At 63.0% G+C, this 54171-nt stretch carries 42 protein-coding genes (1 of these 42 cut by a window edge); 17 read left to right on the top strand and 25 right to left on the bottom strand.

The window, feature by feature from the left end; genetic code table 11:
* Positions 1-125: 125 nt before the first annotated feature.
* The 3 genes from U5A58_RS21235 to U5A58_RS21225 all read right to left on the bottom strand — a co-directional run bounded on the left by U5A58_RS21235 (position 126) and on the right by U5A58_RS21225 (position 3885).
* Positions 126-1370 carry a lactonase family protein gene (locus U5A58_RS21235; protein ID WP_321962911.1) on the bottom strand — a complete coding sequence of 415 codons (1245 nt, stop codon included), beginning with the start codon at positions 1368-1370 and terminating at the stop codon, positions 126-128.
* A 19-nt stretch (positions 1371-1389) separates the two neighbouring features.
* A complete protein-coding gene (locus U5A58_RS21230) occupies positions 1390-2082 on the bottom strand; it encodes a DUF1223 domain-containing protein (RefSeq protein WP_321962910.1) in 693 nt (230 codons plus the stop codon).
* A 390-nt stretch (positions 2083-2472) separates the two neighbouring features.
* Positions 2473-3885: a DUF2252 domain-containing protein gene (locus tag U5A58_RS21225; RefSeq protein WP_321913457.1), complete on the bottom strand. Its 1413-nt coding sequence runs from the start codon at positions 3883-3885 to the stop codon at positions 2473-2475.
* 325 nt (positions 3886-4210) lie between these two features.
* Between U5A58_RS21225 and U5A58_RS21220 the strand changes: the two genes are divergently transcribed.
* Together U5A58_RS21220 and U5A58_RS21215 are read left to right on the top strand one after the other, a co-directional pair.
* Positions 4211-6265, top strand: a complete 2055-nt coding sequence (locus tag U5A58_RS21220) for an alkyl/aryl-sulfatase (protein WP_321949034.1) — start codon at positions 4211-4213, stop codon at positions 6263-6265.
* Between the two features lie 9 nt (positions 6266-6274).
* Complete coding sequence (locus U5A58_RS21215; RefSeq protein ID WP_321962909.1) at positions 6275-6799, top strand: hypothetical protein; 525 nt, start codon at positions 6275-6277, stop codon at positions 6797-6799.
* A gap of 92 nt (positions 6800-6891) precedes the next feature.
* On the opposite strand, the gene U5A58_RS21210 is transcribed toward U5A58_RS21215, so the two are convergent.
* Both U5A58_RS21210 and U5A58_RS21205 read right to left on the bottom strand, forming a co-directional pair.
* Complete coding sequence (locus U5A58_RS21210) at positions 6892-8025, bottom strand: transporter substrate-binding domain-containing protein (protein ID WP_321962908.1); 1134 nt, start codon at positions 8023-8025, stop codon at positions 6892-6894.
* 106 nt (positions 8026-8131) lie between these two features.
* Positions 8132-9175, bottom strand: coding sequence for a hypothetical protein (locus U5A58_RS21205; protein ID WP_415774269.1), 1044 nt, complete (start codon positions 9173-9175; stop codon positions 8132-8134).
* A gap of 350 nt (positions 9176-9525) precedes the next feature.
* Between U5A58_RS21205 and U5A58_RS21200 the strand changes: the two genes are divergently transcribed.
* Positions 9526-10983 (top strand): DUF1254 domain-containing protein, encoded by a 1458-nt coding sequence (locus U5A58_RS21200; protein ID WP_321962906.1) that lies wholly within the window; start codon positions 9526-9528, stop codon positions 10981-10983.
* A gap of 33 nt (positions 10984-11016) precedes the next feature.
* Positions 11017-11424, top strand: coding sequence for a hypothetical protein (locus U5A58_RS21195; RefSeq protein ID WP_321962905.1), 408 nt, complete (start codon positions 11017-11019; stop codon positions 11422-11424).
* A 275-nt stretch (positions 11425-11699) separates the two neighbouring features.
* On the opposite strand, the gene U5A58_RS21190 is transcribed toward U5A58_RS21195, so the two are convergent.
* Together U5A58_RS21190 and U5A58_RS21185 are read right to left on the bottom strand one after the other, a co-directional pair.
* On the bottom strand, positions 11700-12305 hold the full coding sequence (locus tag U5A58_RS21190) for a response regulator transcription factor (protein WP_321962904.1): 606 nt from the start codon (positions 12303-12305) through the stop codon (positions 11700-11702).
* 515 nt (positions 12306-12820) lie between these two features.
* The gene (locus U5A58_RS21185) at positions 12821-13171 is read right to left on the bottom strand and encodes a response regulator (RefSeq protein WP_321962903.1); all 351 of its coding nucleotides are present in this window, start codon (positions 13169-13171) and stop codon (positions 12821-12823) included.
* Positions 13172-13605: 434 nt separating this feature from the next.
* Between U5A58_RS21185 and U5A58_RS21180 the strand changes: the two genes are divergently transcribed.
* From U5A58_RS21180 to U5A58_RS21170, 3 genes are all read left to right on the top strand, one after another.
* A complete protein-coding gene (locus U5A58_RS21180; RefSeq protein WP_321962902.1) occupies positions 13606-14379 on the top strand; it encodes a DUF2092 domain-containing protein in 774 nt (257 codons plus the stop codon).
* Between the two features lie 4 nt (positions 14380-14383).
* A complete protein-coding gene (locus tag U5A58_RS21175) occupies positions 14384-14914 on the top strand; it encodes a hypothetical protein (protein WP_321937894.1) in 531 nt (176 codons plus the stop codon).
* A gap of 116 nt (positions 14915-15030) precedes the next feature.
* A complete protein-coding gene (locus tag U5A58_RS21170; protein WP_321962901.1) occupies positions 15031-15549 on the top strand; it encodes a hypothetical protein in 519 nt (172 codons plus the stop codon).
* Between the two features lie 31 nt (positions 15550-15580).
* Here the strand turns inward: U5A58_RS21170 and U5A58_RS21165 are convergent, their stop codons facing one another.
* Positions 15581-17281 carry a ShlB/FhaC/HecB family hemolysin secretion/activation protein gene (locus tag U5A58_RS21165; RefSeq protein ID WP_321962900.1) on the bottom strand — a complete coding sequence of 567 codons (1701 nt, stop codon included), beginning with the start codon at positions 17279-17281 and terminating at the stop codon, positions 15581-15583.
* Positions 17282-17343: 62 nt separating this feature from the next.
* Positions 17344-26913, bottom strand: coding sequence for a YDG domain-containing protein (locus U5A58_RS21160; protein WP_321962899.1), 9570 nt, complete (start codon positions 26911-26913; stop codon positions 17344-17346).
* A gap of 394 nt (positions 26914-27307) precedes the next feature.
* Between U5A58_RS21160 and U5A58_RS21155 the strand changes: the two genes are divergently transcribed.
* Positions 27308-28078 carry a hypothetical protein gene (locus U5A58_RS21155; protein WP_321962898.1) on the top strand — a complete coding sequence of 257 codons (771 nt, stop codon included), beginning with the start codon at positions 27308-27310 and terminating at the stop codon, positions 28076-28078.
* Positions 28079-28125: 47 nt separating this feature from the next.
* On the opposite strand, the gene U5A58_RS21150 is transcribed toward U5A58_RS21155, so the two are convergent.
* On the bottom strand, positions 28126-30264 hold the full coding sequence (locus U5A58_RS21150; protein ID WP_321962920.1) for a beta-glucosidase family protein: 2139 nt from the start codon (positions 30262-30264) through the stop codon (positions 28126-28128).
* 251 nt (positions 30265-30515) lie between these two features.
* Complete coding sequence (locus U5A58_RS21145; RefSeq protein WP_321962897.1) at positions 30516-30734, bottom strand: hypothetical protein; 219 nt, start codon at positions 30732-30734, stop codon at positions 30516-30518.
* Between the two features lie 114 nt (positions 30735-30848).
* Here U5A58_RS21145 and U5A58_RS21140 point away from each other — a divergent pair, with 114 nt between their 5' ends.
* The 3 genes from U5A58_RS21140 to U5A58_RS21130 all read left to right on the top strand — a co-directional run bounded on the left by U5A58_RS21140 (position 30849) and on the right by U5A58_RS21130 (position 34973).
* Entirely contained in the window at positions 30849-31880 is a 1032-nt protein-coding gene (locus U5A58_RS21140; protein ID WP_321962896.1) for an AraC family transcriptional regulator, read from the top strand.
* A gap of 154 nt (positions 31881-32034) precedes the next feature.
* Entirely contained in the window at positions 32035-34353 is a 2319-nt protein-coding gene (locus U5A58_RS21135) for a sigma-54 dependent transcriptional regulator (protein WP_321962895.1), read from the top strand.
* Between the two features lie 236 nt (positions 34354-34589).
* A complete protein-coding gene (locus U5A58_RS21130; RefSeq protein WP_321962894.1) occupies positions 34590-34973 on the top strand; it encodes a hypothetical protein in 384 nt (127 codons plus the stop codon).
* 24 nt (positions 34974-34997) lie between these two features.
* Here U5A58_RS21130 and U5A58_RS21125 read toward each other — a convergent pair whose 3' ends face one another.
* From U5A58_RS21125 to U5A58_RS21105, 5 genes are all read right to left on the bottom strand, one after another.
* On the bottom strand, positions 34998-35210 hold the full coding sequence (locus U5A58_RS21125; RefSeq protein WP_321962893.1) for a hypothetical protein: 213 nt from the start codon (positions 35208-35210) through the stop codon (positions 34998-35000).
* 41 nt (positions 35211-35251) lie between these two features.
* A complete protein-coding gene (locus tag U5A58_RS21120) occupies positions 35252-35617 on the bottom strand; it encodes a hypothetical protein (RefSeq protein ID WP_321962892.1) in 366 nt (121 codons plus the stop codon).
* 9 nt (positions 35618-35626) lie between these two features.
* Entirely contained in the window at positions 35627-36259 is a 633-nt protein-coding gene (locus U5A58_RS21115) for a response regulator transcription factor (protein ID WP_321962891.1), read from the bottom strand.
* Entirely contained in the window at positions 36234-37748 is a 1515-nt protein-coding gene (locus U5A58_RS21110; RefSeq protein ID WP_321962890.1) for a histidine kinase, read from the bottom strand. Before U5A58_RS21110 ends, U5A58_RS21115 begins: the two co-directional genes overlap by 26 nt.
* A 124-nt stretch (positions 37749-37872) precedes the next feature.
* Positions 37873-38181, bottom strand: a complete 309-nt coding sequence (locus U5A58_RS21105) for a hypothetical protein (protein ID WP_321913480.1) — start codon at positions 38179-38181, stop codon at positions 37873-37875.
* 287 nt (positions 38182-38468) lie between these two features.
* On the opposite strand from U5A58_RS21105, the gene U5A58_RS21100 reads away from it, so the two are divergent.
* Together U5A58_RS21100 and U5A58_RS21095 are read left to right on the top strand one after the other, a co-directional pair.
* Complete coding sequence (locus tag U5A58_RS21100; protein WP_321962889.1) at positions 38469-39590, top strand: ABC transporter substrate-binding protein; 1122 nt, start codon at positions 38469-38471, stop codon at positions 39588-39590.
* Positions 39590-41473 (top strand): PAS domain S-box protein, encoded by a 1884-nt coding sequence (locus U5A58_RS21095; protein ID WP_321962888.1) that lies wholly within the window; start codon positions 39590-39592, stop codon positions 41471-41473. The genes U5A58_RS21100 and U5A58_RS21095 overlap by 1 nt, the downstream gene beginning before the upstream one ends.
* On the opposite strand, the gene U5A58_RS21090 is transcribed toward U5A58_RS21095, so the two are convergent.
* From U5A58_RS21090 to U5A58_RS21080, 3 genes are all read right to left on the bottom strand, one after another.
* Entirely contained in the window at positions 41474-41770 is a 297-nt protein-coding gene (locus U5A58_RS21090) for a hypothetical protein (protein WP_321962887.1), read from the bottom strand.
* 173 nt (positions 41771-41943) lie between these two features.
* Positions 41944-42567 (bottom strand): hypothetical protein, encoded by a 624-nt coding sequence (locus U5A58_RS21085; protein WP_321962886.1) that lies wholly within the window; start codon positions 42565-42567, stop codon positions 41944-41946.
* Between the two features lie 28 nt (positions 42568-42595).
* Positions 42596-43657: a patatin-like phospholipase family protein gene (locus U5A58_RS21080; protein WP_321962885.1), complete on the bottom strand. Its 1062-nt coding sequence runs from the start codon at positions 43655-43657 to the stop codon at positions 42596-42598.
* Positions 43658-43821: 164 nt separating this feature from the next.
* Here U5A58_RS21080 and frmR point away from each other — a divergent pair, with 164 nt between their 5' ends.
* The 4 genes from frmR to fghA are packed head-to-tail and all read left to right on the top strand — an operon-like array spanning position 43822 to position 46708.
* The gene (frmR, locus tag U5A58_RS21075) at positions 43822-44094 is read left to right on the top strand and encodes a formaldehyde-responsive transcriptional repressor FrmR (RefSeq protein ID WP_028221606.1); all 273 of its coding nucleotides are present in this window, start codon (positions 43822-43824) and stop codon (positions 44092-44094) included.
* Between the two features lie 56 nt (positions 44095-44150).
* Positions 44151-45260, top strand: a complete 1110-nt coding sequence (locus U5A58_RS21070) for an S-(hydroxymethyl)glutathione dehydrogenase/class III alcohol dehydrogenase (RefSeq protein WP_233888494.1) — start codon at positions 44151-44153, stop codon at positions 45258-45260.
* A gap of 22 nt (positions 45261-45282) precedes the next feature.
* Positions 45283-45858, top strand: coding sequence for an S-(hydroxymethyl)glutathione synthase (gene gfa / locus U5A58_RS21065; RefSeq protein ID WP_321913486.1), 576 nt, complete (start codon positions 45283-45285; stop codon positions 45856-45858).
* Between the two features lie 7 nt (positions 45859-45865).
* Positions 45866-46708, top strand: coding sequence for an S-formylglutathione hydrolase (gene fghA / locus U5A58_RS21060; protein WP_321962884.1), 843 nt, complete (start codon positions 45866-45868; stop codon positions 46706-46708).
* 48 nt (positions 46709-46756) lie between these two features.
* Here fghA and U5A58_RS21055 read toward each other — a convergent pair whose 3' ends face one another.
* The 6 genes from U5A58_RS21055 to glyA all read right to left on the bottom strand — a co-directional run.
* The gene (locus tag U5A58_RS21055; protein ID WP_321949022.1) at positions 46757-47857 is read right to left on the bottom strand and encodes a GlxA family transcriptional regulator; all 1101 of its coding nucleotides are present in this window, start codon (positions 47855-47857) and stop codon (positions 46757-46759) included.
* Between the two features lie 64 nt (positions 47858-47921).
* Positions 47922-48923 carry a LysR substrate-binding domain-containing protein gene (locus U5A58_RS21050; RefSeq protein WP_321962883.1) on the bottom strand — a complete coding sequence of 334 codons (1002 nt, stop codon included), beginning with the start codon at positions 48921-48923 and terminating at the stop codon, positions 47922-47924.
* Positions 48924-49134: 211 nt separating this feature from the next.
* The gene (locus tag U5A58_RS21045; RefSeq protein WP_321962882.1) at positions 49135-50628 is read right to left on the bottom strand and encodes an aldehyde dehydrogenase; all 1494 of its coding nucleotides are present in this window, start codon (positions 50626-50628) and stop codon (positions 49135-49137) included.
* 17 nt (positions 50629-50645) lie between these two features.
* Positions 50646-51977 (bottom strand): FAD-binding oxidoreductase, encoded by a 1332-nt coding sequence (locus U5A58_RS21040; RefSeq protein WP_321962881.1) that lies wholly within the window; start codon positions 51975-51977, stop codon positions 50646-50648.
* Positions 51978-51986: 9 nt separating this feature from the next.
* Complete coding sequence (locus U5A58_RS21035) at positions 51987-52874, bottom strand: dihydrodipicolinate synthase family protein (protein WP_321913492.1); 888 nt, start codon at positions 52872-52874, stop codon at positions 51987-51989.
* 74 nt (positions 52875-52948) lie between these two features.
* On the bottom strand, positions 52949-54171 hold the 3' portion of the coding sequence (gene glyA / locus U5A58_RS21030; protein ID WP_321962880.1) for a serine hydroxymethyltransferase. Its footprint extends 73 nt past the window's final position; the window shows 1223 of its 1296 coding nt (coding positions 74-1296); the start codon falls outside the window, past its right edge; it ends in the stop codon at positions 52949-52951.

The raw sequence follows: 54171 nt of genomic DNA, 5'->3' as shown, positions 1-54171 counted from the left end.
GAAAACCGCGATAGACCCGTCGAACATTCTTAACAGCCGACGGGTCATTCCTTGAGCCGCCTGGAGGATCGGCGGCCCCGCTCATCAATCGCCAGATCCTTCAAGCGGCCATCGGATAGACGCGCCTAGCGCGCTGCGATCCCCTGGGCTCCCGGCGGTACGCCGGTCACCGATCCAATCGGTTCGAGCGCGCCGTCAGGCTTCACGCGAAAGCCGCTTACCGCGCCGTTTCCCTCACGCACGTACAGGAACTTGCTGCGGCTGCTGAGCGCCATGTCGAGTGGCGCGCTGAGCGTCCCTGCTGCTGGATTAAGCAAGCTTAGCGTGCCGTCCGCGCCAATCTGCAGACTGCTGATCGTGCCGCTGCCCGCATTGGCGGTATAGGCATAACGTCCGTCGCCGGTTGTGACGAGCCAGCACGGCGCGGACTGTCCCAGATGGATCGAAGCGGTGATCGAATCGAGATGCTTGCCGTCCACGACGTCATATGAGGAAACCGCCCCGGACCCGGCTTCGGAGACGACTGCATAACCGCGTGCCGTGATCGAAAAGCCGAACGGAGTCACGCCGTTTGACGCATGAGGTGTCGCAGTCGAGGCGTAACCGGTAAAACCAACGGCATAGGTGTCTATGAGTTGCGTACCTTTTTCGGTCACCAGCAATTCGTTGCCTTCCGGTGCGAACTTGACCTGCGCAGGCTGGGCGTTGGCTCCGCCAGCAAGCGGCCGTTGCGAGCCGGGTAGCGCAACGAGGCGCTTGCCCAACGCATCGACCACATATCCGCTGATGTTCGGTGTGCCGCCGGCATTGACCACATACGCTATGGGCCCCTTCATGGTCACGCTAACAGGCATTTGACCGCCCGATGGCGCTCTGTCGAGCAGCGTCAGCTTGTCGCCGTCGACCGCAAAGAGCGAAACATCGTTGCTGCCGGCATTCACGGCGAGCAGAAAACCCGAGTCCAGCGTCAGCGAACCTTGCGAGCCTAGCGGATCGGCTCCCGTGCCCGCGCCTTTTCCGCCGGTTGAGTAACTGGCCGCGTAGGTCAGTGTTCCGTTTCCAGCGCGAGAAAAGACCATGACCGAGTTTCCGGACGGCTGATTTGTCAGGACGTAGACCGCCCCTCGCACATCGGCCTCAGAATCCGCTCGCGCAACACTGATTGAAGCGAATCCCAACGCCGCTGTGAGCGCGATGGTTCGATAGAGAAACGATGACCTGCGGGTGACATATGACATGGCGAACTCCTGATTCGGTAGACTCGATTTCACTGAAGGTACCGCCACTGCACTGAGCGCCGGCGCTTCTTTCGGCGCGTCAATAGGTGATTTGGAATCCTTATCAAACATTCGAAAAGGATTCCACGTCATTCCAGTCTTCTCGACCTGCTCAGAGCCCTATGCTGGCGACTCGCGCCGCACCGATAATCGCGCCGTCCGTTGACTGAATCAGAATTGCCGCCTGTTCGCCGGCAGGGGTCGCGCTTTCAAGCTTCAGCGGCGCACCCGTCCATTCGCCGACGGTTTGTATCGAGCGAACGATGTTCGACTCCCTGAGCGTGCGACCTGTGTTTTCTCCCCGCGCAACGTTCGTCACGTGCCCGGCGTCATAGCCAACCAGCACGACTTGCGCATGGCCGGCGCCGCGCCCAACCGTGACCGATATCGTCCTGCCGTGACGCACAGCACTCACCGCCACCTCGGCCTCGTCAGCTTTTTGGGCTTTCGCGATCGCCGCTTCGGCGGCACGCCGGTTCGAACCAACCAGTCCCTTCTGACCGTCGATGACCATTTCCGGCGTATAGGGACTGTCGCCAAAGCGGGCGCTGTACTCAGCCTGGCGCTGTGTGGCCGCCTCCAAAGAGTAAGGGTCCTGCCAGCCCAGACTGTTCCAGTACGTCACATGAAAGGCGAGTGGAAGCAACTCAGGGCGGTCACGAGAGAGCTCCGACAAAAAAGCATCGGCCGGAGGGCAAGAGGAGCACCCTTCGGAAGTAAACAGCTCGACAACGACTGGGCGGGCCGACGCCACAACGGGCGCGACAATCAGGAATGACGCGACAGCAACGAGCCGTACAAGCATGATCGATCTCCAGGGCGGCGGGACTGCCGTTGAATCCGTCGCGCGCGCTCACTGAGTCCACCGCTCCAGGCAGACCCGCATACCCACGCTACGCAGCCAGCATTCAGGGGCACCAACAAGCCGCGTTCAGCCACGGACATTCGTTGCCCGAGACCGTTAGTTCGTTGGGTAACGCTTTCTGGTTACAGCTGGAGAAGTTTTTTTGCGAGACCAGGCGGGATAGGTGATTTCGGATCGAGGGTCGCCCAATGCTTACAGGGCGACGGGAGCGCGCCGTTGGTCGGCCGGCCGCAACCGGATCTCACGCACGGGGTGGGGAATGTCACGTCGATCAAGCGGCGAGCCGGCCTGCTGCCGGCTCCGCCAAACCTCGCTGCCGAACGCGGAAAGTCACACGCGAAAATCCGCCGCCATGTCTTCGTCGCTGCGCGCCTCGAGTTTTCCGGAGCGGCAGGCTTGCATGAACGCCTTGTAATCGGCCTCGTTCTGCGCGGCGTAAGCCAACGAATACTCGGTTAGCGCTTCGGCGAGGCGGTCGCCATTGCCGAGATAGGCGGCGATCTCGACAGCCTTTCCGCTCGCCTTGGCATGCGCGCGAGCGAGCGCCCAACCGCACAGGCGCGCGTAGCCTTGCATCAAGGTGCTGTTCATCCGCTCCACTTCCGCCGACACCTTCATGTCGCGCAATTGCCGGAAATAGAAGTTCCTGCCGGCAGGCCCCGAAGTCCAGCCGAGGAACGAATCGCTGGCCGCCTGCAACAGCCGCTGGCCGACTACCACGCGCTGGCCCTGATGCTCGAGGCCGGGCGCCTCATAGTATCTGGCGATCACGGACCCGCGCGCCTCCTTGACCTGCAGGAACAGCGGCTTCCCGTGACCGTCCACGAACAGCATGACAAGGCAGAACGTGCCGACACTCCCAACGCCCACCACCTTGAACGCGATATCGTGAAGCTCGTATTGACCGATCATCATGCGCCGCTCGGTCGAAAGCGTGCTCAGGTATTCGTCGAACGCCTTGGCGAGTTTGCCTTGCCACGCTTCGGCGTTGGACCAGTTGCTATCCTTGCCGAGCAGCGAATTCGGCCCGGTGGGATGGAACAGCGCGGGCGGTGCGTCCTGAATCGTCCAGCGGCCGTCGCGCAGCGTCGCCATCTTGGCGAGCACGCTTTCGTGCGTTCGCGAAGCCGCCTTTTTGCTCGTTTTGGCGATGAGCGCCCGGCCTTCTTCGGTCGCGGCGGTCTCCATCATGCGTTCGAACGAGATGATCTCGTGCCACAAATCCAGGGTGCTGTATTCCGAGTACTCGCGCATGCGCTCGGCGTATTCGTGAACCGCGGCCGATACGAACTCACCGATGGGACCGCGCCCCATGCCCATGTGCTCGCCGGCAATAGCAAAGCTCGCAACGAGCCGCTTGAGGTCCCATTCCCATGGTCCGTTTGCGACCTCGTCGAAGTCGTTCAGGTCGAACACCAGTTGCCGCTCCGGCGTCGCAAAGCCGCCGAAGTTCATGAGGTGTGCGTCGCCGCATATGGGAAAGGCAATACCGGAGTTGACCGTTCCGGCGAGATCGTGGGCCTGGATGATTGCGCTGCCACGATAGAACGTGAATGGAGAGAGGGACATGCGTCCATAGCGCAACGGCACAAGCGCGTCGACCCGTCCTGCGCTGTTTGCCCGAAGCAGTTCGACAGGGTCGCGTTCGGTGTTGCCGATCTCCGCGTGCCGGGAACGCTTCGCACGTTCGCGCGCCTGACGCCCCGCTGCCTGCCTTTCAGCCAATGTTTGCGTGCCCGCCATTTGCCCACCTCGTTCTGGGTAAGTTTTTTGATGCGCGTTCAGCCGACCCCATTCAGTCTAGCATCGAGTCGTTCGTTGTACTGCCCTATTTGATGGCCATGCAGTCGTTGCTACTCGCGAGTTTTCGTTCGCAAACGTCGCGCAATATCCTTTCCTTCAGGTGACGGATTTGCCGTATGAATCGTATTGCCCCAACGGGCAATGATATTGCCCCAAGCACCTATAGCCGCAATCGGGAGACTCTGCGAAAAGTGTTACCAGAGGTCTTGATCGATCTCGCAGGCCGCCTGCGCCTGATATTTCCACCCCTAACCCGGAGGTGATCATGTCTGAACCGGATGACGCGGCAAAAGCGAGCGGACGCAGAACATTCCTGAAGAACGTGGCAGTGGCCGGGGTGGCCACAACGCTTCCCGGCGCGGTAGGCGAGGCGCTGGCGCAAGCCGGTTCGAGCGCAACCCCGACGGGCGGCGCGTCGAAGCCGGCTTCGGCCGCGACCATCGCGGTGAACAAGCAATATGCCGACTTCCTTTCCTTCGAAGACGCTCAGGACTTCGAAGACGCCAAACGCGGGCTCATCGCAACGCTCCCCGAACCCGTCATCATCAAGCAGGCAAATGGCACCCCGGCGTGGGACCTTCAGCAGTTCGCGTTCGTGAGCGGTGGCCCGGAGAACAACTCGCCGCCGACCGTGAACCCGAGCCTCTGGCGCAATGCCAAGCTGAACATGAATCACGGTCTCTTCGCGGTGGTCGACGGCGTCTGGCAGGTGCGCGGCTACGACCTCTCCGTCATGAGCATCATTCGCGGCGACCACGGCTATATCGTGGTCGATCCGTTCATCACGACCGACGTGGCCTCGGCAGTCTGGAAGCAACTCGTCATTCCGCATCTTGGCGACAAGCCCATCACGCACGTCGTCTATACGCACAGTCACGTGGATCACTACGGCGGCGTACGCGGGCTCGTGAGCGACGACGACCTGAAGTCCGGCAAAGTTCAGATCGTGGCGCCCGCCGGCTTCACCGAAGCGGCCGTGGGTGAGAACATCATCGCCGGGAACGCCATGGGGCGCCGTGCGAGCTACATGTACGGCTCGCTGCTGCCGCGCAGCCCCACGGGCATTGTCGACGGCGGCCTTGGCAAGACGACTTCGGTCGGCACGATCACGTTGGCCGTGCCTTCCATGTTCGCCGAAAAGACCGGGCAAAAATTGACGCTGGATGGCGTGGAAGTCGTGGTGCTGATGGCGCCGGAATCGGAGGCGCCATCGGAGTTCATGTTCTATCTGCCGAAGTACAAGGCGTTTTGCGCCGCGGAAGACGCCACCCATACGCTGCACAATCTGTACACGCTGCGAGGCGCGAAGGTTCGCGACGCCCTCCTCTGGTCGAAGTACCTGCAGTCGTCGCTCGACATGTTCGGCGACGACATGCAGGTGGTGTTCGCGTCGCACTACTGGCCCACGTGGGGCAACGATCGCGTTGTCGCCTTCCTGCGCGCGCAACGCGACATGTACCGCTACATGCACGACCAGGTGCTGCGCATGGCCAACAAGGGCATGACGCCGCTGGAGATCGGCGAAGCGATGCGGCTACCCGACAGCCTCGCAAAACACTGGTTCTGCCGCGGCTACTACGGCACGGTCTATCACGACGCCGTTGCGCAGTACAACCTGCGGCTCGGCTTCTTCGACGGCGTACCGGCGAATCTGCACCGCCTGCCGCCGACCGACGCCGGCAAGCGTTACGTCGAGTTCATGGGCGGCTCGGCCGCCGTCCTCAGCAAGGCGCACGGGTATTACAGCAAGGGCGAGTACCGTTGGGTCGCGGAAGTCGTGAATCACGTGGTGTTCGCGGAGCCGCAAAACACGGCCGCGAAGCAGCTCCTCGCCGACACCTACGAGCAACTCGGCTACCAGTCCGAATCGGCGTCATGGCGCAACTTCTATCTGACCGGCGCCATGGAGCTGCGTAAAGGCATTCAGCAACTGCCCGCCCCGCAGCCGCAAAGCCCGGACACCATCCAGGCCATGCCGCTCGACATGTTCCTCGATTACCTCGGCATCCGGCTCAACGGCGACCGCGCGGCCGGCAAGACGGCCGAGTTCAACCTCAATCTGACCGATACGAAAGAGAACTACGTGCTGGGCGTCGAGAACAGCGCGCTGCACTATTCGAGGAACAAGAACTCGAAAGCGGCCGACGCGACAGTCACGATGACACGCGCCAACCTCAACGACATCATGATGGGCAAAACCAACATGCAGAAGCTCGTCATGGCTGGCGACGTGAAGGTCGACGGCAATAGCCAGAAACTCGGTGAGTTCGTTTCGTGGCTCGACACCTTCGACTTCTGGTTCAACATCGTTACGCCGTGAGGTTCCGCCATGTGCGCTGTCTGTGAGTTCAAGATCGAGTTCGGTATCAGCCACCCGCTCGCGCTGAGCGTGGCCGTTGCAACGCGAAAGGCGATCGAGGCGGATCTGATCGAAGCGATCGACATCGATGAGGGCGCGCTCGCCGCGGCGCGAAAGCGCATGGCCGCGGTCGAGGCGTTGAATCTGCTGCAAGCGCGCATTGAAGACGCGCACACGGAGGCGTGTCTCCTGGACTTGCCTGACTTTTATGTCCTGCTCATCGAAAACGATACGTGGGGCTTTTTCCACGCCACCACAGAAGGCTTCGATCCGGACATCGTTCCGGAGATTCCCGACGTGACGACAACGGAAGAGGCGAAACGCAGCAATATTGTCATCATGTCCGAAGCCGCATTGCGCGGCTGGTTAGCCGGTCGATTCGACGTTGAGCACGCGTTTCGCGAGTCGCTTTTCGTGATCGACGGTCCGCAGATTCACGCTGACTCGCTAACCCGGATGTTCTACGCCACGGAGCCTGCCACCGTCGCACATTGACGCCTACGGCGCGGCCGCTTCAGCATGACGGCCGCGCCGAAGCAAAACAATACGGCTGCACGGTTCAACTTTCGCCAGCCAGGCCGCGACGATTATTTGCTCGCCGCAAACCATTTCTGGTAAATCTGTTCATAGCTTCCGTCCTCGTACATCCCGAGCAAAGTTTCGTTGATGGTCTTGCGCAACGGGCTGCCGTTCGCAACTGCGATCCCATACTTTGCAGGCAGGAATATCGGGCCCACTACCGCAAGCTTCCCGTTGCCAAGCCGGCCTGCCCAATACTGCAGCGTGGGCGCGTCGTAGACAATGGCCTGCACGTCGCCGCGCATCAGCATCCGGAAACCGTCGGCGGCGCTGTTGACGCTCACGAACGGCAAGCCGCGCCCGGTGAGGTACTGTGCGGCAACCGTGCCCGGCACTGTGCCGATTGTCTTGCCTGGAAGATCGTCCGGTCCGCGAATATTCGACTGCAGCCGCGCTACTGTTTGCAATGACGTCACGGTCGCCGTGAACTGCGCGATCAGCACCACGCCGATCAGCCACATTGCGGGCACCAGTATCCTTTTCCAGAGCCCGGCGCTCTCGCGCTCGCCATGTTCGCCAGTCGCGATGATCAGCATGGTCACCCAAAGCCCTTCGCCGACTGCGCGCAGCCAGGGCTTCTGGAAGTTGGGATCGTTGCGGCGCTCGATCAGCCATACGAGATTGGCGAGAACGAAGACGATCACGACGGAGACGGCAAGGAACTGCCCGAGGGCGAGCCACGGAACCGAGCGAAGCGAAGCGACGAACGAGCTGTCGCTTTGCGCGCGCACCATGATCTGCAAGCCGGAATCGAAATACGGCAGCGAGAAGTCGACGCGCTTTTCGCGTTCCGGCGTCAGGGTGATCGCCGCGATGGCGACATCCGCATCGCCACGCTGTACGACGCTCAGCAGATCAGGCTGGTTCGCGACGCGATCCCATGTGAAATCGACATGCATGCGGCGCGCAATCTCATACCATATGTCGATGCTGAAGCCCACCGGGGTTGCCGTCTCCGGCAACACGAACGGGGCGACCGTGGCGATCGCCACCCGCAGCGCGCCGCCTGGCGCAGCGCTCGCGCTCGCAGGCGCGGCGGCGGCCGCCTGAGATGGCTGTGCGGCTTCGGCGGCGGCGCCGGATGGTGCCGGCGCAAACAGGACCAGGCAGAGCATGAACAGCCACCAGGCCGGCTTCGTCATGACGTCCCTCCAGAGGCGACTTGCGTGCGTTGCGGCGATGAGATCCAGTATAAGAACCGTAACCCCTGGCGGGTAGCGGCGCCTTCGTGACAATGACCGGTACCACTCAGAAACTGAGCGCAACACCGAGCGACGCGCCCGTCACATCCTTGCCGAACGCGTAGCGGGCCACGATGCGCAAACGCGAGAAGAGCTTGGTGACCGCGCCGGTGTCGATTTCGATACCTGCGCCGAGCGACGTAAGCTGATTGAAGCCGAGGATGTCGGCCTGACTGCCGAGGTAATCCGAGTGCGACAGTTCGAGGACATAGCGCAGCGGCCGGTTGAACGCGAGCAGCCCGGTCGGTGCGCGCCAGCGCGCGTAGAGATTCGTGGACTGCGCATTCGCGGTTCCGCGCACGCCGCTGGACGACCCAAAGCTCTGCAGATAGATGTCGGTATAGCGCAGTTCGAGGTCGAACTCGTAAGGCTCCTGGCGGGGATACCAGCCAATCATCAGTGAGCCGCCAAGTCCATACGCATTGAGCCTGCCGTTCTGGATGAAGTCGATGTTCTTGTCGGTCTTCCGGTTGACGAGGAATTGCGCCGCGGTCGCGTCGCTGATCACTTCGCCAAGCGAGAAGTTGAAGATCGGCCGGATCACGAGATCCTTCTTTTCGTTGAGCGGAAAGTCCCAGCCTATGCCGCCCGTGGCCGCCACGTTGGTCCAGCGGGTGGGCAGCGCGCGCTCCTGCTGGCCGTCCGTGGCGACGAACGTGGGATCGTAGCGGGACCCGCCGATCGCCCCCTCCAGATAGAGCGGAAAACTCTGGCTCAGCGTAAAGCCGCCGCCGAACTGCGTCATGCTCAGCGAGGGGTCGCCCGTGGAGCCGTTGCGAATGCCAAGCGTGCTCGCGGAAAGGTCCGGCGTGACGGTAAAGGACAGCAAGGCAAGCACGGCATTTGCGCGCTTTTGTACGTTCGGTCCGGTAAATTCGGGGAGGGACGAAGTTTGCGCTGTCGCCGCGGCGGGCATGAGCAACTGGCTCGCCGCCAGAAGCACGGCTGCGGCCGCATGCACGGCCGTCCGATGTGTGCGGCGCGCGCGTCGGAAAGAGCGCGCTTCAGAACGGTACGTGTTGCCCGGATTCCTGGTGTCGGTGGCCGGCATCATTTCGGGCTCTCCATCTTCGCGCGAGACGCTCGATTTGTCCTTCAGTTCGTCCTTCCGTTCGTCCTTCAGCGCGTAATTTAGCGGCGCCCCCAACGAAAATAAAGGGTTAAGCGCCAGATTGCACCAAAGGGCAATCCAATTGCCCGAACTCCCTATCGCCTCAGTTCGGTGCCTGAGCAAAACTGACCCTGCGGACTGCCATGCAGCTGCACGATGAAGTGCTAAGGGCTCGCCTCGCCGAATGAAAGTCCTGAACGGGGAAGGCGCACAAAGCGCAGTGCATCTGCCACCGGTATGCCGAGTTGCCAGCGCAGTTATCGACCCCGTGATCGACAAGCGAGAGTGACATGCCCGATCAAGATGAAGTGAACCCGACACACAAACTAGCGGCGGCGCAAGATGCCCAAGCCGCCGCGCCCGGCGCGTCCGCGCAGGCGTCTCCACCGTCGGGGATCAACATGCACCCCGAATATGCGCAAGTGATTGCGCGCATGGCCTATGTGTGGGGCTGGCCAATGGTGAACATGCTCAACCGGAGCGCACGTATCACCAAGGCGCCGTACGCTGGTTTGCTCAACGGCGTGCTTCCGGCGGCGCCGCGCGGCCAGGTTGGCATGCTTCATGATTACATTGATCCGGCCCAGACGTTCGTAACCTGTCCAAACCAGGACGTCGTCTACGGCCTCGGCTTCTTCTCGCTCGACGACGAGCCCGTTGTCGCACAGGTGCCCGATTTCGGCGAGCGCTTCTGGGTCTACGCGCTCTACGACGCGCGCACCAACCAGTTCGGCCATCTCGGCAAGGCGTACCAGTCGCGCCACGGCTTTTACCTGCTCGTCGGGCCAAACTGGAAAGGGAGCAAGCCCTCGGGTATCACCGAAATCATTCGTTGCCCGACGGCGCTCGCCAATGCCATTCCACGCGTGTTCCAGAACGACACACCTGAGGACAAGCAAGCGATTCAACCCGTGCTCAATCAGATCGTGTTTTATCCGCTCACGCAATTCGATGGCCAGATGAAGACAATAGTCTGGAATCAGGCGCCGATCATCAAGCCACCTGCACAGGCGCAAAACGACAGCGCCGACGGTGGAGAAACCAAGTGGGTCGTCCCTGAAAAATTCTTCGAGCAATTCGGCGAGGTGCTTGATACCGTAGCGCCGCTGCCCGGCGAGGAGGCGCTCCATGCGCAATTCCGCTCGCTCATGGAGGTTGCGAACCGCGACCCCGAAATTAAAAAGGCGCTCGTCTCCAGCGCCGTCGACACGGAGCGGGAAGTGATCGCCCCATTCTTCGCGTGGCGTCGTAACGGCGTGCCGGCCGGCAACGGCTGGAACCGCTCGGCCAATAACGCGCAGACGGGCTTCGATTATTTCGACCGCACCGGCACGGCAAAGTCGAACATGTTCGACAATCGCCCCAGCGAAACGCAGTACTTCTATACGGACCAGGACGCGACCGGCGCACCACTCAGCGGTGCGAATACCTACGAGATCGTCTTTGCGAAAGGCGAAGAGCCCCCTGTCAACGGCTTCTGGTCGCTCACGCTTTACAACGACAAGCATCTCTTTCACGCCAATGACCTCAAGCGCTATTCGCTCGGCACCAAGAACACGACGTTGAACCGCAACGCCGATGGCTCCCTCACGCTCTATGCTGGCTCGAAGTCGCCGGGCGCCGACCGGGAGTCGAACTGGCTGCCTGCCCCGGACGGCACGTTCTCGCTCTATATCCGGGCATACTGGGGCAAGGAGCCCATTCTGGACGGTTCGTGGAAGCCACCGCAAATTCACAAGCGCGGGTAAGCGTCAACAGGCCATGCTCAAGGAACGGACACCATGATCTCGCACAGCCGGAAGACTGCATCGGTACGAGCATTGGCGCGCACAGCCGCCGCCTGCGCCCTGCTCCTTTACGTACACAGTGCCTTTGCTGCGAACCTCGAGTTTCTGCACGACACGCCGCTCAGTTACATGAAGCAGAAAGACATCGACTCGGTCAAGCAGGCGGCCATCGCCGCATTGAACTCGAAAGGCGACGGCGAATCGGCGCAGTGGACGAATGAAGGCTTGGGCAACGGCGTGAAGATCGACGCCACATTGACGCCTCACGACACTTCGAAGACCGGTGACCGGACTTGCCGCATCGTCGATGTGGTCCTGAATGCGAAGGGGCAAACGCTCAACCTGCATCCGCGCTACTGCCGAACGGGCAACGGGCAATGGCAACTGCAGAAAAAGGACTGAAGAAGATCGCTTCAGAGCATGCATCTGCCATGACCAATGCAAATACTGCCTGACTGGTTCGCCGAAATCTTCTGAATTTAAATGTTTGCTAGCAAAGCGGTAAATCGACGATGAAAAATGCCTAAAATGCCTATCAGATAACTACGATGCGCCGAACATGCTCAATATCCGGAATAACTCAACTAAAATGGCATTCTCGCCAAAAGCGGCTTTAGCTCGCCAATCTGTCCGGGCGGCAATCACGACATCGCAGGCGTTGTTCGTCCTTCCCGCTTCTAAGCGGGCATACTGACCATCGCTTGTGTGCGACGCAGCAACTCAGCGAGCGACGTCGCGCCAACCTTGCGCATCAGGTCGGCGCGACAAGACTTGATCGTGCGTTCGGACAACCCGAGTTCCGCTGCGATCTGCTTGTTTCGAAGTCCGGCGGCGATGCCGCGCAACACAACCTGCTCGCGGTCCGCAAGCTGGACCGCCGCTGGGTGCCGCACGGGCGCCTGCATCGTGTTCGCACGCAACGCCGTGCCGATCGCGTCGAACAACACGTGCCGCTCGAACGGCTTGAGCAGGAAGTCGACAGCACCCGCCTTCATCGCTTTCACGGTGCGAGGCACGTCGCTGTAAGCGCTCATGAACACAATGGGCAAAGCCCGCGAGTCGCGCAACAACGCCTGCTGCAATTCCAGGCCGCTCGGGCCACCCAGCTCGAGGTCCAAAAGAATGCATCCCGGACGGTTATCCAGGGCGCTCACCAGGAAGTCTCCCGCGGAGGCATACACGCGCGCCTCGAAGCCCGCGCTCCTCAGAAGCCGCGATAATGCAGTCCGCATCGCTGCGTCGTCATCGATAATATGAATCACCGCCTGTTCAAGATCCGTCACGCTTTTCTCCGCCGTTCATAGTGCGATGCGACGATATTCCAGGTTCGTGCAGTGGCTACAGCGAGCAATCGCCGCAACTGACTTCTTGAATGCGTCTAACTTATATCGGTTTATAGCAACTTTTCAGAGACCCTGCGCGATTGGCGTCACTGCCGCCTTTTGAGGATTCATGCGGAAATTTTGACTAATTCGCGATTATTGTCATTTATGAGCGGTATTATTTTCCTGCGCTGCCGTTGAAATAACCGGTAACGCGTTGGCTTCCGTGTGAAGGTGTGAATAGGGATTGGAATTACCCAAAAGGGCAAAATCATTTCCCGAAATCCCAATGGCCACCCCGTGGCATTGCGAAAACAATCAGGCAGGGAACCAGGCATTCGATCGTGGTTGTGACTGTGCAGGGTGGCGGCGGGCCATTCACGCTGAGGCCCCAATACGGCAGAAACGGCGACGCGACGTGGGAACGTCAAGGTTCACCGTAATCCTCGACACGGCTGCAGCGCAGCCGGTTTGCGTCACGCCGTTGCGGTCGCTTTGGCAATCGCCTCGACCAGCGCCTCACCGGGGAATGGCTTGGTCAGCAGCGCATGCGTACCGGTGTTTTCGACGGCGCCGCGCGTGCGTGCGCCGTCGTACGCCGTCATGAACACCGCGGGCGGCCGCGGCGCATGCAATGTATCGTAGAAGGCTGGCCCCGATAAGCCCGGCAGTTGAACGTCGATGACGAGGCAGCGCGCTGTGGAGGCGAGTTCGAATAGATTGGCGTCCTCGGCGCTGCGAAACGACCGCGTGCGAAAGCCCGAATACCGCAGCAGCCGCTCGAGGGCGCGCCGCAAGCCGGCGTCGTCCTCCACGATCACGATCATCTGCCGCATCACGTTCATACGACACCCACCTCACCGGTACATCGAGTCTTGTACAGACGCGCGCACAACGCCGTACGGGGTCGGGGCCTGCTCCGCTGGAGTCGTTCGATTACATTGCAATCCTATGCAATTTATTACCTCGATGCACGATCCACGAAAGAGACAGATGAAGCAGATGCATCGCCACCCCATCTATCGAGCATGTGTACGACGTGGACCTTCAGTGAAGCATTGCGCGGTTACGCGAGTTGCGACATCGGGACTTGGGGCAATCCCATTTCCCCTTTGGGCAATATCGGGCAGAAGCCTTCCCTTTCGTGATTCCGGCCATTACATTAGGCACTGCAAGCGCGCAGCTCGACGCTGCGAAAGCGCCTGCTAAAACGATGCTTTCACGTTTCTGCGGCTTCTCGCTCATATGCCGGGAGAACACGATGAAGAGAAGGGTTACATGCGTGGCCATACTGGCCGCGACACTCGTTGCGCCACAGGCTTTCGCACAGGCTTCCGCGCCGGTTGCGGCAAGCAGCGTCGCCAATCCAGTCGACCCAGCGGCAGTCGAAGCGCTCAAGAAGATGGGGGCCTACCTTCAGTCACTCAAACGCTTCAGCGTTTCGACCGAACTCACCGGCGAGCGTGTGCTGGAAGACGGCCAGAAGCTCCAGCACACGGCAACGGCGGACGTAGACGTCGATCGGCCGCACCGCATACGCGCACTCATGTCGAGCGCACGAAGCGAGCGCGAAATCATCTTCGACGGCAAAACGGTCACGCTTTTTTCGCCGGCCCAGAAGTACTACTCGAGCGTCGCGTTCAACGGCACGATCGCGGGTTTGATAGACAAGCTCAACGAGAACTATGGTGTGGAGTTCCCGCTCGCCGATCTGTTCATCTGGGGAACGCCGGACGCGCCCGCTGAGCAGTTCGAGTCCGCCATGTTCGCGGGCCAGGACTATATCGGTTCAGACCTGTGCAATCACTACGCATTCCGCCAGAAGGATCTTGACTGGCAAATCTGGATCAAGGTCGGGGAAAGTCCATTGCCGCGCAAGATCGTGATCACGCGCCGCGACGACGACGCACGCCCGCAGTCCAGTTCGGTCATTGACTGGACGACGCACGCCACCTTCAACGACGCCACGTTCTCGTTCCATCCGCCCGCTGGCGCGAAGAAGATCGAAATCGTTCCGGTCAAGAACAAGGGGTAGGCCCATGAAGACCACACTCATGCGAAATCCCGTCCGGCTCCTTCCTGTCGTGGTCGCTGCCTGCGTTGCCTTCACGGTGCCGCCTTCCGCGAGCGCCTTTAGAGGCGGCGGCGGTGGCGGTGGCGGCGTGCACCCAGGCGGGGGCGGTGGTATGCACGCAGGCGGCGGTGGCGGCGCACGCGCCAACCACCCGCCCGTGAACAACGTGAATGCCGACGCACGCACGCGCAACGTGCGCAACACCAGCGTGAACAATGTCAATGCGAATCGCAATGTCAACGTGAATCGCAACGTCAATGTGAACGTCCAGAACGACCACCACGGCGGCTGGGACGACGACTACCACCCGGTCGCCACGGCGGCCGCCGTCACGGCCGCCGTGGGCGTGACGTCCGCGGTGGTCGGCTCCATCGTCCGCTCGGTGCCGTCCAACTGTGTGCCGGTGAACTATGGCGGCATGGTGTACCAGCAATGCGGCGGTACCTGGTACCAGCCGCAAGGCGCACAGTACGTCGTGGTCAACGCGCCGTATTGACCTGCCATGCCGCTTCCATCAGCGTAACGCGTACAGTTAGGATGTTCGCACCGCCCCGGGGGCATACGCCCGCGGGGCGGTGCCTTCGCGAACATCGCCGATGACTGGAGTCCGCCATGCACTCGCTGATGGAAAAGCTAAAGGAAGAGTTCAAGAAGGTCTTGCCGCCGACGATCTTTTTCTTCGTCATTCTCCACATCATCGCGCTGGTTCGTACGCTGATGGTCAAGGAAACCGGCATCACGTTGCCTGCCTCGGGGTCCGTGCTGATCGCCTCGCTCATCCTCGGCAAGTCCGTGCTGCTCGCCGACATGCTGCCCTTCATCAACCGCTTTCCCGACAAACCGCTCGTCTGGAACGTCGCCTGGAAAACGCTGATGTACACGATCGTCGCGCTCGTCATTCATTATCTGGAGCGCCTCTACGACTTCTGGAAAGAAGCCGGCAGTTTCGCTGGCGCAAACCACGAGATGTTCCTCCAGATCAGCTGGCCGCGCTTCTGGGCGATCCAGATCCTGCTGGTGACGCTGGTCTTCAACTACTGCGTGATCGCGGAGCTGGGACGCGCGCTCGGCAAGAGTCGGCTCAAGCGGATGTTCTTCGGCCCGCTGCCCGCATCGCCGGGCCGTTCATAGCAACGACGCGGCGCGTTCCCGCGCCCGCCCCCTAGAAAGCCTTGCGCAACTGCACCCAGCAGTGGACGGACGTGTTGGCGTTCGCGCTGAGTATTTCCGGCGTGCGTCCAAATGGGAAAGCCACACTCGCGCTCAGCAGAAGCTTGTAGGGTCCGTTCCATTGCACGCCAAAGCCGGCGCTGCTCAACTGGCCTGTGTTGGGTCCGGGAACGAACGGGTTCTTGTACTGCTGCACCCACCCCGTATCGACGAAAACGGAAAACTGCCAGATGCCCGGAATGTTCTGGAACGCGGCGTCGTGCCGGTATTCGACCGTCGCCAGATAGCCCCGCGAGCCGGACAGCACGCCAACGTCGTAGCCGCGCACGCTATCGGGGCCGCCCAGGTAGAACTGCTCGGAGGTGTCGAGGTTCTTGCTCGACGTCTGCCCGGAGAAGCCGAAGTACAGCGCATCGCTGTGCGTGAACTGTTGCAGACGCGACAGCGACAGCGCGAGCTTGACGTAGTGGCCCGCGGTATCCGCGCCGAGCTGGTCGATGATATCGGTTTGCAGGTTGTTCGCCGCGAGTACGCCGTAGGTCAGCGCAACGCGCGCATTGCTCACGCCCATCGAATCGAGCTGGTCGCCCGCGAGCGTGGTGGTCACGCTGTTCGTGTGGCGATCGTTCTGGAGTCCGATGATATCGATGTTGTCGTTCAGCCGGCGAAAGTCATATTCGATCTGCCCGTAGAGATTGCCCCGCGTATTGCGGATCAGCGGCTGCGCGAGCACCACGCCGCCAACGAAGGCCGACCCGTGCGCGTCGAGATCGGAGAGATCGTTGCGCAGATGGTAGTTCAGGCCCGACACCGTGGCCCCGAGCGTCGTACCCTGCCCGTTGAGCAGGTAACGATAGTCCATGCGTCCGTAGGTCATGCCGGGGCCCGTCGTCAGCGCGCTGAAGTCGAGCAGGTCGCCCTGGTCGAACAGGCCGTTGATGTTCAGGTTGCCGCTGCCGCGCACGCGACCGCTATAGGGGTCGCCGAAGTTGTCCACCCCGGCGTCGCCGGTCACGCGCTGCTGGGGCGTGACGTCGACGAGCAGATCGGACGTGCCCACCTGTTGCCCGGGCCGCATCGTCGAACTGACCAGCGCGCCCGGAATGTCCTGCAAAAGCAGCAGCGTGCGCTCGAGCTCGAACTCGCTCACCGGCTGCCCCGACTGCAATGCCGCCAGCGTATTGTTCAGCACACGGTCCGATACGCGGCTCTGGTTGTTCAGCAAGACGGCGCCGTAGCGCGCCTCCGCCACGTCGATGCGCACGACGCCGTTCTCGATCGTCTGCGCGGGCACATAGGCCGTCGCGAGCGGGAAGCCGTGCTGGTGATACACCTCGCTGATCTGGTCGGCGAGCGCGTTCAGGTCGCTCAACGTGAGGTTCTTCCCCTCGCTCGGCGCGACGATGGCGTGCAGCATGTCGGCGGGCAATTGCGTGTTGCCCGTGATCTCGATCTGGCGCACCGGAAACGTCTTCGTGTTGTCGGCCGGCGCGTTCTTCGGCGGCTGGATCGTGAGGTCGAGATTCGAGGGCGGCGGCTGCAACTGCGGCTGTGGCGCCTGCTGAAGCAACTGGCCGCTATTCGGCGGCGTCGGCACCCGCACTTGTCCGTGGGCGGCAAAGGCCGTCGCCGCGAGCCCGACGGCAAGACTGATTCGTGTTCTGCACAGGCGCTTCGAGCGAATCTCGATCATGGCATGAAGAGGTCGTGGGGCGCTTGCGCGCGTGCGTTGTTCTTCTCCTCCACCCGGAGGCGTCAATTCGTCGGCAGCCGTACCCCGCCGTTGAGCACTGTGAGCGCGAGTCCGGGATGGAAGTCCGCGCGCGCCAGATTGCGCTCGTTGGGATGGTCTTCCTGCTTCTGGTTGCCCGCGTAACCGCCCTGTGCGGTGTCGGAAGCGGTGCCATACGGCGTTGCCACGTCGTTCGGTGCGAGCGGCGCCTGGACGCTCGCGAGCGTGCCCGCAGGCACCGGCGCGACCGGTGTGATGATGTCGGCGGTCAGTCCGGTGGGCTGCACAAGCACGTAATTGCCCGAGTCGGCGCCGCTGGCGGTCATCGCCGTGCTGACCGGCTTGTTGAAGCCGATAGCCGGATCGTAGAAGTAGCCTACGGCGCTGTTGCCGAGCGTCACGCTGTCGTGGCCGAGCACGCCGGAAAGCGTCGCGCCCGAAAGCGCGTCGAGCACGGTGCCGTCATAAGTCCGGTTGGTCGTGCGCGTGTCCACCACGACGAGCGGCGCGGGCGTGACCGTCACCCAGTCCACGCCGCCCGCCAGCGTGTAGTTGCTGGCGAGCGCCGCGCCGTTGCCGGTCAGCGTGTAGCCGCCGGTCCCGCCGGGTGCGAATGCGATCTGATTGCCGACGTTCTTCGTGGAGAGCGTGCCGCTGCCGGAAAGCGTGAGCGTCTCGCCGTTCACGCCCTGGAGCACGCCGTTCGCGCCAAAGAGGCTCGGCGCCGCGCCCGTGGTTGCGTCATACACGCGGCTGCCCGTGAGATCGAGCACGGCAGGCGTGATGTTGGCCGACGTGGTCGCCGCCGTGTTGAACGTGTAGTTGCCGGCGTCGGCGCCGCTGCCCGCAATGCCCGTCACGAGGATGGGAATGCCGTTGCCTGCATTCGGCGTGACGAAGTTCGACGATTGCGCGCTGAAACTCACGCTGTCGCCGCTCAGGATGCCGCTGCTCGCGAGGCCGACCGAGGCAGTGCGCGTGCCGTCGTAACGCTTGCTCGTGCCCGTTGCGGTCACGGTAATCGCAAGCGGCGTGATGGTCAGCCAGTCTACGCCGCCAATGAGCGTGTAGTTGCTGGCGAGCGTCGAGCCGTTGCCGGTGAGCTTGAAGCCATTGAGCGCACCCAGCGCGAACGGTTTGCTCTGCCCAGCGTCGCGATTCAGAAGATTGCCGAAGCCTGTGAGCGTGAGCGTTTGACCATCTACGCCCGTGAGTTGCCCGCCGTTGCCGAACAGGTTCGCGTCGGCCTGGTTCGTGCCGTCGTAGACCCGGGTGCCGGTCAGGTTCAGGACGAACGGCAGAATGTTGGCCGTCGTGACAGTCGACGTGTTGAACGTGTAGTTCGAGAGATCGCTGCCCGTGCCCGTGATGCCCGCCACGTTGACCGCAATGCCATTGCCCGCGTTCGGCGTGGCGAAATTCGCGCTGCCCGCCGTGAAGCTGGCCGCGTCGCCCGCCACGAGGCCGCTCACGGTCAACCCGTTGAGCACCGCCGTGGTGGTGGCATCATAGGTCTTGTTCTGCGCGCTGGCCGTGATCGTCAGCGCGCGCGGTGTGATGTCCGCGCTCGTCGTGACGACCCTGCTGCCGAACGTATAGTTGCTGATGTCCGTGCCGTTGCCATACAGCCCCACTGTGATCGGAATGGCCGTACCGACGTTGGCCGTGAGGAAGTTCGCCGAGTTGTAGCCCACCGAGGCGTTGTCGCCCGCCACGAGGCCGGTCACGGTGAAGCTGCTGAGCTGCGCGGTGGTCGTGCCGTCGTAGACCTTGTTCTCGCCCACGGCCGCGATCGTCACCGGCTTCGGCGTGATGTTGACCCAGTCGCCCACGCCGTTGCCGAGCGTGTAGTTGCTCCCGAGCGCGCCATTGTTGCCGCTGAGCGTATAGCCCGAGAGGCCGTTCGCGGCAAATGGCTGCTGCACGTTCACGTTCTTGCTCGCGAGCGTGCCGGTGCCGGAGAGCGTGAGCGTTTCGCCGTTCACGCCGGTGAGCACGCCGTTATTGCCGAACAGACTGGCCGCAGCGCCGGTCGTGCCGTCGTACACGCGCGTGCCCTGCAGGATCAGGATGTACGGCAAGATGTCCGCGCTGGCCGTTGCGGTGGCGTTGTATGTGTAGTTGCCCGCGTCAGCGCCGCTCGCCGTGATGCCGCTTATCGTGACCGGAATACCCGTGCCCGCGTTCGGCGTGGAGAAGTTCGCACTACTGAAGCCGAAATTCACGGTGTCACCCGCCAGCACGCCTGTGGGCGTGATCGTCGCCGTGGCCGCGGTCGTGCCGTTGTAATAGCGGCTTTGCGCCGTTGCGCTGACGGTGACCGCAAGCGGATTGATGGTCACCCAGTCGGTGCCGCCCGCGAACGTGTAGTTGCTGGCCAGTGCAGCCCCGTTGCCCGTGAGCGTGAAGCCAGCAAGGCCATTGGCCGCGAACGGCACCTGCGAGCCCGCGTTCTTCGTTGAGAGCGTGCCGGTGCCCGAGAGCGTGAGCGTTTCGCCGTTCACGCCCGTGAGCACGCCATTGCTGCCGAACAGGCTCGCAGCGGCGCCCGCGGTGCCGTCGTAGGTGCGCGTGCCGGTGAGGTTCAGCACGACGGGCAGGATGTTCGCCGTCGCCAGCGCAACGGCGTTGTACGTGTAGTTGCCCGCGTCCGCGCCGCTCGCGGTGATGCCGTTCACCGTGACGGTAATGCCGTTGCCCGCGTTCGGCGTGGCGAAATTCGCACTGCCGAAGCCGAAATTCACGGTGTCGCCCGTAAGCACGCCGTTGCTGCCGATCGTCGCCGTGGCGGCCGTCGTGCCGTCGTAGGTCTTGTTCTGCGCGGTCGCGCTCACGACGATGGGCCGCGCCGTGATATCGCCTGTCAAGCCGGTGGGCTGCGTAAGCACGTAGTTGCCGGCGTCGGTGCCGCTGATGGTCATCGTCGCCGCCGTGACGGCCTTGCCGGTGCCCGCGTTCTTGTCGGAGAACGTGCCCGTGGTGTCGTTGCCGAGCGTCACGCTGTCGCCCGCGAACACACCGGCGAGCGTCGCGCCGCTCAGCGTGGCGTTCGTCGTGGCGTCGTAGACCTTCGTGTTCACGGAAGTGCCGTTGACCGTGAGTGTCGCAGGCGTGATGTTGACCCAGTCCGTGCCGCCCGCGAACGTGTAGTTGCTGGCCAGCGCGCTGCCGTTGCCCGTGAGCGTGAAGCCCGCAAGGCCGTTCGCGGCGAACGCCTGCTGCGTGTTCACGTTCTTGCTCGCGAGCGTACCGGTGCCTGAGAGCGTGAGCGTTTCGCCGGCCACGCCCGTCAACGTGCCATTGTTGCCGAACAGGCTCGCGGCGGCGCTGGTCGTGGAGTCGTACACGCGCGTGCCGGTGAGATTCAGCACATAGGGCGTGATGTTGGCCGTGGTCGTGGCGGTCGTATTCGTGAACGTGTAATTGCCTGCGTCGGCGCCGGATTCGCTAATGCCCAGAACCGTCACCGTCTTGCCCGTGCCCACGTTCTTCGTATCGAAATCGGCGGACTGATCGCTGAAGCTCACCTGGTCGCCCTGCACGATGCCGGGGCTGCCGAGCTGCACAGTGGCCGTGGTCGTGCCGTCGTAGACCTTGTTGCTGGCCGTGGCCTGCACCGTGACGCCAAGCGGCGTGATGTTGGCCGTGAGGCCGCTGGGCTGCACCAGCACGTAGTTGCCCGCGTCGGTGCCCGAGATGGTCATGCTCGTGGTCACCGGCTTTGCGCTGCCTACGTTCTTGTCGTTGAACAGACCCTGGGTGTCGTTACCCAGCGATACGGTGTCCGAACCAAGCACCCCGCTGAGCGTGGCGCCGAGCAATTGCGCAATGGCATTGCCGTCGTAGACCTTGTTCTGGGCGACCGTGTTGAGCACGTTCAGCGTGGCGGGCGTGACGGTGACCCAGTCGGTGCCGCCGACGAGCGTGTAGTTGCTCGTCTTCGCCGCGCCGTCGGCGGTCAACGTGTAGCCGCTCAGGCCGTTCGTCGCGAATGGCTTCTGGTTGCCCACGTTCTTGTCCACCAGCTGGCCGGTGCCGGTGAGTGTGAGCGTCTCGCCGTTCTGCCCTTGCAGCACGCCGTTGGTGCCGAACAGGGTCGCAGCGGCAGTGGCCGTGGTGTCGTAGACCCGCGTGCCCTGCAAGTTCAATACGCGTGGCGTGATGTTGGCCGCGGTGTCCGCGGTAGTGTTGGCGAACGTGTAGTTGGCCGCGTCGGCGCCGCTCGCCGAAATGCCGGTCACGTGCACCGCGAGGTTATTGCCCACGTCAGACTGGGAAAAGTTGGCCGCCTGGTCGCTGAACGTCACCTGGTCGCCCGCCACCACGGCGGCGCTGGACAGATTGACCTGTGCGGTGGTCGTGCCGTCGTACTGCTTGTTGATGCCGGTGGCCGTGATCGTCACACCCAATGGCGTGATGCTCGCGAAAATGCCGGTCGGCTGGATCAGCGTGTAGTTGCCGGCGTCCGTGCCCGAAATCGTCATCTGGGTGGAAACCGGCTTGTTGGTACCGACGTCTTTGGTATTGAACAGCCCCGTCGCGTCGTTGCCGAGCACGACGGTGTCGCTGCCGATCACCCCGCTCAGCAGGGCGTTCTGCAAGGTCGCCGTTCGCGTGCCGTCGTAGACCTTGTCGAGCGCGGTGGTATTGAGCACCGTGAGCATGGCGGGCGTGATGGTCACCCAGTCGGTGCCGCCTGCGAGCGTGTAGTTGCTCGCGAGGCCCGTGCCGTTGGCAAGCGCCAGCGTGCCGAGATTCGAAAACGGCACCTGGGTGCCCACGTTCTTGCTGGTCAACGTACCGGTGCCCGTGAGCGTGAGCGTCTCGCCATTGACGCCGTCGATCACGCCCGCGCTCGAGAACAGATTCGCGTTGGCGCCCGTCGTGGCGTCGTACACGCGCGTGCCGGTGAGGTTGATGATCTTCGCCGTGATCTCGCCAAGCGTGCCGGTGGCCTGGGTCGGCAAGCTGTAGTTCGAGAGGTTCGTGCCGACCGGCGACGTATAGTCCGATGGCTCGAGCGTGGCGCTCACGCCCACGTGCGTACCCACATTCGGCGAGAAGTAGCCGCTCGCCGCAGTCTGCGTAATCGTCGCGCTCTGGTTGCCCACGAAGCCCGTAATGGTGAAGTCCGACGCGCCGAGCGTGACCGACGTCGTGCCGTCGTACTGCTTGATGGGGTTGCCGGTGATGCTCACCGTGAGCGGCGCGGGCGTGATGTTCGCGAACAGGTTCGACGGCTGCGACACGCTGTAGTTGCCCGCCTGCGCGCCGCTCAGGGTGAAACCGCTCGCGCTCACCGCCAGGTTGGTGCCCACGTTCGGCGTACTGAACTGGCCCGTTGCACTGCCCGACGAGAGCGTGACGTTATCGGTGCCGAGCACGCCAGCGAGCGTGACGTTGCCGGTGTTGATGGTAGCGGCCGTCGTGCTGTCGTACACCTTGTTGTTCGCCACCGCGCCGTTGATGGTGAGCGGCGCGGGCGTGATATTCGCGGTAAGCCCGGTGATGGTCTGCAACGTGTAATTGCTGGCCGCGCTGCCGGAAATGCTGAAGCCGTTTGCCGTCACGGCAATGCCGTTGCCGACGTTGGACTGGGCGAAGGTGCCCGAGGTGGACGTGGTGAGCGTGACGTTGCCCGCATCGGATGGCACCAGACCCGAGAGCGCCGCGCTGCTCACGTCGAGCGTGTCGGCGGTTGTCGTGTCGTAGACCTTGTTGGTCGCGTGCGCGTTGATGACGTACAGCGGCGCAGGCGTGATGATCCCCGGGCCCGAGGCCGTGGTGGGCAACAGGTAATTGCTGAGCAGTGTGCCGCTGTTGGCGGTGTAGTTGCCGGGCACGAGCGATCCGCTGACGATCCAGTTGCCCGCGTTCGCGCTCGCGTAATTGAACTGCGTGGTCGGTGTAATGGTCGCGCCCTCGCCGCTCACCATGCCGATGACCTGCAGGTTGCTGCTGCCGACCGGCGCGAGCGTGGTCCCGTTATAGACCTTCCTGGGCAAGCCGATGATCGCGACCGTGAGCGGGGCGGGCAGAATCGTGCCCGTGCCGTAGGCCGAGATCGGGAACGAATAGTTGTTGAGGTTGGTGCCGGCACCGGGTGTCAGTTCGGACTGCGTAAGGCTCGCCGTAACCGCCTGGGACCCGGCATTTTTCGTTGCATAGTTCCCGGTAATGGTTTGATTGACCGTCGCGCTGTCGGTCCCAACGAAGCCTGTAAACGTGAAATCGCTCGCGGGAATCGTGGCGATCGTGTTGCCGTCATAGGTCTTCGACGGGTTGTCCGTGATCTGCGCCGTCACCTCGCCGCTGATCGGCCGCTTCACGATCGTGCCCATGCCCGTCGCGGTGGTCGGCAACGCGTAGTCGGAGAGGAGCGTGTTCGGGCCGGCCTGGTAGGCGCTGCCCGGTATGGTCGCGCTTACGCCCTGATAGCCGACGTTGGGCGTCGCGTAGGTGCCCGTCGGCGGGTAGGGATTCAGGGTGATGAACTCGCCGGGAATGGCGCCGGTCACCTGGTAGTTGTTGCTGCTGAGCGAGGCGGTCGCGGTGCCGTCGTACACCTTGGTCGGGTTGTTGATGATGCTTACTTCGACCGGTGCGGGCGTGATGACACCGCTCGTGCTGGTCACGGTGGCCGGGAACGTGTAGTTCGACATCGACGTGCCGGCCGCCGGCACGAAATCGGAAGCGGTGAGCGCCGCGTCAATCGGGATGTTGGTGCCCGCATGCTGCGTTGCATACCCTCCCGACACCTGGCCGATGGTCGCGCTCTGGCCGCCCACGAAGCCCGAAATGGTGTAGTTCGACTGATTCAGCTGGACCGCCGTGGTGCCGTCGTAGACTTTGGTCGGCGAGCCGAGGAAGGTGATCGTCAGTGGCGCCGGGGTGATGTTTGCGGTGAGGCCCGTGATCGGCGCAATGGAATAGTTGCCCGCCGCCGTGCCGGACAGCGTCAGGCCGCCGACCGAGACAGTGAGAGTGTTGCCCACGTTGGACTGGCTGAACGTACCCGTGGACGAGCTCGACGAAAGCGTGACGTTGCCCGAGTCGGAGGCAATGATCCCCGAGACCGCGGCGCCGCCGACGTTCAGCGTCGCAGTAGTCGTGGCGTCGTACACCTTGTCGTTCGCGCTCACGCCCGTAACGGTCAGGAGTTTCGGCGTGATGTTGGCGTTAAGGTAAGCCGGCACCGAGATCGTATAGTCGCCGGCCTTGGCGCCGGTCAGCGTGAGACCCGTGGGGACCACTGAAATCGCATTGCCCACATTGGGCGTGGCGAACAGGCCAGCCGCGTTGCTCGCGTCGAGCGAGACCTGCCCGCTGTCCGAACTGACGAGACCGAAGAGCGCGGCGCCGCTCGCGTCGACCGTGGCGGCTCGCGTGCCGTCGTACACCTTGTTGCTGGCGATGAGCCCGGTCACGTTGAGCGGCGCGGGCGTGATGGTGCCGGTTCCCGTCGCAGAGGTCGGCAAAGTGTAGTTGGCAAGGTTCGTGCCGGTGTTCGCCGCGAAATTGGTCGATGTGAAGCTCGCGTTGACCGCAATGCCCGTGCCGGCATCCACGCTCGCGTACGAAACGGAACTGGCCTGATTCACGCTCGCGCCCTGCCCGGCCACGAAGCCCGTGAAGCTGTAGTTGCCGGCCGTGAGCGGCGCCGAGGCTGTGCCGTCGTACACCTTGGTCGGGTTGTTGACGATGCTGACCGTGAGCGGCGCGGGCGTGATCGTGCCGATATCGGCCGAGGCCGTGCCTTTGGCCTGGTAGCCGTAAGCCGGAATGCCGGTCGACGTGTTGATGACGACGCCCGCGAACGTCGTCGGCGAATTCACGGTAATGTTCGTGCCCGCATTGGAGGTGGCATAGCTACCCGTGGCGCTCGCAACGACATCGCCGTTCACGAGCCCCGTGGTTTGCAAATTCGCGTTGGTCAGGTTCGCCGTGCCCGTGCCGTCGTAGACCTTGGTCACGCTGCCAGTGAGGCCAGTCAGCGTGATCGTCGGCGCAAGGCTGTAGAGAAAGCCGTTGCCGGAGGCCGCAGGCGTCGTGCCATAGGGCGCGTTGTACTGGATGTACGAAGGCGTGAGACCGCCGGTCGTGTCGAGCCGCGGGTCGCTCGAGTAGATCAGCCAGGGCGCCGAGGTGCCCGTGCTCACGGCCGCGCTGCCCGCGTTGTTCACGAAATTCGCTTTCGTCGCCAGCACGACGCCAGCGCCGCCCGTCACCGCGCCGCCCGCGGCGATCGTCAGGTTGCCCGTGCCCGCCTGCATGTTGACGGCGCCCGCGCCGGTCACGGGCGCGTTCACGAAGATCGCGTTAAGCGCCTCGAGCGTCAGGCTCGCGGCTGCGTTGGTCCAGCTGATGGCCGCGTTGACGTTGATGTCGCCCGCGCCTGGCGATTGCACGCCGGCACCCGAGGTGCCCGTTGCGGTTGTCTGCTCGACGACGTTCGTGCCGCCGTTCAGCGTGCTCGAAATCTGGCTGGCCGCATTGGCGTCGATGGTCAGGTCAGTCGGGTCGACGAGCCAGGTGCCGGCCCGCCCGAACGGCGCCGCCGCCGTGATGTGCGCGTCGGGCGCAATGTTGAAATGCGCCGCCGATGTTTCGATCGAGCCCCCATCGCCGCCGTTCGGTGCGCTCGCATCCAGCGTGCCGCCAACATTGACCTGCCCCGCTGTCATGCCGCCCAGCAGGACGATCTTGCCCTCTTGATCGGCCACCGTCTGGGCGCGAATCTTGCCGGTGTTGTTGACTGCGCTGGCGAGCAGCGCGTCTTTCGCGCCAGCCGTCATGATGACCTGTCCGCCGTCGGCCACGATCAGTTGCCGGTTCTCGGCCAGATTGTCGAGTGTGCTCGCATCGACCTGAATGTGGACGAGGCGCGAACCGTCGAACGTGAGGGTGGCCGCGCTCCCTCCCGCCAGGGCGACCGTGCCGAGCCGCGCGGTGATGACGCCCTGGTTCGATACGCGGTTGCCAAGGAGTGCGACATATCCCCCATCGGCCGCGGTAATCGTGCCCTGATTGACGATGCTGCCCTGCCCGCTGCCGCTGAAGCGGCGGTTGTTGCTGCCGAGGCTGGCGGGGTCGACGTCGAGCGTGGAGGCCACGATGCCGCCGACGTTCACGCGCGCAGACGGACCGAACAGCACGCCATTGGGATTGATGAGCCAGACCTGGCCGTTCGCGTTGAGATTGCCGAGAACGGCGCTCGGCGTGCTGCCGAGGATACGGTTGACCGCGAGCGAACTGCTGCCAGGCTGAACGAAGTCGACCGTCTGGCCCGCACCCACATTGAAGCTGCGCCAGTTCAGCTGCAGCGTCTGGCTGGTTTGCTGGATCGTGGTCGTCGAGCCCGACTGATGGATCGAACCGGTGCCCGAAACGATCTGGCCGCCGCTCGGTCCGCCTGCTGCGTACGCCACGCCTACCCACACAAAAGGCGCGCCCGCGAGCATGATCGCGACAAGGCGGCGGATACCGTTGCGGGCTCGACAAGCGCCGCTGCCCGCACGCCGGCACGCGAGTTCCGAAACGACGACCCATTGCCTGAGCGACCGGTTCCAGCACAACTGGTAGATGTGATTCATGGCATCGCCCATCCTCAGCGTGATACCGGACCAGACAACGCAGCAGCGGGTGCAGGCGAGACCCATGACGAGCCGCGCGCCAACCCGCTCGCTGTGGGAGTGGCCGTCCGCATCCGGTTGCCGGGTTCGAATCATCGATCCCAGTAGCGCGTTGTGTAAGTTTTGGTAATTCGACGCAACGCTGCCATAGGGATTAAGGGCAATTCCGTTGCCCGATGGGGCAATCGCCGGCGACAAGGCGAGCTGATGCGCGCGGATTGCGCAACGTTGCCGAGTCAAACCACGGACTCCGTAGTTTTTTCCTTTCTGCCATCCGGAGTGCCAATGCTTGCCACGTGCCTTAGAATCAATGCGGTCCGACCCCTGACTACACAACAACGTTTGAGGAGTTGAGATGGCACAGCTGGTCCACCACCCCGTCTATTTGTTTGTCCTGCTGATCGTGCTGCTCTGCGTCGCTGCCGCGCTCGGCGCGCTTGTCTTGCAACGTGTCTTTCCGCTCGCGGACGACTCACGGGACAACTACAACGTCATACAGGGCGCCACCCTCACGCTGCTCGCGCTATTGATTGGTTTTACGCTGTCCATGGCCGTGAGCCGGTACGACCAGCGCAAGAACTACGAGGAAGAGGAAGCCAACGCGATCGGCACGCAATATCTGCGCGCAGACCTGCTCGGCGAAGCCGATGCGCCGAAGGTCAGAGCACTGCTCGCGAAATATGTCGCGCTGCGCATTACCTACTACAAGACACGCGACACTCACGAACTCGAAACGCTCAACAACGCAACGTCCAGCCTTCAGGGGCAGTTGTGGGCAAGTGTGCGTGACCCGGCTATCGCGCGGCCCACGCCGATCTCGGCGCTCGTGGTGTCCGGCATGAACGACGTGCTGAACTCTCAGGGCTATACGCAGGCGGCGTGGCTAAACCGCATTCCGCTTTCTGCCTGGGGATTGATGATGGCGATCGCTTTCTTCAGCAATCTCATGCAGGGATATGGCTCGCGCGGCAGCACGGGGCGCCGTGTCTTGCTGTTCGCACTGCCTATTACCGTCGCGCTTTCGTTGTCGCTGATTGCCGATATCGATAGTCCGCGCGGTGGACTGATTCGTGTCGTGCCCGTCAATCTGATTTCGCTGCAACAGTCATTTGGCTCGACGCCATAACGCGTGCAGCAGGCCTGGGCGCTTGCGCTGCCCAGGCCGCCCGCACCTTAGTGCATGTCTCCAACGCTCACGCGGTCGGACAGCGCATTCGTGTCACGCGACGACGACGCGGCCCGGATCTCATAGCTTCCGCCATGCACCTGCCACGCGTGCGTCGTGACATTCCATGTCGCAAGGCGCCGCGCCGGAATGACCACACTCACCTGTTGCGACTGCCCAGGCCGCAAAGCGACCTTCGCCCAGCCCACGAGACGCTGCGGCGGCTCGCCCAAGCCCGGCGGCAGCGTTGCATACACCTGGGCCACTTCCGCCCCGGCACGCGAGCCCGTGTTGGCAACGGTGAACGTGGCGATCACGTTGCCGCCATGATCGGTACGCGTTCTGAGCCCCGAGTACGAATATGTCGTATAGGAGAGGCCGTAGCCGAACGGGAACAAGGGGTCGATGTTTTTCGCATCGTACCAGCGGTATCCCATCAGCAGTCCTTCGCTATAAACGACGTTGAGATTGTTGGGGTCGATCGTCGGCTGCGGCAGATCGGCTTCCTGCCGCGGGAACGTGACCGGCAGCTTGGCGGACGGATTCACGTCGCCGAACAGGATGTCCGCAATCGCCTGACCGCCTTGCACGCCCGGATACCACGATTCCACTACGCCGTGAACGCTGGCGAGCCATGGCATCGTGACCGGACTCCCGTTCTCCAGCACGACGATGATCCGCTTGGCCTTCGCGGCCACTGCATTGATCAGCGCATTCTGGTCGTAAAGCTGATTGCTCGGGTCCACCTTGTTGTCCGGCAAGGACAAGCTGGCCAGGTCCGTGCCCTCGCTCTCCCACTGCGTGGCGAACACGATCGCCACGTCGGCGCTGGCCGCTGCGCTCGCCGCTGCCGCAGCATTCGTGCCGTCGAAGAACGTGACAGTAGCCTGCGGCGCTTTGGACTTGATCGCGTTGTACGGCGAGGACTTATACCAGGTCGCACAACTCGAAAGCAGCGGATTGCCGGACTGGCATCCCGCTACCGCATTGCCGTCTGCCGCGGGCACGCCGCCCGACCCGCCACCGGACAGTACGCCAACGTCGGCATGCCCGCCAATGACGACGATCGAGTGCAGGCCGCTAGCGGCGAGCGGAAGGACCGGCTGATTGCTGCCCGCTGCCGCGCCATTCTTCAGTAGAACGATTGACTCGTGCGCCACGGCCAAAGCGTCACGGTTGCCCGCCGTCTGGTCGACCGAGCCGCCGGGGGTCGGCGGATTGTCCATGACGCCAAGGGCAATCATGGTGCGAAGCTTGCGGAAGACCATGTCGTTCAGGCGGGAAACCGGAACGCTACCGGCCTGGACGGCGGCCTTGAGTGCGCTGCTGAAATAGGACTGAATGCCAAAGCCCGCCCCTGCCGCGCCAAGGTCGCCGGGCTGTTCTTCATCGAGACCCGCCATCGCGGACGTGACGGTGCTATGGTTGGCCGTCCAGTCCGATTGAACCTTGCCCTTGAATCCCCACTCGGTCTTCAGGATGTTCGTGAGGAGTTCCGGGTTCTGGCAGGCATACACGCCGTTGACCAGGTTGTACGAGCACATCACGTTGCCGGGATGCCCCTCGCGCACGGCAATTTCGAATGCGAGCAGCTCCGTTTCCCGCATCGTCCGTTCATCGACCACGGAGTTACTCGTCATCCGGTTCGTTTCCTGGTCGTTCATCGCGTAGTGCTTCACCGTCGCGATCACGTTCTGCGACTGCGTCCCCATGGTGCGGGCGGCGCTCATCGTGCCGCTCAGGACCGGATCTTCGCCCATGTACTCGAACGTGCGGCCGTCACGCGGCTCGCGTGCGAGATTGACGCCGCCCCCTAATCCCTCCGCATAGCCGAGCACGCGCAGCTCGCGCGCAATACGCGCACCGTAGGCTCCCGCGAGCGCCACGTCCCAGCTCGAGGCAAGCCCGATCGGTGCAGGAAAGGCCGTGGTGTGCGCGTTCTGCACGTTCACGCCGCCAGCCGAATCGGCGGTAGCCAACGCAGGAATGCCCAGACGGCTCACGCCGGGAATGTAACCGGCGCCCTGCACCCACGAAGGAAACGGGCCACCTAGACCGACGGTGGGAATACCCGTTCCGTGCACCAACTGGATTTTCTCGTCGAGCGTCAGTTGGGAGACCAGCACTGCCGCGCGCCGGTCGGCAATATCGCCCTTTTCTTTCCATTCGGCGGCCGGCTGTGCCGCACCTGAAGCGTGGGAAAAGAACTGCGACACAATCGAAAATGGGTTGGCGCCCCAGGTGTTGCCGGTGGCGGCTTGATCCGCGTATGCCACGGAGCCGGCGCACAATGTGCCGGCGACCGCAATCGCTATTTGCTTCGCATTCCTCACAGTGTCTCTCCAGATTTGCCGATTGTATGAGCGATGACCCGCAGGATTGCGGGGCCGTAATCGGACTACATTTTTCTTCTTGTTTTGTGTTGAATTACCCTACGTAGCGTGATGACGATATCACCCGGAGAAACGTTTGCGCTTATCGTGCCGTCGCGGAACTTAACCTTGCGTCGCGAGATCAGGGTTTGCCTTAACCCTGCGCCATCGGCCAATTCGCCGCTACCTTGCAGGCAGATTACGGTTTTGTCGCGCAGGCTCAGGGCCCATGCGAATCGAATCATGCTCGCTCAAAACGCGGGCGCATCAAGCCATTTGAGGTTTGAAACAAGGATGCTAAAGTCAGCAGCTACCAGCGGTTAGCCGAGGCGACGTTTCCCCGTTCCATGGTGTCTCCCATGACGACCGATCAAAAGACCGTTTCAAACGTCCTTGCCCAACTTTCGCTCAAATCCGCAGTTGAACACGGCATGTCGCCGCACGATTTCACGCGCCTCACTGGCATCACGGAGGCCGAACTCGCGCATCCCGACGGACGCATACCGGCCCACAAGCACATTGCGATGCTCAATCTGCTTGAGCCTGGCTACCAGGCTTCGGAGCGGCTCGAGATTTTTTCCAGTTACTCCTTTCGCGCGCCCGTTAGCACGTTATTGGCCATCGTCACGAATAGCCCGACACTCACAAAGGCCTTTGAGCAGTTCCTGCGTTACCGGGTCCTGATCGGAAATGTCGATACCGTGAAGGTCAAGCGCGCTGGCCTGACGTTCGAATTCGAATACGTTCAGGACGGCGCGCGCAAGAGTTCGTCGAGTGCCTTCTACAATTTTCTGCTGCTCACCCGCCTGGCCGGACAGTACAACGACGACGAACCGTACCCCACGCAGATCGAGCTGACTGGCGACGCATTTGCGCCGGTTTCCCAGCTATCGCACCTGAGCGGCGCGACGGTGAAATTCAGGCAAAGCCGCAACCGCATGCTGATGAAAACCGGGGCGGCGGACATGCCGTATCGAAAGTACAACGAGATCACGGAAAATATTCTCTGCGCTCAGGCCGATGCCGATATCCGACGCTTTCTTATCGGCCATTCCTTTTCTTCGCGGATCGAAGATTTCGTGACGAAGATGATTCGCGAGGCGCATGCCGGCCTGCCATTTTCGAACCCGATGGAGGAAGTCTGCGGCCGGCTTGGCATTTCACGCTCAACCCTGCACCGGCGCTTGCAGGGTGAAGGAACGAACTTCCAGGCGATCCTCTCCCATGCGCGGCTCGAGGAAGCGAGGCGCCTGCTGCCGCTGGCCGATTATTCGGTTGCGGCAGTGAGCGATCTTCTCGGCTTTTCCTCTCCTTCCGCGTTCTCGCGTTTCTTTCTCGAGAACAGCGGCAAGTCTCCTTCGCGCTACAAATTCGAAAACTGCAGGTTCTAGTTGGTTTTTTCGGACACACTGTGATTGCGCTGTCCGCGTTCGAATCGATAGCCGGAGGGCGGGTGCACGCGCGGGATCGATGCGCCGTCACCGATCGTCATCGCCGGAACAAACACAAAAAAATGCCACGCGTTTATCGGGAGCCCACGAGGCAATGAGTACCTTCCCCTTCGTTCCGCTTTCCGGAGAAAAGGCCAGCGACGATGCGTTCATTGGCGAGGCGCCGGCGTTTCGTCAGCTGGTCAGGATGATCGACCGCGTCGCGCCCACCGATCACGCGTTGCTCATCATCGGGCCCACCGGGTCGGGCAAGGAAGGGGTCGCGCGCCGCGTGCACACGCGCAGCGCGCGCCACGATCAACCGTTCGTCGACATCAACTGCGGTGCGATTCCCGAGCATCTCGTCGAAGCGGAACTGTTCGGGCATGTCAAAGGCGCGTTTACCGGCGCCGGCGAGACGCGCCCGGGGCTCTTGCAGCAGGTCGGCAAAGGCACGCTGCTGCTCGACGAGATCGGCGAGTTGCCGCTCGCGCTGCAGCCCAAGCTCCTGCGCGCACTCGAAACGCGGACGTTCCGCCCGGTCGGCGGCTCGTCGAGCCTGCGTTTCGAGGGCCGAGTGGTCGCCTCGACTCACCGGGATCTGCGCGAACTGGCGCACCAGGGGCTGTTTCGCGAGGACCTGTTTTACCGGCTCGCGGTGTTCGTGCTGGCCGTGCCCGGGCTCGACCAGCGCGTCGAGGACATGCCTGCGCTCGTCGCCCATTTCGCCGCGCAACAAGCGCGCCGCATCGAGTTTTCGCCGGCCGCCCTCAGGCGGCTCGGCCGGCATGCGTGGCCGGGCCATATCCGGCAATTGCGCAATTTGATCAGTCAGCTAAGCGTGCTCGCCGAAAAGCCACTGATCGATGAAGACACGCTGGAGCCGTTTCTTCTCAGCGAAACGGCCGGAGCGGTTTCGCGCGCGGCGCTCGCCGACATGCTGCTGCAACTCGAGGGACGCGACAAGCTCGCCGCCGCCGAAGACCTCCTCATCGACCGCGCGCTGGAGCGAACCGCGGGGAACAAGAGCGCCGCCGCCAGTTTGCTCGGTGTCGGGCGCAAGACGGTCGAGCGGCGCCTCAAGTCGCGCGAGGAAGACCATCGCGAAGCGCACAAGAGTCTCGAACATGCACGCGCGCTGATCGAAGCATCGCGCTTTTCCGAGGCCATTGCGCATTTGCGGCGTTGCCTCGATGTGCTGCAGACAAGCCGCGACGAGGCCGCCACGCGGCGCGCCCAGTTCGACGCCTACCGGCTGCTTGGCATGAGCCTGCGCAGCGTGCACGGCTGGCTGTACGCGGAAGCAACGGCGTGCTACGCCGCGGCGCTCGAGATCGGCGAAGGGATCTGCGAACCTGGCGAAATCGCCGCCATCCAGTTCGGCGTGTGGACCACCCAGTTGACGACGCTTCAACTCAAGCAGGCGCGCGCGAGTGCACAGGAGATGCTGCAGCGCGCCCAGAACAGCGGGGAGCGCGTGTCGCTCGACGAAGCACACGTTGCGATGGCCAACACCCTTTACTGGCTCGGCGACAGCGAAGAAGCACTTGCCTGCCTCGCACGAGGCCATCTGCTCGGCGTGACGCGAGACGATGTGCGCACGGGCTCGCAGGGCATCGATCTGGCAAGCCTCGCGCTGACCTTCGAGGGGCTGGCCGCCTACCAGATCGGCGAGTTCGCGCAAGCGCGGCGCGCGATGGAAATGCTGATCCTGCGCGCGAGCGAGCCGGGCACGCATGCGTTGGCGCACGCCGTCAATCTGCAGGGCGCCGCGTGGCTCGCGTGCCTTTTCGACGATCAGGCGCGGCGCGGGCCGCTCGCAAGCGAACTCGAATCGGTGTCGATCGCCAACGGCTTCACGTTCTATCGCGGCATGGGGCAGATACTCCGCGGCTGCCATCTCAGCGAGCTAGGCATGAACACGGAAGCCGAAGCCGTCATGCTCGACGGCTACGACAACCACATGGTCTGCAACGGCGGCGCGCTGTTCTATTCCTTCAAGATGTGGCGGCACGGCGAACTGCTGCTGCGTTCCGGCCGCGCTCAGCAATGCGAAGCGATGCTGGCCGCCGCAGTCGACGAAACCCTCGCGCGCCAGGAGCGCGCCCATCTTGGCGAGCTGCTGGTCACGCGCGCGCGGGCGCAGTGGGCGCTCGGCGATCTCACGTCCGCCGAGCAGGGATTGCGCACCGCCCTTTCTACGGCGCTCGCGTTCGGGTCGGTGCCCGCGCGCGTGGAGGCCGCGCACTATCTGGCCGACCTTTTGCGCGCCACCGGCCGCCGCGCCGAAGCAGTCGACACGCTCGCTCGCGGGCTGCGGGACCAGACGGCGGATTCCACCAGCCGTATTGCGCTCGCCATGGCGTTGCTGGCCGAACTGCGCCAGGAAGCGTCTCGCGAAGCGAGCGACCAGGGAACTGCCGCGGGCGGCTAAGTCACGCAGATAAGTCACCCCGATAAACCACGCTGCACAGTTACGCCGGGACCTGGACGAAATCGTCCACTCCCGGCCATCTCTGCGGACGAAATCGTCCTGCGCCACCCTCTCACTCGCTACCGGAGCCCTTCGCCATGGGGCTGCGCAGCGTTGGCGCGATCGTTGCTTACTTCCGTCATCCGGGACCGGAATGAACGGCAACACGCGCGCATCGAAATCACGACGGGGTCGCGATGCAAATCGCAAAACGTAATTCGCGCGCGCACGGCAGAGATATTCGACGGCAAGGCAAAATAATGATAATTGCAATTGAACAAGAAACATTCCAGCGACCACAGTCCGTCAATCCAGATGTGACAGGCGTGACGACACGCGAGGACGCTAAAGGCGGGGCTCGGGGACAAAGTGCCTATACGGCGAAAAACCTCGATGCGGCCATCACGCACCTGGAAACCGCCATCACCGTCGATGACAACATCGCCGTGTTCGGCCGCCGCTATTGGCTCGCGCGCGTCCAGCGAATCGCGTCCACGCCGGAGATCATGCCCGCCCAGGCCTGCCGCCTTCGACACTTGCTGGATCGGCTCAACGACGAGCGTCTGCACGCAGGCGCTTGAGCGCGACGCCACATCACGAAGGCTTCAGTGCGCAGGACCAAAGAAAGCCTGCGCACCCTCCGAGGGTGTCAGCCCGGCAACGAAATAGCCTTCGAGGCGCTCGGCCTTGGCGTCGTCGAGCAGGAACGGCGGACGCACGAGCCCTTGCGCTACAGCGTGGTCGTACCACTTGCTCATCCAGTCGCGGAGTTTCGTTTCGTATTGGGACGGCGATTCGTCCGGCGCGATCTCTTCCATACGCAATCTCCGCTCGCGGCTCAACTGCCGCTAATTTCCTGTCACTCCGCGCGCCACCCCATCGAAGGACGCAGGACGTCGGGGGGAAACACTTGCCACCCACGGTCGGGATGGCGGAAGAAAAACAGCGCGCGTGGCCCGTCCGTGGTCTGCGCCTCGATGAACACGCTCGCAATCCGCCCGGACGGCGCGCGATGCACCGTCACGACCCGCACTGTCTGTCTGCTGGTGGGGTTCAGCCACTTCACGACCGCTGCCCCTAACGACTGCCGCACCGCCATCGCTTTCCCCCACGCTTCACGTGAGATCATCGTAGGCAGCCGCTGAACCGGCCGCCATCGGGACGGGTAGATAGTTCCCTCGGGAATGGCTGGTTCGCTTGTCAGGATTTCCTTCTCGCCGCGCATGGCCGCCGTCTACTCACCAACCAGACCGTGCCGGATCGCATAGCGGATCACCTCGGCGTTATTGCCCAGGCCGAGCTTTTGCATGAGCCGCATCTTGTGCGTGCTGATCGTCTTGGCACTGAGTGCGCACGCGTCGGCAATGTCGTTGATGCTCTTGCCCGACGCGAGCATTTGCAGCACCTGGAATTCGCGGTCGGAGAGCACCTCGTGCGGAGGCACGTCGCCCGAGTGCTTCTCGAACACCATGGCGTCGACGAGCTTCGGGTCGATAAAGCGCCCGCCGTCCGCGAGCTTGCGAATCGCGGCCAGCAGCACGTCAGGATCGCTGTCCTTCGTCACATAGCCCGTGGCGCCCGCCCGCAGCGCGCGCGACGCGACCTGCGCTTCGTTATGGATGCTGAGCACGAGCACCGGCAACGCAGGCTCCTCGGCGCGCACGCGGCGGATGAGATCGACGCCGCTGATGCCCGGCATCGTCATGTCCAGCAGCAACAGGTCGACTTCGCAGGTCCGCAGCTTTTCGATCACCTCCGAACCCTGCCCGGCCTCCGCCGTCACGACCATGTCGGCAGTCGTCGCGAGGATCTGCTTGAGTCCGCCACGCACGATGGCATGGTCATCGGCGATAAGTATCCTGATCATGGTTGTTTTCGAGCGGAACATGAATCGAAATCGTGGTGCCGGACGCAATACCAATGGTGGGATCTTTGCAAGGCTGACTGTCGATTCTCAACGTACCACCAATCAGCCTCGCACGCTCGGTCATGCCAAGCAGACCGTAAGCATACTTCGCATACGCGGCCGCCACGTCGAATCCACGGCCATCGTCGCGAACACGCAAGTCGAGCGAACCGGGCCCTGCGATGAGCGTGACCTCGACGCGCTGCGCCGCCGCGTGGCGCGCGACGTTCGTCAATGCGGCCTCCACGATGCGAAAGAGCGCCGTGGCCTGGGTGTCCGGCAACGCGGGCTCGCCACTCGAAGTGTGCAGTTCGCAAGGCATGGCGTTGTGCCGGCTCCATTGACCGGTCAGCCATTCGAGCGCCGAAACAAGGCCGAAATTGAGCGCGGCGGGCCGCAGGTGGCTGGCCACGTTGCGGACCATCCAGATCGTGCCTTCGACCAGTTCGCGCATGTCGTCGGCCCGGCCGATCGCCTCTGGATCGTCGGTGAGCCGCATCCTCAACAGCGAGACATCCATTTTCAGCGCGGTCAGCAACTGGCCCAGTTCGTCCTGGATCTCCCGCGCGCTGCGCTTGCGTTCGTCTTCGCGCATCCCTTCCAGATAGGCCGACAGTGCGCGCTGCTGCTCGCGCGCGCGCACGAGTTCGTCCTCCACGCGCTTGCGGCCGGAAATGTCATGCAGGCCCACGTAAATGGCAGGCGCGCCGTCGTAGTTGGACAACCGCGCTGTGGCCATGGCCCAGAACTGCGTCCCGTCCGGACGGCGCAGTCTCACCTCCGCGTCGCCGAAGCTGCCTTGCGCGGCGAGACAGCGCACCAGCCGGTCGCGATCCTTCGGATCGACGTAAAAGTCGACAATATTGACGTTCGCGCACGCCGCTTCATCCACGCGAAACAACTCGCGAAACCGCGCGTTCGAATAGAGCAGATGGCCGTCGGGCATCGAGGTGATGCCCATCGCCACCGGGCCCGATTCGACGATGGCGCGAAAGCGCGTTTCGCACGCCTGCAGGCGGCGCTGCTGTATTGCGATCCGCTGGTGGGCCGAGCGCAACGCGATATGCGTGCGCACGCTGGCCATCAGTTCTTCGACGTGCACGGGCTTGCGTACATGGTCGGCTGCGCCGGCCCGGAACCCATCGGACAGGTCTCGATGCTTGCTTGCCGGCATCATGAGCACCACCGGTATATCGCGCGTGCGCTCGTCCGACTTCAGGCTGCGGCAGGTGGCCAGGGCGCTCACGCAAGCGGCCTCTGCATCGAGCAAAATCAGTTCAGGCTGGGACATGCACGAGCGCTCCAGCACTTCGAGCCCGTTGTTCGCCGCGAGCACCTGAAAGCCTTCCCATACGAGATGATCGGCGATCAAACGGGTCTCGTTCGGCGTAGCGCCTGCGACCAGAATCGTGCAGAGGCTCGCTGTCGTGGCCTGCGAATCAGTCATCATGCCCACGGTCGCTCCGGCCCTGGTTCCTTTGTATTGTCCTCGCTGCCGAAGCCATGGCCCTTCGGCAACCCTTTCTCACGTATGCAGGTAATACGTCGCCCCGCCCCCGCTAACCCTGCGTGCGCTACGTGGCGAACGACTGACGCATGGAGGTTTCCGCACGGTCGATCAGTTCATCGAGACTGCGAGCGAGTTCGCCAAGCGCGGACAACGCATACAGATCGAGTTTGTCCGCATGGTTGCGGCGCAAGTCTTTCATGCTTTCCTGCAAACGACGTAGCGTGCCGGCGCGGCTGTCCAGCAGCGGCCAGCAGTGCATTAGATAAGCCAACGGCGTGAGATTGCGCGATTCGCACCACGTATCGAACAGCCGCGTGCAGATCGTGTTCACGTCCTGAACGCGCGCCAGACCGTCGCCCCACTCGGAAATCATCGCGCGTCGCCTCTGCCGCTTCGAAATGTGCTGACGTCATGATGAGCCCGCCAATGATCGCGTGCAGTCGTCCACGACTGCAAACGGCCAAGGGGAATGCTGAATTTCGTGTCAGGAAATCCTGAACATCAGGCTGCGATCGCCAATCGCGCCCTTGAATCTCTGCGTTCAATCATGACGCTCGCCCGAAGTAAAGCGGATTGTCGGCGAGATTACGTCGCGCTATGCTGCGCGCGACCGCCCCTTCCGTTCCACACAATGCCGCGCATGGCATACGCTGATTTCGTATGAACAGAAGACAGATGATCGCGCAATGCGTCGGCATAGGCGCGAGCCTCATGATGATGCGCTCGAGCATGGCGTTGCCAGTCAACCGTCCGCCGGCAAGCGTCGTATTTCTGAATCCGGGCGAAAGCGTGGAACACGATACAGGCCAGCACTGGCAACTCGTGTCGCGCTTCATGGCCACGACGGCAAGACGTTTCGGCATGCAGCTGGAAGTGCTTTACGCCCAGCGCGATCATCTGCTGATGCTGCGCCAGGCCGAAGCGGTGGCCGCGCGTTCGGCCGCCCCCGACTATGTGGTGATCGTCAACGAAAAGATGGCCGCGCCCCAGATGCTGCAAACGCTGGCGCGCTCGCGAGCCAGGGTGCTGCTGATCCACAACGATCTGACCGAGGCCCAGCGCGCGCAAACGGGCAACGAGCGCGGCCGGATCGCGAACTGGATCGGCACCGTCACCGCCGATGCCGAGCGCGGAAGCTTTCGGCTCATGGACTACCTGAGCCGTTTGAACGGCAGCGCGCCGGCACGCGTGATCGGCATTACGGGCGATCCCGCCACGCCTGTTTCGGCGCAGCGCGCCGCGGGCGTGCAAGCCGCGCTGGCGCGCCGGCCGCAGGACCGTATCGACCAGCTTGTTTATGGCGACTGGAGTTTTTCCGACGGGCGCGACAAGGCACGTGTGCTGCTCTCACGCTATCCGGACGCCAACATCCTCTGGGCTGCTAACGATTCGATGACGCTCGGCGCATTGAGCGCGGTGCGGGAGCGGCATCTTTCGACCATCGTTGGCGGCCTGGGCGCACTGCCCGAAGCCGTGGCGTCGGTCGTGCGCGGCGAGCTGGCCGCGATCGTGGCGGGGGACCAGTTCATCGGCGCCTGCGCGATGGTCCTCCTTCACGACTACCATTATGGCGCGGACTTTGCGCAAGTCGGCGGACCGCGTCAGCGGCTCGACTATCTGAAAGTGCTAGACGGCAGCGACGCGCAGCGTTACGCCGAGATTGCATTTCAAGGCCGCACGGCCCTCGATTTCAGCGGCTTTTCACGCCTTCAAAGCCGGCGCACAGGCGCCTACACGTTCGATCTCGACGCCCTGCTCAATTCCGCTTCAAAGGCCGCCTGATGTTGCAAACCCCGCTGCAAGCCCCTTTGCAGGCCCTTTCCCGATTACGCTTTCCACGCAGCCTGCACGCGCAACTCGTGCTCTCGCTGCTGGTGCTCTGTACGCTGGTGGCGGGCACGTCGGCTTTCTTCCTGCTCGAGCATGCGCGCGAACGCCGGATCGCGGAACTCGACGATCGCGCGAACCGCATTGCCGATCTGCTGAGTCAATCGCTTGCGCAGCCGCTGTGGAATGTCGATCGCGAGGCGATTGCGCGACAACTGAACGTGCTGAAACCGAATCCCGAGGTGGTGAGCTTCACCGTTACAGCGATTAACTATGGCGTGCTCGCCGACGCGAGCAACGCGCCGATGCCCGACCCGCGGGGGCGCGTGGTTCGCGTGCGGCCGATCGAATTCACGCCGCCCGGCAACGCGCCGCCCGAAAAGATCGGCGAAGTGCGCGTGGTATTGACGAGGGCCGCTGCCGACCGGGGATTCGCGACCGCACGCGCGGCGGTGCTGGGCACCCTCGCGCTCGTGCTCGCCGTGGTGTACGTCACGACCTTTCTGCTGATCAAGCACCTGGTGCGCGAACCCATCCGGCGTCTGGAGGACATGGTCGACCGCATCGCAAGCGGCGATCTGGACAGCCGGTGCGCAATCGAATCCAGTGCCGAACTTGGCCGGCTGGCGGCGCGCGTGAACGTAATGGCCGAACGCCTGAGCGATTCGACCGCGTCGCTCAGAGAGAGCGAGCGCAAATACCGCAGCATCATCGAGCATTCACTCGAAGGCTTCTTCGTACTCGATCGCAATGGCAAGCTGCGCGACGCCAATCCCGCGATGGCTCAACTGCTCGGCTATCGCGACGTTCAGGGCATGAAGGCAGCGCTTGGCGATAACGCGTGCGCAGTGCATGCCCCGTCGTCATTCTCCGGCGAAAACACGACGCAACTGTTCGCCATGCTGCAAATCGCCGGCAAGATCGCGGGGATCGAAATCGAGCTGACTCGCGCCGACGGCACCACGGTCTGGTGCCAGCTCAACGCCCGCGGCATACGCTACGACGGCGCGGGACCACAATGCCTAGAAGGACAGCTGACCGATATCTCCGGGCGCAAGCACGCAATGGAGATACTCACTCGCCATCGCGATCAACTCGAGGAGGAAGTTCGCGAACGCACGCGAACCGAGCAGTTGCTGCGGCATTCGCGCGAACAGCTGCGGCAGCTCTCGTCCCATCAGGAATCGATCCGTGAAGAAGAGCGGCGGCAGATCGCCATGACCATCCACGACGAGCTGGGGCAATTGCTCACCGCCATCAAGATCAACGTTGCTTTGCTCAAGCTCGCGCTGAGTCAGGGCGCCGAGTGGAAGCAAAAGGTCGGCGATATCGGAAGCCTGGCCGAGCGGACCATCGACATCGTACGCAACGTCGCGAGTCACCTGCGGCCGGCCGCACTGAACTTCGGACTCCTTTCCGCGCTCGAATGGCTCGTTCAGGACTTCACCCGCCACAATGCAACGGTTTGCACGTTCCGGCTCGAAGGCCGCGAACCTTCCGTGAGCGACGACCGCGCCACCGCTGTTTTCCGCATCGTGCAGGAGGCGCTCACCAACGTCAGCCGGCACGCGCAGGCCTCGCGTGCCGAAGTCGTCCTGCGTTGCACCCACCATCATTTCGAACTCGAGGTTCACGACGACGGAAACGGGTTCGATGTGGCGAACGCGATCCGCGGCAATTCGTATGGGCTGCAGGGCATGCAGGAGCGCGCGCGAATGATCGGCGCGCAGTTTCATATCGAAAGCCGGGACGGAACGGGTTCGAGGGTTCGTATCGTATTCAGCGAAACGCAAGATGTCGTTAGCCGCGACCTGCCCGCCGACAACGAACTCAGGTAGCTATGGCTCATTTGCCTCGCGCTTTTCGAGCGCACGCAGCATCTCGTTGGTCTTGTCGAGAAACGCGGCGTGATAGGCGCCGGGAAGCGCGACATCGTCCATCACCGACATGACGTCTTCGAGCACTTGCCTGAGCGCCCCATGGATCTCGCCGCATTGCGCCGGTGTCAGTTTCGGCAACGCCAGCTCGATGAATTTTTGCATGACCAGCGACCTGGCCGCGAGCTGCGAAATCTTGATGGTCGTTTCCGCCACTTGCGACCTGAGCACGCTCAGCATGTCTTTGCTACCGGTCATGATCACACGTGTTCCAGGTTCGCAGGATGGATACGCATACGGTGCTCTCGCTCGTTTGCATCATGACTGGCATAACGGCATGGGTGCGGCACGGCTAAATGCGATTAAGCCGTAAATTGGCGCGGAGATTTGCTGAATTTTGGGTCAGGAAATCCTGAATTGCGTATCTGACCTCATGACGCAGCGCCCGGCAGAGGCTGCGCGAGGCGCCACGTGAGATTCTCGCGTGCCGCCGCCTCGCACTGCGAGTGAAAATAATCGGTCAGGTAAATGCGCGGCCGCGCAAGCAGGCCTTGCAACAACTTTCGCTCCTGCACGGCGTACGCGTGCTCGTCGAGGTCCGGGCGCTCGGCTCTCAAGCGCACACCGTTGTCACAAAACTGGCGGCGCGGCGCGCCGAGTGACGCGAGATCGATGTCGCAAACGAAGCACGCATCGAGATCATCGGGAACGCGGTTGTGACAGGTCGCGAGAATCGCTTCGCAAATGCGCTCGCATGTCGCAATGCGATCGGCGGCGCAGCGCCGAAGCCAGTCCGCACTGCGCTGTTCGTTATCCTTGGCACCCGGAACATAGATCACGTCGTGGCACCACAACGCGAGTTCCACGAGATCGCCATGCGCAATGACCTCGCGCGCCAGATCGAAATCGCGCAGGCAACGGCGCACGTGCTGCAACGTGTGATAGTGCCGCCCCGGTTCCCCATAGCGGCGCACGAGATCGGCGCAGACGCTCTCCGCGTTCGCGCCCCCACTGCGCGACCATAACGCGACGAAGCGTTCCTGCGTGCTGTTCACCGCTGCTCCTTTGCGCACTGCGCGATTTTCAGAGAAATTCCTTGCGAATGTCGATGCTCGAGCGCTGACCGATGTCCGCGTAGTGCTGCGCGAGCCAGGCGTCGGCTTCCTTGCGGCCGTTGTCGCGCAGCTCGCACAGAAAATCCCAATCCGCGTTGTATTTGCTCGACACGCTGAGCGCACACATGGCGGCGTCGGAGCGGATCGAATGGATCAGCATTTCCTTCATCTCGTCCTGAGCGAGTTTGTGTTGCTGGATCAACTCCGTCACGAAGGCAATGGCACGCATTTCGCGCATGAGCGACGAGTTGAAACTGATTTCGCTGATGCGGTTCAGAATGTCCGCCGCCGTGACCGGCACGCCTGGCCGCACGAGCGGGTTGATGTGGACGATCACCACGTCGCGCGTCTTGCAGTGATAGATCAGCGGATAAATGGCCGGGTTGCCCATATAGCCGCCGTCCCAGTAGTGCTCGCCCGCGACCGTGACGGCATGGAACAGCGTTGGCACGCATGCGGAGGCGAGCACGGCGTCCGCGCAGATATCCTCACCCGTGAAGAGGCGTATCTTGCCTGTCTCCACGTTGGTTGCGCACAGGTACAGCAAAATGGGGCAGGCCTTGCGCAGCGCGGCAAAGTCGACCTGGCTTTCCAGCACCTCGCGCAACGGGTTCAGGTTGCCCGGATTGAACTGATAAGGCGAGAATACGCGCAGCATCATGTCGGCAACCGCATAGAGCGGCGAATGATCGAGCCCAAAGCTGTGCGAGCCCTTGAGCCACGGCACCCAGCGCAGCGGGTTGTAGCGTTCGGCCGACTCGGCAACCGCATGCCAGAAGCGATCGAGCGCCTCGCGCGCGCCGCCCACACCGCCCTTCATGAGCCCATACGCGAGCACCGCGCCGTTCATGGCGCCGGCGCTGGTCGCGCTCACGCCTTCGATCGCGAGCCGTTCGTCTTCGAGCAGGCGGTCGAGCACACCCCATGTGAACGCGCCGTGCATCCCGCCGCCCTGCAATGCCAGCGCGATCTGCCTGGGCGCCACGGGGTCGTGCTCTCTTTTCTGGCTTCTTGTTCGCTTCGTCGCCATGAGTCGCCTCCTCGGGCGGTACGCGCGTCCATTATGCGCCGCATGCCCTGCGGGAACAGCCCCGCTATTCAACTGGCATTCCAGCAGCAAAATCGATGCAAACGTATACTCCCCAGCAGTATTGCCCTATACTGCCCCACAGTATCCCCATTATCGATGCGGTCATGCCTCATTCCCCCGAAGAAAAGAAGCGCGTGCTCACGCGCGTGCGCCGGGTTCGCGGCCAGCTGGACGCGCTCGAGCGCGCGCTGGAGGAAGGCGCCGACTGCGCGCCCGTGCTCCAGCAACTGGCGGCGATTCGCGGCGCGATCAATGGCGTGATGGCCGGTGTGCTCGAAAGCCACCTGCGCGAAGAGTTCACCCACCTTGCAGGATCAGCGGAATCTCCGGGATCAATCGACGATGTCGTGACCCTCGTTCGAACCTACTTACGCTAACTCACCGCGGGTTTTCCCGCCCCGATTTGGCTGAACCCTTTTTTTACAGGACTACTATGAAATCGCGTGCTGCAGTAGCGTTTGCGCCGGGCAAGCCCCTCGAGATCGTCGAGATCGACGTCGAACCGCCCCGCAAGGGCGAGGTGCTGGTGAAGATCACGCATACCGGTGTTTGTCACACCGACGCCTTCACGCTCTCGGGCGACGACCCCGAAGGCCTCTTCCCCGTCGTGCTCGGCCACGAGGGCGCCGGGATCGTCGTGGAAGTGGGCGAAGGCGTGACAAGCGTGAAGCCCGGCGACCACGTGATCCCGCTCTACACCGCCGAATGCGGCGAGTGCCTCTTCTGCAAGAGCGGCAAGACCAATCTGTGCGTGTCCGTGCGCGCGACCCAGGGCAAGGGCGTGATGCCCGACGGCACGAGCCGGTTCAGCTACAACGGCCAGCCCCTCTACCACTACATGGGCTGCTCCACGTTCAGCGAGTACACCGTGGTGGCCGAAGTGTCGCTCGCGAAGATCAACCCGCAAGCCAATCCCGAGCAAGTGTGCCTGCTCGGCTGCGGCGTGACCACGGGGTTGGGCGCGGTGAAGAACACCGCCAAGGTGCAGGAAGGCGATACCGTCGCCGTATTCGGTCTGGGCGGCATCGGGCTCGCGGTTATCCAGGGCGCGAAGCTCGCCAAGGCCGGCCGCATCATCGCCGTCGACACCAATCCGGGCAAATTCGATCTGGCGCGCGCCTTTGGCGCCACCGACTGCGTGAACCCCAAGGATCACGAAAAGCCCATTCAGCAGGTGATCGTCGACATGACGGGCTGGGGCGTGGATCACAGCTTCGAATGTATCGGCAACGTCAACGTCATGCGCGCGGCGCTCGAATGCGCGCACCGCGGCTGGGGCCAGTCGGTCGTGATCGGCGTGGCGGGCGCGGGTCAGGAAATCTCCACGCGGCCGTTCCAGCTCGTGACCGGCCGCCGCTGGCTGGGCACGGCCTTTGGCGGCGTGAAAGGCCGCTCGCAGTTGCCGGGCATGGTCGAAGACGCGATGGCAGGCAAGATCCAGCTCGCGCCGTTCGTCACGCACACAAAGCCGCTTTCGGGCATCAACGAAGCGTTCGACTTGATGCACGAGGGCAAATCGATCCGGACCGTCGTTCATTACTGACACGCAAGGAAGGAGAGAGACCATGGCCTCAGCTATTCACCCAACGGTTGATCGCGGCATTCAGAAAGGCGCCGAGAATTTCGCAGGCGGCACGCTGCGCTGCCAGTGCGCACAAGACCCGGTCGAAGTCCGCATTGACTCGCAGGTCCTGTTCAACCATGCCTGCGGCTGCACCCAGTGCTGGAAGCCCGCAGGCGCGCTGTTTTCCGTCGTCGGCGTCGTGCCGCGCGACAAGTTGACGGTCACGGCGCACGGGGAAAAGCTGAAGGTCGTGGACGAGAAGGCCACGATCCGGCGGCATGCCTGTACCGGCTGCGGCACGCATCTGTATGGCCGCATCGAGAACAAGGACCACGCGTTCTACGGGCTCGACTTCATTCACACCGAGCTGTCGAAGGAAGCGGGCTGGGACGGCCCCGGCTTTGCGGCCTTTGTCTCCTCGATCATCGAGAGCGGCACGCCGCCTTCGGCCATGGCCGACGTGCGCCAAACGCTGCGCGACAAGGGCCTCGAGCCGTACGACTGCCTGAGCCCCACGCTCATGGATCTTCTCTCCACCCAGGCCGCGAAGGCCAAAGGCACTTACCGGGAGGCCTGAAACGCTTATGGAGCGCATTGAAAAACACGTCAGCCACGGCGGCAGCCAGGAGGTGTGGAAGCACGCCTCTTCCACCGTGGGTGGCGAAATGAAGTTTGGTATCTATCTGCCCGAGGCCGCGTTGCGCGGGCAGAAATGCCCCGTGCTGTACTGGCTTTCGGGCCTGACCTGCACCGAACAAAACTTCATCACCAAGGCAGGCGTGCAACGCTACGCGGCGGAACACGGGATCATCGTCGTCGCGCCAGATACGAGTCCGCGCGGCGGCGACGTGGCCGATTCACCCGACTACGATCTCGGCCAGGGTGCAGGCTTCTACGTGAACGCCACGCGCGAACCGTGGGCGAAGCACTTCCGCATGTACGACTACGTGGTCACCGAATTGCCGGCCGTTGTCGAGGCCGGGTTTGCGGCAAGCGACGCACGCTCGATCAGCGGGCACTCGATGGGCGGGCACGGCGCACTGGTCGTTGCGCTGCGCAATCCGGGCCGTTATCGCAGCGTCTCCGCGTTCTCGCCAATCGTCGCGCCAAGCCAGGTGCCGTGGGGACAAAAGGCGCTTGCCGCCTATCTTGGCGACGACCGCGCAACGTGGCAGCAGTATGACGCCGTGGATCTGGTCGCTAACGGGGGCAAAAGCGCGAGCGAAAAGCTGCCGCTACTCGTGGAGCAAGGCGGCGGCGACGATTTCCTGAGCACGCAGTTGCGGCCGGAACTGCTGCAGGCGGCCTGCGAGAAAGCGGGACATCCGCTCCACCTCAATATTCGCGAAGGCTACGACCACAGCTACTACTTCATCGCCAGCTTTATCGGCGAGCATATGGCGTATCACGCCAAAGCGTTGGCTTGACGCGGGCCCGGCCCGACGTGCGGCATTCAGCGCCGCACGTCGCGCTTGTTACGGCGCGCCCAGTTGCTGAGCGGGTGCCTCGACATAGTCAGCAGGCAACGGCGTATCCGGCTCCGGCGTGCCCAGTAGCGCCTCATGCGAACTCGGCAGCCGCGTCGTGCGATATTCGTTGGGCGACGCGCCAAACTCCTTGCGGAACTCGCGGCCGAGGTGCGAAGCGTCGGAAAAACCGCATGACGACGCGATATCCGCAACGGTGCGGTCCGAACTCGTCAACAGCCACGACGCCATGCGCAGGCGAATCTGCCGCGCGTATGCGCCCGGAGATTTGCCGGTCTCCGTCGTGAAAAGGCGTTCGAGCTGGCGCACCGAAACATCGAGCCGATGCGCCAGATCCGGCAGACTCAGCGGCTGACCCACGTGCTGCTCCATCAGCAGAATCGCGCGCCTGACCTTGGGATGCGTGGCGGGCTCGAGACCCGGAGGATGCGGTTGCGGCGCATTGCCTTTTTGCGCATCGTCCACGAGCAGAATACGCAGCGCCTTGCGCACGATGGTGGCCTCGACATGGCGCAGCAGAATCGCCGCGGCAACGTCGATCGACGCACGGCCGCCCGAACACGTAATGCGTCTTCTGTCGATCACAAAGAGCCGGTCGGCAACGAGGTCACGCTCATCGACTTGCGGGAAGCGCTCCACGAAATCCCAGTAGTGGAACCAGCTCACGCATATGCGATATCCGTTCATCACGCCGGCTCTCGCGAGCGCGAATGCCCCGGTGCAGAGTCCGACGAGCGTGGCCGGCGTCTCGGCCATGGCGCGAATGAAGGCGAGAGTCGCGTCGCTGGCCGGCGGCCCCGAATGCAGCAGTCCGCCTACGATCACGACATAGTCGAACGGCTCGGCCTCCTCGAAAGTCGTCCACGGCGTGATCTGGATGCCGCAGCTCGCGCGAACCGGCACGAGATTTTCTCCGACGATGGTCCATGAGCACCGCACCGGCCGGCTCATATCGCCTTCGTCGCTTGCGAGCCTGAGCAGGTCGACGAAGCCGGAAAAGGCGGTCAACGTGAAGTTGGGCAATAGCACGATCCCGAAACGCAGCCGCCTTGTGGCCGTGGCTTCGCTGTCAATCGTGGGGTGAACCATGGGGCCGCCTGTGCAAATACATTTCAAACAATCGATACGGTCGAAACCTGTTATTTGCTACCCGTTAGCCTGTGACCGCAACGCCGGCGTCGAGCCAGTCGCGCATCATTGTGCCGGCTTCTTCGGTCAGCCAGTTTCGAAACTGCAGATACTCGGTACGGGGCCGCGCGTTCCGGTGCGTAATCAAATAGTGGTAGCGGTCTCTAAAGACGAGCGCATCGGGCACTGGCCGTATCAGCCGGCCTTGCTCGACCTGATGGTGGAGTAAGTGGTGCCAGCCCAGCAGCGTGCCTTCGCCGGCTTCCGCCTGCGCGACCAGAAGCCGATAGTCGTTGCTCTCCAGATGTCGGTTTTCAGTCAGGATGTCCGTGCCGTCGCCCTGCTGAAACCAGTTGCGCCACACGCGCCAGTCCACGTGTTCACAAACCTGGGCGCGCCCGAGCAACGAAAGATTCAACGTGGGTTGCGAAAGCAGATCGAGCGGCTTGAGTTTCTTGCCGCGAAAATGCCGGTCGTAAAACGTCGGGCTGCAAACCGGGTAGACGACATCATGAAATAACGGCTCCACCTCGTATTCCGGCTCACGCGGTGGATTCTTCGTGATGATGATGTCGGGCTCCATGAGTTCGTCCAACTCCATGAAGTGCTCGGTGACCATCACATTCAGCTGGATCTCTGGAAAGCGCTCGCGAAACGCCGGCAGGCGCTGCGACAGCCACAGGGCCGAGAACGTATGGGAGACGCAAATCGTCAACGCGTGCCGGTCCGTGCGGCGCACTGCCTCCGCCGCCTCGGCGATATTCATGATGGAGAGGTACGACGCGTTGTACAGGATGCGTCCCGCATCGGTCAGCGCGATATGCCGGCCGGTGCGCTCGAACAGCGCGACATCGAGCGAATCTTCCAGCTCCTTGATTTGTCTGCTGATTGCGGCCTGCGTGACGCAAAGCACCTCCGCCGCCTGGGTGAAGCTTTCGTATCGCGCCGCGGTCACGAAGCACCGGAGCGCCCGCAGCGACGGCATCTGGGCGAGGAGTCTGTCTGCGAATAGTTGCTTCTTTAACATGGCTTGCGCTCTTTAAACGGGTGCCCCCATGGCGCGTTCAAGCGCGCCACGAACCATAAAGGGATTCGGATGAGAATAGTGTGCGAGTCCGTATTCCCGGTGGCAAGTGATGTGATTCATACCGTGGCTTACGTTCCGCCAACAACCCGCTCCCCCTTCATCGTGTGTGCACGGGCCTGACGGCCCGTTCTCCCGCTTTATCGCTACCCATTCACGCCAGCTTCAGCCAGGTGGTCTTGAGCTCGCAATACTGGTCGTGTGCATAGACAGACTTGTCGCGCCCGCCAAAGCCCGATTGCTTGAATCCGCCGAATGGCGTCGAAAGGTCACCTTCGCCGAAACAGTTTACCGTGACCGTGCCTGCGCGGATACGCGAAGCGACCTTATGCGCGCTGTTCACGTTATCCGTCCACAACGAAGCGGCCAGACCGTAGCACGTGTCGTTCGCGATGCGGATGGCGTCTTCCACGTCGTCGTATTCGATAAAGCACACGACAGGCCCGAACACTTCTTCCCGCGCGATGGCCATGTCCGGCGTGACCTGATCGAAGATCGTGGGCTCGACGAACCATCCTCCCGTTTCGGTTAGCGCGGCACGCCCGCCGCACACCGCGCGCGCGCCCTGCTCCTTCGCTTTCTCGATGTGTGCGAGCACTTTCTCGTAGTGCTTCTGTTCGATCAGCGCGCCAAGCTTGACGTCGGGGTCGAGCGGATCGCCAGTCCTCCAGCCCGCCAGTACAGCCTGGACTTTCTCCACCAGCTCCGCCCGCTTGCTCGAAGGCACGAGAATGCGCGAGCCGGCGCTGCAGTTTTCCCCCATGTTCCAGAATGCCGCGGCGACAGCCTGTTCGGCGACCGCATCGAGATTCGCGACATCGGGCAGAATCACCTGGGGGTTCTTCCCGCCGCATTCGAGCACCACCCGCTTCAGATTGGTGTCTGCGGAATAATGCAGAAAGCGCTTGCCGGTCGCCGTCGACCCGGTGAACGCAACGAGGTCAACATCGGGATGGCGGCCCAGCGCCTGTCCCGCACTTTCCCCAAAGCCCGTGACGACGCTGAATACGCCCGCGGGCACGCCCGCTTCGAGAGCGAGATCGGCAATGCGAAGCGTAGAGAGTGACGTTTGCTCCGCCGGCTTCACGATCACGCTATTGCCGACCGACAAGGCCGGCCCGATTTTCCAGGCCAGCATCAGCGCGGGGAAATTCCACGGCAGCACCGCGCCCACTACGCCTATCGGCTCGCGTGTAATCATGCTGACGACATCCGCGCCGGAAGGCGATAGCGCGTCGTAACGCTTGTCCGTCACTTCGGCATGCCAACGAATGCAAGCTGCCGATTCGGGAATATCAAGCGCGAGACATTCGCTGATCGGCTTGCCCGCTTCCAGCGCTTCGAGCAGCGCCAGTTCGTCCGTATGCGCCTCGATCAGTTGCGCGAGGCGAAGCAGCACCGCCTTGCGATGCGCCGGCGCGGCCTTCGACCATACGCCGGATTCGAATGCATTGCGCGCGGCCGCAACAGCGTGGTCCACATCCTTTTCGCCGCATTTCGCCACTTCCGCGAGCACCTGGCCCGATGCGGGATTGAGCGTGGCGAACGTTTCGCTCGATGCCGATCCACACCGCTCTCCGGCAATGAATGCCCGTCCGTCGAGCGATAGTGCCGCTGCTTTCTGCTTCCACTCTTGATGCGTCGTCATCTCGTGTCCTTGGTTAATTAAAGCTCGGCTCCCGCCGACATTTCCTTCGCCCAGATCGTCGCCGACACCGCCATGTCGACAATCGGCCGAACCGGCAGCGAACGCGGGTGCGGCTGCTTCAGAAGCTGCTGGATCAGATCGTTGGTCTGGCCCAGCGCATATTCGGCGATCAGCTTGCCCGACGAAGAGCCCCTGCTCAGCCCGAGGCCATTGCATCCCACCGCTTCCAGGATGCCGTCGTCGCGGCGGCCGAACAGCGCGCCGTTGTTCGCCGAAAGACACAACGGACCGCCCCATGTGTACTCGAGCTCGACACCCTTGAGCATGGGGAACCGGCGGTCGAACGAGCGTTGATGCAGCGCTTTCGCCTTCGTGAGATCGGATTCCGATACCTGCAACCCGGGCCTGAACGCGAAATGGTTGCGCACGCAAATACGGTCCGTGGCCAGACGGCGCACCGTCGTGCCCATGGGGTCCGCCGGAATCAGCGACCACGATCGCGTGCCGCCCAGCTTTTCCACCTCGGCGGCATTCATGACGCGAGTCATCGACGCAAACGTGTACACGGGCAGCAAGCCATTGGGGTGAATACCGAACGTCGCCGCGTACGCGTTCGTGCAGAGAATCACTTGTTTAGCGACGATCTTTCCCCGGGCGAAATGCAGGACTTTCTCGTTGCCGCGCTGCTCGACTTGCGTCACCGCGCTCATTTCGAACACCGTGACGTTTTCCGGCTGCGTAGCCGCCAGTCCTCGCATGAGCGCCGCCGGCTGCACCGTGCTGCATCCCGGCGTGAATAGCGCGCCCTGGTAAAAGTCCGTGCCGGTCACCGCACGAATGGCGGGTTGATCGAGCCATTCGAATGCTTCGTCGATGCGCGTCAGCCCCTGCGCAAAATGCTTTAGCGCGTCGAGCCCTTTCTTGTTGACACTGGCGTGGAATTTACCGTCGTCGCGCCAATCGCAGTCGATGTTGTGCGCGCGTACAATCGAGCGCACGTAGTCGATGCCGTGCCGCTGGAAACGCACGTCGGCCTTGTCCTCCGCCACGCTGCGCGAATAGCTTTCGCTGCTGATGTCATGCGGTAGATCGACGAAGAATCCGGAATTACGTCCGGCCGTCGTGCGCCCAATGCGATCGGCCTCGACCAGCGCGATCGACGCATCGGGCGCCAGTTCGGCAAGCCGCCGCGCGGCACAAAGCCCGGTGATCCCGCCACCCACAACGACCCAGTCGTATCGAAGCTCAGCCGACACCGTATTGGCAGGCCGCGCTGGCGGGAGACTTTCCCACCACCCGTTGACGCCGTCTGGCGCAGGAAAGCGCGCGAATTCCAGGTTCGAGACCATTTTCTGTTGTTACTGGGCGTTGCGAATCAGCGGTTTCACAAGCTGCGCAAATGCGCTGCGTTCCTCTTGCGTGAGCGAACCGAGCGGTGCACGCGCCACGCCAACCGGCAGCCCCACCAGTTCGCAACCGTAGCGCACGTACTGGATGAATTTGCCGCTGCGCTCGAGCAGTTCGAGCACCGGCAGCAATTGCGACATCAGCTGGCGGCCCAGCACGAAGTCGTTGTGTTTGACACACGCGTCGAAAAGCGCCGTGTGCGCTTCCGGCAGGAAGTTCGATGCGCCGCCAACCCAGCTCTTCGCGCCCCACGCAAAGAATTCGAGCGCCTGGTCGTCCATGCCGCAACTGAGCACCAGCCGGTCCTTGAAGTGCGTGACGAGATGATGCAGATGTGAAATATCGCCGGTGCTTTCCTTCATGGCGATAAAGTTCGGACGCTCGAGCAGCGTTGCCAGCACGCCGTCGCTGATCTCCGTTCCCGTGCGGGCCGGAAAGTTGTACAGCATGATCGGCATGTCGAGCGCGTCGTCCACCTTCAGCATGTGGCTGAGCAGTTCCTCCTGCGTCGGCTGCGCGTAGTACGGCGCGGCAACCAGCAGAGACGACAAACCGGCGCGCTTCGCCTCCAGACCAAGGCGAATCACTTCCTTCGTCGTGGTCGCATTGATGCCCGCGGTCAGATACGTTTTGCCGCCCGCCGCCTCGGCAACCGTGTTGAACGTCTTGACGCGTTCCTCGAAGCTCAACGCATAGTATTCGCCCGTGGTGCCGCCGATTCCAAGGCCCGCTACGCGGCCTGCGAGATTCGCTGCATGCTTGCCGAGCAAAGCGTGGTCGATTTCACCGTCCTCTTTGAACGGCGTGACCAGCGGAGTATGTACGCCCTCGAAGCTCATTTTGATTCCTCTCTTCAATAATCTTCAAACAGATAATCGGATATTCACTGCATTCGCGGCCCTGAGCGCCTGGCTTACGCCAGGGCGTCGGCGTGCGAATAAATCGGGAACTGGTGGCACAGGTCTCTCACGCGGCTACGCACGGCGCGCTCGACCTGCTCGTCGCCGCCGGGCTCGCGCTCCAGTCCCGCCAACACTTCAAGAATCATTTCGCCAATCTGCTCGAACTGGGCCGCGCCGAATCCGCGCGTCGTGCCGGCAGGCGTACCGAGCCGGATCCCTGAGGTCACGGTCGGGTTTTCCGTGTCGAACGGAATGCCGTTCTTGTTGCAGGTGATGCCCGCGCGCTCGAGCGCTTTTTCGGCCTGCGTGCCCGTAATGCGTTTGGAACGAAGATCGACGAGCAGCAGATGGTTGTCGGTGCCGCCCGTGACGAGCGAGAGCCCGCCCGATTGCAGCACGTTGCCCAGCGCCGCGGCGTTGCGCAGCACGCGGTCGATGTAGCTCGCGAACTCCGGACGCAGCGCTTCGCCGAACGCCACCGCCTTGCCCGCAATGACGTGCATGAGCGGACCGCCCTGCAGGCCGGGGAATACGGCGGAGTTGATCTTCTTCGCGATGTCGGCGTTGTTGGTGAGGATGAAGCCGCCGCGCGGACCGCGAAGCGTCTTGTGCGTGGTCGACGTCACCACGTCCGCGTACTTGACCGGGTTGTCGTGCCGTCCGGCCGCGACAATGCCTGCGATATGCGCCATGTCGACCATGAGCAGCGCACCGACGCTATCCGCGATTTCACGGAAAGCCGCAAAGTCGAGCGCGCGCGGATACGCGGAATAGCCCGCGATCATGAGCTTCGGGCGGTGCTCCTGCGCCTGTCTGCGCACCGCGTCGTAGTCGATACGGTACGTCTGCGGGCTCACGCCGTACTGCACCGCGTTGAACCACTTGCCGGATAGCGCCGGTCGCGCGCCGTGCGTGAGGTGGCCGCCCGCGTCGAGCGACATGCCCATCACCGTGTCGCCGGGCTTCACGAGGGCGAGCATGACCGCACCGTTAGCCTGCGCGCCGGAATGCGGCTGCACGTTGGCGTACTCGGCGTCGAACAGCGCCTTCACGCGGTCGATGGCGAGCGCCTCGACGCGGTCCACGTGCTCGCAGCCGCCGTAATAGCGCTTCGACGGGTAGCCCTCGGCATACTTGTTGGTCAGCACCGTCCCTTGCGCTTCCATCACTGCCGCCGAGACGATATTCTCGGAGGCGATCAATTCGATCTGCGTTTGCTGGCGGCGCAATTCGA

Source organism: Paraburkholderia sp. J7 (genome assembly GCF_905220155.1).
In the GTDB taxonomy this organism is placed as follows: domain Bacteria; phylum Pseudomonadota; class Gammaproteobacteria; order Burkholderiales; family Burkholderiaceae; genus Paraburkholderia.
Note: the sequence above shows the minus strand (reverse complement) of the source record. Positions and strands in the feature narration are given on the sequence as shown.

Coding starts and splice junctions, on each gene's coding strand:
- U5A58_RS21205 (WP_415774269.1), bottom strand. CDS start 9,175: ATGCCGGCCACCGACACCAGGAATCCGGGCAACACGTACCGTTCTGAA.
- U5A58_RS21120 (WP_321962892.1), bottom strand. CDS start 35,617: ATGCGCGGCGAGAAGGAAATCCTGACAAGCGAACCAGCCATTCCCGAG.
- U5A58_RS21160 (WP_321962899.1), bottom strand. CDS start 26,913: ATGAATCACATCTACCAGTTGTGCTGGAACCGGTCGCTCAGGCAATGG.
- U5A58_RS21050 (WP_321962883.1), bottom strand. CDS start 48,923: ATGTTAAAGAAGCAACTATTCGCAGACAGACTCCTCGCCCAGATGCCG.
- gfa (WP_321913486.1), top strand. CDS start 45,283: ATGGCCTCAGCTATTCACCCAACGGTTGATCGCGGCATTCAGAAAGGC.
- fghA (WP_321962884.1), top strand. CDS start 45,866: ATGGAGCGCATTGAAAAACACGTCAGCCACGGCGGCAGCCAGGAGGTG.
- U5A58_RS21165 (WP_321962900.1), bottom strand. CDS start 17,281: ATGATCGAGATTCGCTCGAAGCGCCTGTGCAGAACACGAATCAGTCTT.
- U5A58_RS21170 (WP_321962901.1), top strand. CDS start 15,031: ATGCACTCGCTGATGGAAAAGCTAAAGGAAGAGTTCAAGAAGGTCTTG.
- U5A58_RS21200 (WP_321962906.1), top strand. CDS start 9,526: ATGCCCGATCAAGATGAAGTGAACCCGACACACAAACTAGCGGCGGCG.
- U5A58_RS21090 (WP_321962887.1), bottom strand. CDS start 41,770: ATGACCGGTAGCAAAGACATGCTGAGCGTGCTCAGGTCGCAAGTGGCG.
- frmR (WP_028221606.1), top strand. CDS start 43,822: ATGCCTCATTCCCCCGAAGAAAAGAAGCGCGTGCTCACGCGCGTGCGC.
- U5A58_RS21235 (WP_321962911.1), bottom strand. CDS start 1,370: ATGACGTGGAATCCTTTTCGAATGTTTGATAAGGATTCCAAATCACCT.
- U5A58_RS21220 (WP_321949034.1), top strand. CDS start 4,211: ATGTCTGAACCGGATGACGCGGCAAAAGCGAGCGGACGCAGAACATTC.
- U5A58_RS21115 (WP_321962891.1), bottom strand. CDS start 36,259: ATGATCAGGATACTTATCGCCGATGACCATGCCATCGTGCGTGGCGGA.
- U5A58_RS21045 (WP_321962882.1), bottom strand. CDS start 50,628: ATGACGACGCATCAAGAGTGGAAGCAGAAAGCAGCGGCACTATCGCTC.
- U5A58_RS21110 (WP_321962890.1), bottom strand. CDS start 37,748: ATGATGACTGATTCGCAGGCCACGACAGCGAGCCTCTGCACGATTCTG.
- U5A58_RS21230 (WP_321962910.1), bottom strand. CDS start 2,082: ATGCTTGTACGGCTCGTTGCTGTCGCGTCATTCCTGATTGTCGCGCCC.
- U5A58_RS21145 (WP_321962897.1), bottom strand. CDS start 30,734: ATGATTCGATTCGCATGGGCCCTGAGCCTGCGCGACAAAACCGTAATC.
- U5A58_RS21100 (WP_321962889.1), top strand. CDS start 38,469: ATGAACAGAAGACAGATGATCGCGCAATGCGTCGGCATAGGCGCGAGC.
- U5A58_RS21210 (WP_321962908.1), bottom strand. CDS start 8,025: ATGACGAAGCCGGCCTGGTGGCTGTTCATGCTCTGCCTGGTCCTGTTT.
- U5A58_RS21130 (WP_321962894.1), top strand. CDS start 34,590: ATGCAAATCGCAAAACGTAATTCGCGCGCGCACGGCAGAGATATTCGA.
- U5A58_RS21175 (WP_321937894.1), top strand. CDS start 14,384: ATGAAGACCACACTCATGCGAAATCCCGTCCGGCTCCTTCCTGTCGTG.
- U5A58_RS21070 (WP_233888494.1), top strand. CDS start 44,151: ATGAAATCGCGTGCTGCAGTAGCGTTTGCGCCGGGCAAGCCCCTCGAG.
- U5A58_RS21035 (WP_321913492.1), bottom strand. CDS start 52,874: ATGAGCTTCGAGGGCGTACATACTCCGCTGGTCACGCCGTTCAAAGAG.
- U5A58_RS21125 (WP_321962893.1), bottom strand. CDS start 35,210: ATGGAAGAGATCGCGCCGGACGAATCGCCGTCCCAATACGAAACGAAA.
- U5A58_RS21155 (WP_321962898.1), top strand. CDS start 27,308: ATGGCACAGCTGGTCCACCACCCCGTCTATTTGTTTGTCCTGCTGATC.
- U5A58_RS21195 (WP_321962905.1), top strand. CDS start 11,017: ATGATCTCGCACAGCCGGAAGACTGCATCGGTACGAGCATTGGCGCGC.
- U5A58_RS21215 (WP_321962909.1), top strand. CDS start 6,275: ATGTGCGCTGTCTGTGAGTTCAAGATCGAGTTCGGTATCAGCCACCCG.
- U5A58_RS21185 (WP_321962903.1), bottom strand. CDS start 13,171: ATGATCGTGATCGTGGAGGACGACGCCGGCTTGCGGCGCGCCCTCGAG.
- U5A58_RS21135 (WP_321962895.1), top strand. CDS start 32,035: ATGAGTACCTTCCCCTTCGTTCCGCTTTCCGGAGAAAAGGCCAGCGAC.
- U5A58_RS21095 (WP_321962888.1), top strand. CDS start 39,590: ATGTTGCAAACCCCGCTGCAAGCCCCTTTGCAGGCCCTTTCCCGATTA.
- U5A58_RS21140 (WP_321962896.1), top strand. CDS start 30,849: ATGACGACCGATCAAAAGACCGTTTCAAACGTCCTTGCCCAACTTTCG.
- U5A58_RS21105 (WP_321913480.1), bottom strand. CDS start 38,181: ATGATTTCCGAGTGGGGCGACGGTCTGGCGCGCGTTCAGGACGTGAAC.
- U5A58_RS21180 (WP_321962902.1), top strand. CDS start 13,606: ATGAAGAGAAGGGTTACATGCGTGGCCATACTGGCCGCGACACTCGTT.
- U5A58_RS21040 (WP_321962881.1), bottom strand. CDS start 51,977: ATGGTCTCGAACCTGGAATTCGCGCGCTTTCCTGCGCCAGACGGCGTC.
- U5A58_RS21080 (WP_321962885.1), bottom strand. CDS start 43,657: ATGGCGACGAAGCGAACAAGAAGCCAGAAAAGAGAGCACGACCCCGTG.
- U5A58_RS21055 (WP_321949022.1), bottom strand. CDS start 47,857: ATGGTTCACCCCACGATTGACAGCGAAGCCACGGCCACAAGGCGGCTG.
- U5A58_RS21225 (WP_321913457.1), bottom strand. CDS start 3,885: ATGGCGGGCACGCAAACATTGGCTGAAAGGCAGGCAGCGGGGCGTCAG.